Origin of the sequence: Deinococcus piscis (assembly GCF_014653275.1) — a bacterium.
GTDB lineage: Bacteria > Deinococcota > Deinococci > Deinococcales > Deinococcaceae > Deinococcus > Deinococcus piscis.
On sequence record NZ_BNAL01000017.1, the window covers coordinates 1 to 55,294 of the forward strand.

The window sequence follows — 55,294 nt, forward strand, 5'->3', positions numbered from 1 at the left end:
CACACAAGACATTTCCGCCTGGATGACCCACGCCTATCCTGGAATATTCTTATGTCAAATGCTCTAGGGCAGCATTCCAGCCAGTGCCAACCCAGCCATCGACAGCACCGCCGCCGCACGTAGGCCGCTCGCCACGCCAATGGCCGCGCGGGGTGTGAGGCGGTCAGCCATGCTGCCCAGCAGCGGCGCAGCAAAACGCGGCAGACTTCCAGCCAAGAACACCAGCGCCACCGCCCGCTCGTCGGGCAAAGTGCTTAGGCCCAGTGCCAAAAACGGCATGGCAAGACTGAGCAGCGCGTCGCCTAGCGACATGCCCGCCATGCCCGCAAGATACGTCCAGAAGCCGTGTGGTAAATGGTTAGAACTGGCCCTCGTCATGCCTTCCAGCGTGTGCGCTACGCTACCGAAAATGCCGCAGACAATTTTGGGTAGCTATACGGGCGAGTGGTTTACGGTGCAGACGCCAGAGCAGGCGCGCTTGCTGAGCGACAGCGCGGCGGTACAGATGCTCCAGCCATTTCTGGGGCGTACGTTGGGCGCAGCCGAGGCCGCACGTGAGGCAGGCGTAAGTGTAGAGCGGCTGAGCTACCGCATTCGGCAGTTTGTGGCGGCGGGTTTGCTGAAAGATGTGGGCGAGCAGCCGAGACGCGGGCGGCCCGTGCGACTCTACCAGGCGGCAGGCGGTATCTTTTTGCCTTTTCAGCACACGCCGTTTGAGGACCTTGAAGCGCAGATAGCGGTTCAGCTTGAGCCTATTCAGAGGGCCAAAGTCCAGGCCCTCGCCCGACTACTGACCGAGATGCATTCGGATGGCCGGGTACTGTACCGCGACGAGGTTAGCGGCAAGGTGCATAGCGAAGCTGCTTCTTCTCTCACTCCGCATGCGGCTTGGCGCGGCAAGGGTGGCAACCGCACAGGCAAGCTCTGGCTGAGTAGGGCACAGTTGGCAGAATTGCAGGCGCTATACGACAGCCTCAGTGAGTGGGTCACTGCACTGGAAACCGGGCCACGTGCGGGTGCAAAGCCCTACTTGCTGGAGCTAACGCTGGTGCCTTTGGAGGAGTGAGGCGATAGAGTGTGTCTGACAGGAGTTCCGTTTATTCCGCTATAGAAGAAGTGTGGTCAGCCAACTTCTAATGTCGCGTTCTGAGCACTCCCGCAGTTAGGCTGTGAGGTATGGACTCTGTATCTGCACATCCCATTGTGCCTTTTCCGTTGGCTGCCTTACTGCTGCCCGTCACCATATTGATCGTGATTGGTAGCGGTGCTTTGGCCTTTTTGGTTGTCCAGCAACGTATTATTGCGCTCGGAGGCGCGGTACAGTGGCGTGAGTCATGGGGGTACGTGGAGGCGATAGAAAATTGCCAAGAAGCCCACAACCGTTCAACACCACAGAGTCTTGTGAAGATCAACTACTCATACGATCTCAATGGGCAGATGCACAAGGGTGAACAGAAGATTCCGCTGACGGAATTCACTAAACGTGTACCGAAAGGTTTACATGCTGGTCAGCGAGTGCCTGTTTACATCTTCCAAAACATGTCTTCTCTGTTGCCAGTTGAAGGTGACATGTGGGTGCAGATTGTGGCTGGCGTAGCAAGCCTTCTTGCAGGAGTATTTGCTGCGAATTTTAGTATGTTGATTATTATTGCTTCTATGTCATTCTGGCAGCCAGGAATATTTGAAGCGATGGTTGCCGTCCCTGTCTACATTTTGGAATCTCTGATGGGAAATAAACCAAGTTGGCCGCCATATTCTCAATGAGTCATGCCAGTGCGCTCCAGCGCCCGAATCCCTGCGTAGAGCCGTTCATTGACCGGCGTGGGCACCCCGTACTCCCGCCCCAGCTGAATCACCGTGCCCGCGAACAGCTCCAGCTCGGTCGGGCGGCCCGCTTCCAGGTCCTGCGCCAGCGACGGCTTGGCGGCGGGGTCCAGGCTGTCCATCACGCGCACCCAGTAGGCAAAGTCGTCCTCAGTCAGCCCCACGCCTGCGTGCGGGGCCAGGGCCAGCACCTCGCGCATGGCGGCCAGGAAGGTTTCGCGGGCCTCCCCCTGCGCCTGCACCGTGCCGAAGGTGCCCCGGTACAGCGCTGCGGTCTGGTTGATGCCCACGTTCAGCATCCACTTGCCCCACAGCCGCCGGGGCATCTCTGGGTCCACCGAGTGCGGCAGGCGGGCACGGCTGAAGAAGCGGTCCACCGCCTGCACCCGCGCCGCTTCGCCTGCATCATCCGTCATCGGGCCGATCACCAATTGGCCCCGGTCACGGTAGACCAGGCGGTTGGCTTCTTTGCGGGCGTCCATCTCCTGCGCCACCGCGTACACGATGCGCTCAGGGCCAAAGTGCCGCCCCAGCACCTCCTCGCTGGCGATGCCGTTGAGCGCCGAGACAATCAGGGTGTGCTGTCCCAGCTGGCTTTCAATCAGGGGCAGTGCCGCGTCCAGCGCATGGAACTTGACGCAGACCAGCACCAAGTCGGCTGGGGACGGGGTGTCCTGCGGCGTCAGATACACAAAAGGCACGCGCTGCCCGTCCATCCATACGCCTTCTGTGCGGTAGCGTTCAGCCCGCGCCGGGTCAGCCACTGCCCGCACTGCCCCAGCGGGCAGCCCCGCCGCCAACTGGCCCCCGAACAGGATGCCCAGCGCTCCCAGGCCAACAATAGAAACGGTGTGGATGTCCGGACACTGTGGCTGGGTCATGCCAGGGACTGTAGCGCGTGAGGGCTTCAGACTGCGCAACCGTGCCGCCGCGCCGGTGACGGGCCCCAGGCGCTACAGTCGGCGCTGTTATGCCACCTGCTGTTTCCACCCACGACATCACCTTCGATTCTTTGCAGGGCGACTTCAGTGCTGTGCTGGGCGAAGTGGCCCGGCTGCGGCTGACGCTGTTCCGCGAGTTTCCGTATCTGTACGAAGGCACCGCCGAGGCCGAAGCCGAGTATCTCCAGACTTATGCTCAGGCTCCCGGTGCCCTGCTGATTTTGGCCCGTGACCGCCGCGCAGGTGGCCGGGTGGTGGGGGCCTGCACCGCCGTCCCGCTCGCGCACGAGGGCGAAGAGTTGCAGGCTCCCTTCCGCGCCTCTGGCCTGGACCCAGCGCAGGTGCTGTATCTCGGAGAAGCGCTGCTGGAGACGGAGTACCAGAGCCTGGGCCTGGGCGGGCAGATGATGGACCGCGCCGAGGCCCACGCAGACGCGCTGGGCTTGCCGCTGGTGGCCGCCGCGATGGTGCAGCGACCCGCCGACCATCCGCTGAAGCCCGCTGGGTGGCGCTCGCCCCGCCGATTCTTGGAGCGGCGCGGCTACGCCATGCGCCCCGAACTGGATACCACGCTGACCTGGCAGGAACTCGGTGAAGCCAGCCCCAGCCCCAAGCCCATGCGGTTTTGGGTGTTGGAGCGTGGGCGCGGTAGTGCCGTCTAAAGGTCTAAAAGTCTAGAAGTCTCAGAGTCGAGAGGTCCAGGGGAGATGCTTCTCTTTCCCTTAGACGCTTAGACCTTTAGACCTTCAGGCAAGGAGCTGGCTCCTCAGCGCCAGCCCAGGCCCGGAGCCACGTCCTTCACGAACGTCTCTATGACATGGGCGCAGTAGTCCACGCCCAGTTGGTTGGGCACAGTCAGCAGCAGCGTGTCGGCCTCGGCAAGGGCTTCGTCGGCCCGCAGCTGCTCAATCAGTTTGTCCGGCTCGGCGGCGTAGGAGCGGCCAAATACGGCGCGGTAGCTGTCAATGTGGCCGAACTGGTCGGTTTGGTCACGGTCACGTCCGAAGTAAGCCCGGTCCAGGTCATTCACGATAGGGAAGATGCTGCGGCTGACCGAGCTGCGCCCCTCGTAAGCGTGGCCCGCTTCCTTCCAGGCCTGCTTGAAGGCCCGAATCTGCTCGGCTTGCTGAATGTGCAGCGGCTGCCCGCCTTCGTCCTGCTTGAGCGTCGAGGTCTGCATGTGCATGCCCAGGTGGGCAGCCCACTGTGCCGTGGCAACACTTCCTGCGCCCCACCAAATCCGCTCACGCAGGCCCTCCGAGTGAGGTTCGAGTCGCAGCAGGCCACCAGGATTGGGGAACATGGGCCGGGGATGCGGCTGCGCGAAGCCCTCACCCCGCAGCAGGTCCAGAAAGACCTGGGTATGGCGGCGGGCCATGTCCTGCTCGGTTTCGCCCTCGGCTGGCGCGTAGCCGAAATAGCGCCAGCCGTCCACCACCTGTTCCGGCGAGCCCCGGCTGAGGCCCAGCTGCAAGCGCCCGCCGGAAATCAGGTCGGCTGCACCCGCGTCCTCGGTCATGTAAAAGGGGTTTTCGTAGCGCATGTCAATCACGCCAGTGCCGATTTCTATGCGGCTGGTTTTGGCGCCGATGGCGGCCAGCAGCGGAAAGGGCGACGCCAGCTGCCGCGCAAAGTGGTGAACCCGGAAATAAGCGCCGTCCGCGCCTGCTTCTTCGGCGGCCACAGCCAGGTCAATCGACTGGAGCAGAACGTCGCTGGCCGAGCGGGTCTGCGACTGCGGCGAAGGCGTCCAGTGGCCGAACGAGAGAAATCCGATGTGCTTCTTCATGCGTTCAGGCTAGCGCTTTTGGTTTAAAAAGCAAATCGGTACATTTTATCAATCCAGCTCCAGATCAATTCAGCTTTGTGCCTGACCTGAGGTTCTGGGCGAGACTTGCCTCAGTTGTCGTCCTGTTCGTCTCCACCGCCGTCTTCGTCCTCTTCGCCGGTATCTGTGTCCTCGTCGGTATCTGTGTCATTGCCGTCGGCGTCGCCTTGCTGGGCGCTGCTCTGGGCCGGGGCGGAGGTGTTCCCCGGCTGCGGGCCAGTGCAGGCGCTCAGGAACAGGGCCAACATAAGGGTCAGGGGCAGAAGCCGTTGCATGTGGCTTACCGTAGCGGGCGCAGGCCGCTGCCGTGCGCTTGACACCTTCATGAAGACCCAACGCCAACCTAAGAGAAGCATGAAAAAAGCTGCTTTGCTGTTCATCCCGCTCTGGCTCGGCTCCTGTGGTCTGTCTGGTGACCTTCAGCCACCCCGCGCCCTGCATACCGAAGCTGGCCTGGAGGATTTTGACCGTCAGAGCCTCAGCACTCGCCCTGGCAAGAGCGCCCGCTTTTCGCTGGACGCCGAGCCCGAATACATCACGGTGAGCCCCGACAGCAAGACCGCCTATGTGTCGCTGCAAGAAAGCAACGCTCTGGCGGTCTTGGACATCGCAGGCGGCAAGTTTACGGCGGTGCATCCGCTGGGCTTCAAAGATTGGCGTGGCTCGGCCCTGGACGCCAGCGACAAAGACGGCAAGGTCAATCTTCAGCTCTGGCCGGTGCTGGGCGCGTACATGCCCGATGCCATCGCCAGCTACCGCGTGGGTGGTCAGACCTATATTCTCAGCGCCAATGAGGGAGATGGCCGTGAATACGCAGGCTTTGAGGACGAAGTGCGCGTCAAGGACTTGCTGCTAGACCCGGAGAAGTTCCCGGATGCCGCCACGCTCCAGGGCAGCAGTGCGCTGGGCCGCCTGACTGTCAGCCGCGTGGATGCCGACACGGACGGCGACGGTGACGCTGACCAGCTGGTGTCGTTCGGCGGGCGCAGCCTGAGCGTGTGGAGCGCTGATGGCAAGCTGGTGAGCGATACCGGCAGTCTGTTTGAGCGGACGGTGGCGGCGCAGCGTCCGGCGGCCTTCAACTCCGAGGGCACGGCTGAAACATTTGATACCCGCAGCGACAACAAAGGTCCCGAACCCGAAGCCCTGACCGTGGCGCAGGTGGGGGGCAGGAGCTTTGCCTTTGTGGGGTTGGAGCGCAGCGGCGGCATCATGGTGCTGGATGTGAGCCGACCCGGACAGCCGCAGCTGGTGCAGTATTTCAACGATACCGACGCTTCAGCCACCGCAAAAAGTGGGCGGGCCGGTGACCTGGCTCCCGAAGGACTGCTGTTCATTCCCGCTGCCGACAGTCCTGCTGGCCGCAACCTGCTGGTGGCGAGCCATGAGGTCAGTGGCAGCGTCAGCATCTACGCCGTGGCAGACAGCGGCGAGTTGTCCCGCCTGGGCCGTTATCAGAGTGAGCCGTTCGCCTTTGGGCAGGGTGTGGCCGAAATCAGCGCCTATGACCCCGGCAGCAAGCGGCTGTTTACCGTGAACGGTCAGACCGGCGGCCTGGACATTCTGGACCTGAGCGATGTGACCGCGCCGCGCCGCGTAGACTCGGTGGACCTGAGCGCTTACGGCAGAGGGGCCAATTCGGTGGCCGTGCATGACGGCGTGGTGGCGCTGGCCATTGCCGCTGGCACCAAGACGGACCCCGGTCAGGTCGTGCTACTCAACCCCCAGGGCGAGCTTCTGGCTCAGCCGGTGCGAGTAGGGGCGCTGCCTGACATGCTGACCTTTACCCCGGATGGCCGCACCATCTTGGTGGCCAACGAAGGCGAACCGTCGGATGACTACAGCGTGGACCCGGCGGGGAGTGTCAGCATCATTGATGTGCGCCAGGCACTGGCCCGGCGCTGAGTGACGTTGGGGAAGCGGCTACGCCATTTGGCCGATGTGGACTCTGGTTCCGGTCCCGTAGGCTGAAGACATGATAAGTCCGGCCTCTCCCTGCTCAGCGCGGCGGTCCCTGGGTTACCAGACGGACCTGGCCGTGCTGGCGCATCAGGGTGCCCGTTGTAGCCAGCGGGACGGCTACCTGGCGGTCCAGACACCGGACAACCCGGAGTTCTGGTGGGGCAACTTTTTGCTGCTGCCGGAACTGGACGCCCGCACGCCGCTCTGCGAGTGGCTGGCCCGCTTTGCCGCTGAGTTCCCGCAGGCCCGCCACTGCACCCTGGGTCTGGATACCCTGGAGCCACCGGACCCGCAGGTGCTGGCGGCGTTCACAGCGCTGGGATTCACCCTGGTGCGTTCAAGCGTGCTGACGGCTCACCAGACTGCGCCCTGCCGCGCTCTGCCTCCTGGCACCGAGCTGCGGCCCCTGCGCAGCGGCGACGACTGGCATCAGGCGCTCAATCTGGGGCTGGCCCTCAACGCCGCCAACCCGGAGCCGCTCCCCGGATATCTGCCGTTCCTGGAGGGCCGACTGCGGCTGCTACGGTGGGCGCAGGAACGCGGCGAGGGGGCCATGTGGGGTGCTTTTGTCGGCGGTCAGCTGCGTTCGTCGCTGGGCATCTATCAGGGAGGCCACCAGGGTCAAGTGGCACTGGCCCGCTATCAGCGTGTAGAAACCCACCCCGAGTGGCGCTCGCAGGGTCTGGCAGGCGGCCTGGTGCATGCAGCGGGCGAATGGGCACGGGCGGCGCTGGGTGCTCACATCCTGGTAATTGTGGCTGACCCGGAGTATCACGCGCAGGCGCTGTATCAGGGGTTGGGCTTCAGCGTGCGCGAATCCTGTTGGGGGCTGCAGCGTCCGCCCGCGCCAGAGGCAACTTGACCTGGACTTTAGGGTTGGGGGCCCTGGCGCAGCCTTCGTTTACTCTGACCGCATGACTGATGGTCCCCGTCTCATTATCGTCCTGGGTGCCTTGCTGCTGGCCCTGGGATTGCTGTGGGCCTTTGCGCCCGGCGTCCTGAAATCCCTGTTCGGCTGGTTCGGCCACTTGCCCGGCGACATCAACCACCGCAGCGGCAACACGTTCGTCTTTATTCCGTGGGTAAGTATGTTGGCCCTCAGCCTGGGCTTGTCGCTGCTGAGCGCCCTGTTCAGAATGTTCCGCTGACCACTGGTCCGCTTGTGGCTTGGCCTAAACTGTAAGCATGTCCGACCAGACCATTACCATGTACACGACCAGCTGGTGCCCCGACTGCATGATTGCCAAAAAGGCGCTGGCAGCCAAAGGCATCGCCTTTACCGAAGTGAACATCGAGCAGGATGAGAACGCCGCCGAGCGCGTGATGCAGATCAACGGGGGCAAGCGCAGCGTGCCCACCCTGGTCTACGGTGACGTGGCCCACAGCCTGAGCGGCTTCCGGCCCCAGAAGCTGGACGCTTTCCTGGCCGAAGCTGGCCTCTAAGCGCTCTATAAGCCAGGCCCCCGCCCAGTCAAGTGGCGGGGGCCTTTCTCTTGGGGCCGGGGGTTCAGATAAAGCTGCCCAGGTTCAGCGGCACACTGTAGCCGCATTCGCGCTGCTCGTTCATGAAGTGCAGGCTGACAGGCCCGCTGGGGTCAAATTGCAAATTGGTCTGGCCCTCGGCGGGCGTGGCGTCAAAGTAGTACACCACCGTGCCGGACCACAGGCCATCCGCGCCCTGTTTCCAGTCGGCCACGTAGCTTTGGCGCACCGGGCTCAGCATGGTTTCGCCGGACTTCAGGCCAGCTTGGTAGGCGCGGCGGGTCTCTTCGGTGGCCGCGCCGCTCACCTTGACATCCACCCGCAGCAGGTTGTCGGCCATGCGTGCGGCGCGGGCCTGCTCGGTCAGCACATCGCTGGCCTTGAGGTTGAGCCACGCCTTTTTGGCGTTGACCGCCTGCCAGTACACACTGTCGGCCTGTCCGCTGGCGGTCACACTCTGAATGCGGCTGCCCGCAGCAGAGTTGCCTGGCTCGGCCTGCCAGTTGCTCAAGCAGGTTTCGGGGCCTACGAACTGGGTCACGGCACCGGGGGTTTTGAAAGCGCCGTTTTCTACCGCCAGATTCACGGTCTGGTAGGTGGGTTTGGCATCGGCCACTGGGCGCTGAAACGCCGTGTCAATCACTTTTTGGGCGGTGGCCTCATCCAGCGTGGGGCTCCAGGCCAGGGCCGCTGGCGTGAGCAGGGGCAGGACAAATAGGGTCAGCAAAGATTTACGCATGGGATTCCTCCTGGAAATGGGTGTGGCTTTATAGGGATAGCAGCCGGAGCTGAACGGAACCTGAACAGAGCAGCGAGGTCAGTACAGATACGCCAGGCGACATTCCGAATTGACCGACTGGAACTGTGCGGCAGCGGCGGGCCCCAGCTGCGCCGAGCTGAGGATTTCGCGGGCGGTGGCGTCAGGGTTGCGGGCCAAAGCAGCGGCTTTGATGACCGTGTACTCCCCAAAGGCCGACGCGATGTCGCCTTCCGAGCGGAAATAGGTCAGCAGCCCTTCGTTGGCCAGCTGACCGTCCACGTTGGCGGCCTGCTGGGGCGTGGGCCACAGCCGCTCCCCGCTGGGCCCGTAGATGTAGCTGAACTGGTCGCGCTCGAACTTGCCCAGGCCGCGCACATCCACCACCACGGTGCAGACTTCGCCGCCGCGCTGGCCGGTCTGGTCCAGGTCGCTGCCGGCTGGAGATGCAGGTGCGTCAGCTGGGGGCGTGGTCACTGGGGGCAATCCCACTGGCGCGGCCACTCCGGGTGCTTCTCTTTCCGGGGTGGGCGTGGCTGGAGTGCCCGCTAGGGGGCCGTTCTCTGGCTGGTCTCCGCCCGAAGGCTCTGTCGGTGGGCCTTCAGGCGCGGTTGTCGCGGGGCGGGCCGTTGTTGCGCCGTTGCCTCCCCCAGTGGCTGGGGCCGTCTCGGGGACGGAGCCGCCCTGCTCTGCGCCGCCGCCAGCCGTACTGACCGGACCTTCTGCGGGGCTTGGGCCGCTCTCCGCCGTGCCGGACTGGGGAGCCTCGCCCCGGCCAGCGGGTGGTTCCGGTGCTTCGGCGGTGGCGTTGCCGCCCGCAGCTGCTCCCGCCGCAGGCTCGGGCGTCTCCGCTAGGCTGTCCGTTCCGGCTGGGCCAGCCCCACGCTCCGGGGCGGTCACGGCGGTCACTGGCGCGCCCTCTTCCTGCGCGGCTTGCTGGGCAGCGGACCCCGCTGGGGCTGCCGCGCTGTCAGCGTCAGTGCTCTCGGGAGTGCGAGCGCTAGGGTCACCTTCTCCCCCTGTGGCAGGCACAGCGGTTTCCGGAATCTGAGCTGCTGGAATTTGGGCTGCCGGAATCTGGGCTTCTGGGCCCCGGCTGTCTGAAGGCAGGGCGCTGGATTCCTCCGTGCTGGGAGCTGCACCCGCCCCTGGGGTGGCCGCTACGGGAGCGCTCGGCGCTTCTGGAGAAGAGATGGGAATGTCTGCGGCGGCAACCGGCGCTGCGGGGACGGCGGCTGAATCCGTTTCGGAAGCAGCGTCGGGGCGGGCGGCTGTGGGCTCTCCGGCAGAGGGTGGCTCAGCGGTGGGCTGTGGTGCCGTGGTCGCCGGGTCGGTAGGACGGGCCGGTGCCAGCGTCCCAACTTCGCTTGCCGCGTTTGAGGCTTCTGGACGCGGCGTGCTTGACGTTGGGGCCGCTTCAGCGACCACATCAGACGTGCTGGCCGGAGCTGCCGGGGCACTGTCTAGAGGAGCGCTGGCCACCGGTTCAGTGCTCACCGGCTGACTGACAATGGGGGCGCTGGGCGGCACCTCGGTTTCGGTGATGGGCGTGGCCGCTCCGGGCGAGGGAGCTGGGCGTTCGCTGGCCGGAGTGGGTGCCGGAGCCTGGGCCACAGGAGCTTGTATTTCTGGAGCCTGGATTTCCGGAGCTTGGATGTCTGGAGCCTGGGCCTCCGGCTGAGGTGCGGCTTCTGCCAGAGATTCCTGGACCTGGGCCTCCTCGGTGGCGGGAAGGGCCATGGCTGGAGCAGGCGCAGGCTGGGCCACGGCATCCGCTGGGGCTTGGGGTTCTTCGGGAAGGTCGGCGGTGGGGGGCTCTGGAGCCACCGTCGCTGTGTCTACGGACCCTGTGTCTACGGACCCTGTGTCTGCCGTCACTGGAGCCGCTACTAAAGGAGGTTGGGCTGCAGAAGGCTGGGCCGCAGGTGCAGGAGGGGAAGCTTGGAGGCTGGGCGTCTGCTCCGTAGGCGCTGGGCTGATGGTCACTGGGCTGATGGTCACTACCGGGGCCAGCGGCGCGGGCGTAGACTCGGCCTCCTGAACGGGGGCAGGTGGAGCTACCGGAGGTTGGTTGGGCTGCGGGGCCTCTGCTGCGGGTGCGGCGGGCGAAACTGTGACTGTAGGCGAAGGGGCTGGGCTTGACTCCGCTGGGGCCGGAGCCTGGGCCGCGCTGGTGGGCCTTGCTGGGGAGCTGCTGCCCGCCGCCTCTGCTGCCGGTTCAGGAGCGGCAGTGTCAGGGGTGGCTGACCCTGACTCCGATGTCCCTGAGTCCAATGACCCTGTGCCCGCCGAAAAGTTCTCACGGCGGGGCAAGTCCTGAAGCTGGCGTGCCCCAGCAGCTGCCTCTGGGCTGGGGGCAGGCGCAGCTTCAGTCCCAGCGGCTCCTTGGCTGCCAGAAGGCTCTGAGGTGCCGGTTTGCGTTGCCGTACTCGGCTGACCTGGGGCCAGCGCCACGATTTCCAGTGGGGCGTCCTGTGGATTGCGGACCGTATTGTTCTGGGGACCGCCGCCCCCCCCGCCAGACACCGTGACCGAGGCCGCCGGGGGCGCAATGATGGTGGCATTCCACAGGTCTGGCGCCACTTGCCGGATCAGCAGCAGTCCGAGCAAAAGCCCACCGTGAACGAGCAGGCTCAGGGCAGCGGCGCGCATGTCCTCCGAGCGCTGCTGCTCCTGATGTCTCCAGCTGGTCACTGCCCGGCTCCGGTGCTTTCTGCGCCGCGTGCCTCTTCGGTACTCAGGGCCAGACGCTCGCCACCTGCCGCTTTGATGGCGTCCATTACCTGCACCACGGTGCCGTAGTTGCCGCTCTGGTCCGCGCGCAGTCCCACGATGCCGCCCGACGCCTTGACCAACGGGGGCAGCTGCGTCGCCAGGTCTTCTAGGGTGGTCAGTTCGCCCGCCAGGTAGATTTTGCCTCCGGCATCTATGCTGACCACCGGCAGGTCAGGAGTCTCCTGCACGGTGGTGCTGGCACGCGGCAAATCCAGCGGCAGGGCCTGCTTGGCCGCTCCATCTTGCAGCGAGCTGGTCAGAAAGAAAAAAATCAGCAGCAGCAGCACCACGTCCACCATCGGTGCAAAGTCGAAGGTGACTGGCGTGTCCTCACGCAGTCTGCGGCGGGCGGGGCGGCTCACCTCACGGCCCCCTTGGCTCCACTCGTTCCGCCCAGTGGCAAGTAAGCCGTGTCCGTATCGGTCAGGGTCTGGCTGCGGGCCGCCGCAGGCATGGCCGGACGACTCAACCAGCTGGGCACCTCTTCCCGGACCCGCTCGGCAGCTGTGGCAATCCGGTCCGCCTGGGCACGCAGGGCATTGCGGGCCAGGTAGGCGATGATGGCCACGACCAGACCGCCCGCCGTGTTGATCAGCGCTTCGCTGATGCCCTGGCCCAGTTCGGCGGGGGTGGGATTGGCAGCATTGGAAAACACCAGGAAGGACCGCACCATTCCGATCACGGTGCCGAGCAGGCCCAGCAGCGGCGCAATCTGTGCAGCGGTGCCCAGGGCATTCAGACCAGCGTAAATACGGCTGTCCTCAGCCAGCAGCGCCGAATTCATGGCGGCCTCGGCAGCCTGCGGCCCACGCTCGGCCCGCGACAGCCCAGCCCGCATCACGTTGGCCGCCGGTGAGCCGTGCCCCGCGTAGTCCAGCTCGGCCAGTGCTGCGCTGGGGCCGGATTCAGCGGTGGTGGCCCGCGCCCGCTCAATCAGGGCGGTGGGGTCTTGTCCCAGCCGGGACAGCGTCTGTGCCCGTGCAAAGGTCACAAACAGCACATAGACCGAGAGGGCGACAAGAACATAAAAGACGGGCCCAGCCGCCTGGATCAGCTGCAAAATAGTCACTTCCTACCACTACCACGCCGCTCAGTGGCAAGCGTGAAGTGAAGCTGACGGGCGAATGAGAGCGGCTGCATCCCTGCCCGCTGTGTCTCTGCCCACTGCATCCCTGCCCACTGCGACCAGCCCCAGCACGCCCAGACTTGCCTGAGGTGGACTGCTTTGCTGTGGCCCCGACGCCATGACATCTCCTGAGCCTTGCCCCATGTTCCGGTCCCGCTCTGTGTGCCGCACTCGCTACGTTTGCAGAAGGCATTTTTTGTCAACTGCCCTAAGTGTTCTCCAAAGGCAGCCTGGCGTGTCCCGCGCTAATCTGAAGGCATGACCGACAACAAGGAACAGGAAATCAGCAACGTGGACCTTCAGTTCCAGCGCACCCGCGACGAGCAGCCTGGCCGCAACGATGAGCTGGAGGCTGAAGTAAATGCCGAAAACGCCCGCGCTGGCGAAGGCCAGTTCCGTGAACAGGGCATGGACCGCCATGACGTGGGCGTAGAAGACACCATGGACGCCAGCGACCCGCCCAGCACCAACATGGGCCAGGACGAAAACGACTACGGCGAGAAGTAAGAAGTAAGAAGTCATTCGTAATCTCCCTCGCCCGGGGCAAGAAGGCCAACTGGTCTCCTTGCCCCGGGCATGTTGCTGTGCCGCGCTTGCTCTAAGCATTTAACAAAAAGACCCTTTGTCTTTTTGGCGAACGGAGTGAGGGCAAAACAAAGAGCAGGACGGACTTGTAAAGCTCCGTAGGAGAGAATGGAGCTATGTGGAGTGGGGTTCTACGCATAGCGTAATTCGGAGAACTGCTCTAATGCGTCCATGACCGACTATGTCTTCACGGCGGCGGGCATCCGTGCGCTGGATGCCCGCTTGGACGCGGCGGGGCTGCTGGAGCTGGCGATGGAAGAAGCGGGTCGGGCCGTGGCCGCCGCGCTGCTGGACCTGAGCGCGGAGAGGCCCGGGCCATTCGCGCTGCTGGCTGGCGGCGGAGCCAACGGGGGAGACGCCCTGGTGGCGGCCCGGCATCTGCACGCGGCGGGGCGGCAGGTCCGTGTTCTGGCCGCGCCGAGTCCCCACCCGCTGACCCAGCGCAACCGGGAGCGGCTGGCCGCTGTAGGTGTGGCAGTGGAGCCGCTCAGCGCTGAGGCGGTGGCGACTTTGGGGCCGGTTGCAGCCTGGGCGGACGGCTTGCTGGGCACCGGCATCAGCGGTGAGCTGCGGGGAGAGCTGGCCGCTGTGGTGGAGGCGCTGAATGCCCGCACCTGCTCCGGGCTAGAGCCTGTTCTGGCCATTGATCTGCCCAGCGGCCTGCTGGCAGACCGGGCGGATGCGGGGCCGCTAAGCGTGCGGGCGACGCACACCCTCGCTCTGAGTGGGTACAAACCCGCGCACCTGTTTGGCCCGGCGGCGGAGCGCTGCGGCACGCTGACACTGGCGCGGTTGGCGGTGCCGCCCGCTTGGGCAGAGGCGGAAGCGCGGGCCACCCGGTTCACAGACGCCGAGTTGGGGGCGTGGCTGCCCCGGCGGGAAGCCAGTGCTCACAAGGGCACGGCAGGCCGGGTTTGGGTGGTTGGTGGCTCGGCGGGGATGGAAGGTGCGGCGGCTTTGGCGGGGGTAGGGGCGCTGCGGGCCGGTGCCGGGCTGGTCACCCTGCACTCGGAAGCCGAGTTGCCGCTGCCTATGCCCGAGCTGATGCGGACCCGTCACCCGTCGCTAGGCCAGTGGGTACAGGAGGAAGGGCAGCGCCCGGATGCTGTGGCCCTGGGTATGGGCCTGGGGCCGCAGGCCGCCGCCCTGGCACGCCAGGTACTGACCTGGGCCGTACCTACCGTGCTGGACGCAGATGCCTTGCAGCCTGAGCTGAGCGGCCTGGGTCATGTCCAGTGCCTGTGGACCCCGCACCCCGGCGAGGCGGCGCGGCTGCTGGAATGCAGCGTGGCAGAGGTGACTGCCGACCCCCTGAGCGCGGCGGAGCAGGTGCAGCGACGCTATGGCGGCGTAGTCGTGCTCAAAGGTGGTCCCAGCGTGGTGGCCTGGGCCGGTGGGCTCAGTGTGGCGCGGGGCGGGCATCCTGGCATGGCGAGCGCAGGCATGGGCGACACCCTGGCAGGGATTCTGGCGGCGCTGCTGGCAGCTGGCATGGCTCCGCAGCAGGCCGCAGCAGCGGGTGTGCGGCTGCATGCCCGTGCGGGCGAGCGGGCGGCGCGGCGCTTTGGCTATGGCCTGAGTGCTTCCGATGTGGCCGCCGAGCTGGGCGGGGGCTGGGCCGACCTGGGTGGCCCGGCGGCGGACCCCCGCGTTCCCTGCCCAACTCCAGCTGGAGGTGCGGAGCTGCGCCGCCCGGAACTGCTCTAGACTGGGGACGTGACCTTCTCATCTTCTGCTGCGCCTCTGGCGGAAGCCCCAGACCGTGATCTGCTGGAGCAGGCGTTGGCGCAGGCCCGTGCGGCGGGCAGCGGTCCGGAGATGGCAGCGCTCGGCACCTGGCTGGAGATGCGTGCTCTGCTGCGTGACAAGCGCCCGGAACAAGCCCTGACCGTGCTGGAAAGCTGGCTGGCCGACTTGGAACCGGATGAGCGGCTGAGTGGGGCCCCTGTGTCCGCCACTGTGTCCGCAGGGCCAGTGCCTCCCCGTCTGCCCCAGACGGCGGCTGGAGTGCAGTCGGCCCTTCAGGACCCCGAACTGCCCGCCCACCTGCGTGCCCTGAGCACCCTCAAGCGCTGGCAGACTCCTGCAGAGGCGCGGGAGGCGCTAGCGGGAGCGCTACACCACGCGCTGACCCGCGCCGAGGCGTGGAACCTGTTGGGCGTGTTGGCGGCGGAATCGGGCGAGCCGCAGCAAGCAGCGGAGGCGTTTGCTGCGGCGCTGAGTGCCGACCCCGGCCACTACCGCGCCCTGACCAACCGCGCAGGTCTGGCCGCCGAGCGCGGCGATGACGCCAGCGCCGAGGCAGACCTGCGCCGCGCCCTGGAACTCAATCCCGAACATCACGCCGCCCATCAGAATCTGGGCGTGATTCTGCGCCGTCAGGGCAAGCGCAGCGAGGCGGTGCGGGCGCTGAAGCGGGCGCAGCAGCTGGATTACCGTCAGTCGGGAGCCCGCAGCAGCGATCAGGCGCGGCGTGAGCTTGCCGGCCTGCCACGCTTGCCGCGTGCCGCCTGGATAGCGCTGGGGCTGCTGCTCTTTTTTGGGTGGCTGTGGCTGTCGGGCCGTGCACCTGCTTGAGCTTGGCTGGGGGGGGCACGCTGCTTTGGGGCCGACAAGGACCAGGGAACAGTTCCACCGCGCAGATGTGAAGCAGACGTGCCGCGCCGCCTCTTAAACTGAGGAAGAATGAAACTGACTGGAGCCAATCCAGCCTCCCGCAGCAGCGGTGGGACACTGGGACTAAGAACCGAGCTGTGGCAGATGCCGCTAACTTCGGTGTGTGAACTGATCCATAGCACCTCGCAGACCGGCCAGCTCCGAATCGAGACGCATCTCGCGGGCAGCGCATTGCCGCTGGAGATTCACTTTTTGCGCGGTGAGGTGACGGCGGCAAGCATATTGGACTGGCGGGGGCTGGACGCTCTGTACAGCTTTCCGCAGACGGCCAGCACCGGCTGGGCCGAATTCTGGCAGCGCCCCGTGGTGTCCGCGCCGCCGCTCGCCCCCTTTCTCAACCTGCTGGGCGAGTGGGCACGTCTGAGCGACGAGTGGCCGCGCAGCTGTGAACAGATCCTGAGCCCCGCGCAGCGTTTTTATGGCGAAGTGGCTCCCTTTGACCGACAGGGTGGGGCCAGTGCGCACTGGGTGGCGGCCCAAAGTGGCCAGCCTCTGTACGATGTCTGCGGACAGCTGGCGGCACTCCAGCAAGCGGGGTTTATTCGGCCCATTCCGGACAGCTTCGAGTGGGACCGCTTGGTCCTGCCCGCCTGCCAGGATCAGCAAGCCCTGCGTCAGAGTCCGGTGCTGCGGCTGCTGGACGGCCACAAAACGCTGCGCCAGCTGATGGAACGTGGCGTGACCCCGGACGAGCTACGTGCCGAGCTGCCCGCGTACCTGGTGCGGATGGCTCCTTTTCCTGGCAGTGGGCGTACCCTGCGCGACTGGCTGTGGGAGCAGGACGCTGTGCAGTCGGATCTGCTGATGAGCTGACCCAACGGGCTGACGCCGCTCCAGTGTCACAGAGCAGCGCGGGCGGACTTCCAGCCAGGAGCACAGGCCCAGCAAAGGCCAGAGCTACACCGGGTGAGAGCGGTCCAGCCGTCTCATCTTGCCGTCAGTGTAGGAAGTTCCCGGCCTGCCCGCCTCTGCATTTGGCACTTTGCCGCCCCGCGCTACACTGCCTCTGATGTTGCGTACCCTGACCCGCTTGGCCGTGCCCGCTGCGGCCTTTGTCATAGGCAGCTTGCCGCTGGGGCACCTGCTGCTGGCCCGCCGCCGCAAAGACACCCGGCTACACAGCGCCCACAACCTGGGCGTGGAAAATGTCTGGCGCGAGCTGGGGCCTGAGCTGGCCCTGGGCACCGCTGGCCTAGACGCCGCCAAAGGTGCAGCGGCGGTGGCGCTGGCCCCTACTCCCGCTTCGGCGCTGGCGGCGGGCGTGGCAGCGTACCTGGGCCACCTGAACCCGCCCGCCGCGCTGTACCGCGACCTCTCCCCCGAATACGGCCTGCCGCGTGGCCGGGGCAATCTGGTGCTGCTGGGTGTGTTTGCGGCGCTCAGCCGTCAGGGCTATGGTGCCCGCGCCCTGCTGCCGCTGGGGGTGTACGCCGCAGCCCTGGCCGGGACGCGCTACGCCAGCGCCGCCACCCTGGCAGGCCTGGGCGCTTTTGCCCTTAGCCTGCGTGACCGCCCGGCCCGTGAACAGGCGCTGGCGTATGTGCTACTGCTGAGCGCGGCGTGGCGCTTCAAGGAAAATATTGGCCGGATTCTGGACGACACCGAGCCAAAGGTGGGCCAGAGTGTGCCGCTGGCTGGCAAGCGCGACGACCAGGTGGTCACAGCGTTCATGATTCATCCCCTGCGGATCAGTGACCTGTGGACTTCCAGCGCCCGCTTTGCCTGGATGCAGCCGCTGTACGAAGCCGGGCTGATTTCCGACGACTTCGTCAAGTCGGTCACGGCCCGCTTCCGGCCCATGAAGGTGGGCGAACTGCGCGGCATTCAGACCGAGCAGGGCAAGGAAATTCACTGCTACCTGCTTAGTGCGCCGCTGCTGCCCGACCAGTTCCGCGACGACCCTGAGTTGGCGACCCGCAAGGCCATTGAGGGTGCCCGGTTGGCGCAGGAATTGGGTGCCGAGGTCTTTGGGCTGGGCGCATTCTGGAGTGTGGTGGGGAACAAGGGTCAGGACGTGCAGGACGCGGTGCCCGAGCTGACCATCACCAACGGCGGGGCCTATACCTCTGGCACCATCAAAGCGGCCATTCCGGGCATCTTGGAGCACTTTGCCGCGCAGGGCCGCGACCTCCGCCACGCCACCGCTGCCGTGGTGGGGGCCAACGGCGTGGTGGCCTTCGGGATTGCCCGCACCATCGCCCCGCAGGTGGGCAAAGTCATCATGGTGGGGCGCAACCTGGAACGGCTGGAGCGCAGCGCCCAGACCCTTCGCCGTGCCAACCCGGAGACCGAGATTGTGACCACCACGTCCTACGACACGCTGAGGGAAGCCGAGCTGATTTTCACGGCCACCTCGGACCCTGACCCGGTGATTTTTGCTCAGCATGTGCGGGAAGGGGCCTGGATTTTTGACGAAGGCCGCCCCGCCGACGTGGACGAAAGCGTGCGGGACGTGCCCGGCGTGCGCGTGATTCCCGGCGGTGTGGTGCTGCCCCCCGGTCAGATGACCAGCCGCATTGACCTGCAATTTGGCGAAGGAGCCGTGCCTGCTTGCTTGGCCGAGACGCTGATTATTGCGGCCACTGGCGAGCACGGGCGCAAGAGCCTGGGCGGCAGCACCAAAACCGAGAATGTCAATTTTTTCGTGGACAAGGCGCAGGAGCTGGGCTTTACTGTGCTGGACTGACCTGGGCAGAGTTGCCAGCGCCTGACCGGAGCGGTGCCTGCCCCAGGAAGTGACTGACCAGAGAACCGTGGAGCTGCACTCAGTTCCACGGTTTTTTGTGGACAAGTGGCGGCATCTGGCCGGGAATGACCGGTTGCGCGGTTAGCGGGCCGCTCTCTTCAGGGGCCGCAGCCGCCCCAGCCGGTGAGCATTTCTTTACTGTTGCGGCGGTTTGCTACCGACTGCCGAGTCCCGTCCGATTCGCGTCAGGCCGCTGCATTAGGCTGGGTTCGACATGCCCGCTCTCTGCCTGCGCCGCTTTTCCTTGCTGAGTGCGCTGGGCTGGGCCGCCCTCCTGCCCGCCGCTGCGCCGCCTGCCCGCGCACAGACGCTGGAAGTGCCGCTGTATCTGTCGCGCCCGGTTCAGCCGCGCCTGGAAGCTGGGGCTTACCGCTGCCCACCGCCCCAGCAGCGGGCGGTGCGGGCGGCCTGGGAGGTGCTGCGCGGCTACGGCGAGACGGATTTTTCCTGCGGCAACGCCTTCGTGGACTATCTGGAAACGGCCAGCCCACTGCCGAATGCCGGGCCGGACGCTTTTGCCAGGGCCCACCGGCAGATTGTGGCGGCCCGCGCCGAAGTGCTGCTGACCAACATGGACTTTTATCCAGAGCCGGAGGCACCGACCTGGGCGCTGCTCGACACGTTGGCGCAGCTGTACCGCCGCGTGCAGGCCGGGGGGCGGGCGGCCTATCCGCAGGGCATGAGCGTGCGGCTGCATCTGGGCAATTATCCGTTGCCGGTGCGGCCTGCGCGCTGGATGGCCGCCGAGCTGGCTGAAGGGCTGCTGGTGCGCGGGGTGCCGCTGCATGACCCTGCCGTGGGCTGGGACCTGCGCCTGGCCCACTACCGGCTGACGCCCTACAGTCACATCAAGATGCAGGTGGTGGATGGGCGAGAAGTGACCGCTGCGGGCTACGGCTATGGCCGCAACTGGTTGCCCGCGTCGCCCGCCGCGCCGCAGGGTGGAGGCGTCAGCGACCTGGGCCTGACCCTGCGTGGGCCAGCCGCGCAGAATGCCGCCGCTGTCTTTGCCGACCTCTGGGCGCTGTCGGATGAGCTGAGTTGTCCGGCAGAGGTGCAAGCTGGTGAAGTGCGGGAACGCTGCTCCTGGCAGGCTGCCGGGGCCCTCACCCGTCCCGCGCTGGCCCGCGCGGTGGTGCGGGCGGGCGACTCGGCGGCGCTGGTGCTGTACCGGCGCACGGGTTATCCGCAGGCGGACGCGGCCCATCTGGCGCTGCTGGGCGCGGCGCAGCGCGAGATAGACCTGCTGCACACTTCGTTCAGCGCTCAGGCCAACTGCACGGCGGTCCAGCCGTGGCCGGACATCTGCTGGGGGATGCCGTTGCCGCCTTACTTTGCCGCCTTGCTGGACGCGATGGAGCGCGGCGTGCGGGTCCGTGTGCTGACCATGGACCACAGGGCGGAGGGCCTGCAAAATCGCAGCGGGGTGCTCATTCTGCGCCGGGCTGCTCAGGAGCGCGGCCTGGGCCACCTGTTGGACGTGCGGGCCACCACCTATCCCATGCACACCAAAGCCCTGCTGGTCGACGGTGAGGCGGCGCTGACCGGCAGCATGAACTTTCATTTCTCGGCCTGGGGCCGGGCTGGACTGGCCGAAGCGGCCCTGCTGACCGACGACCCTTTGGCGGTGGCCTGGTTGCAGGGGCGCTTTGACGCCGACTGGCAAGCCCGCAGCCGCCCTTTTGTGACCAATTCTCCCCCGCCCAATCTGGAATAGTGGCAGGCATGATCAAGCGCATTCACCTTGCCAAACCACGCGGCTTTTGCGCTGGGGTGGTCATGGCGATTCAGGCTGTCGAGCAGGCCGCCGACCACGAGGCTCAGCCTGTGACCGTTTATCACTCCATCGTCCACAACCACACGGTGGTGGACCGGCTGGCACGCGGCAAAGGCGTGAGCTTTGTCGAGGACTTGGAAGAAATCCAGCTGCTCCCCCACAGCACCGACACGGTGGTCTTCAGTGCCCACGGCGTCAGCCCGGCGGTGCGTGAACAGGCCCGTGCCCTGGGGCTGGCCACGGTGGACGCCACTTGCCCGCTGGTCACCAAGGTCCACACCGAGGCCCGCAAATATGCGGCTGAGGGCTATACCATCCTCCTGATTGGCGACAGCGCCCGGCACCAGGAAGTGATTGGCACGCAGGGCGAAGCTCCGGAGAGAACCATCTTGATCGGTGTGGAAGGCAAGGTGGGCGGCGGCCTGCATGACCCGCGCACGGTGCAGGTGCCGGACCCGGAAAAGCTGGTGGTGCTGACCCAGACCACCCTGAACGTGGACGACACCCGCCAGACAGTGGCGATCCTCAAAGAGCGGTTCCCGGCGCTGGTAATTCCGCCCAGTGAAGACCTCTGCTACGCCACCAAGAACCGTCAGGACGCGGTCAAGGCGATTGCGCCGGGGGTGGACGCCTTCTTGGTGCTGACCTCCACCCATTCCAGCAACGGCATGCGGCTGCTGGAGCTGGCGCACGAGCTGTGTGGCCGCGCCGAGCGGCTCGAAACCGCTGCCGACCTCGCCCACATTGACCTGAGCGGCGTGGAAAGTCTGGGCATTACTTCCGCCGCCAGTACGCCCGACGATCTTGTGCAGGAGGTGGTGGCCCACTTCCGCGCCCTGAACCCCGCGCTCGAAGTGGTGGAAGAAGGCGAGTGGGAAAATATCCGGTTCCGCCCGGCCAAAAAGGTGAATCTGGACGGCTCGCAAGAAGCGCTCGTCTGAATCAGGGCTGAGCGGCGCTGGAAGGCTCTGGCACGGTGCTTGCTGGGCTTGGCTCCACAGGCTGCGCCAGAAACCAGACTCCGCCCAGCAGGAGCAGGGCCAACAGCAGGCCTAGCACCAGGGCCGCCACAGTTCGGAACAGGGTGTTGCCTTGCCATTGCCCTGTGGACTGCTCCAAGTCCGCCCGCACCTGCGCCCGGTACTCTTCCTCAGCGCGAATGCGGGCTTTGGTCTGCTCGTCGAGGTGGGTCATAGGCTTCAGCATAGGCTGGTGCGCCCGTCAGTGCGTCAGTGCGTCAGTCCGTCCACCATCCCGCGCACCAACCCCAGCCCCAGGGTGTCCACCCCGCCGCGCGTGGCCGAGCCGCCCAGCAGCAGCCACACCCCGTCCGTAACCTGCTCGGCCACTGGTGGATGCTGCGGGTCGCCGTAGGGCAGGCCCAGCCACGCGCCTTCAATGTCAGCCAGGCTGCGGCCCACGCCCAGTGCCTCCGAGGCCAGGACGGGCAGCGCATCCATGCGCGGCAGCAGGCGGCACAGCAGCTCGCGGCGCAGGCCCACCTGCACGCCGGTCAGCCGCCCGGACGTGGGCTGGTAGCCGTGGGGGTCGGCGCTACCAGGCGGCAGATACAGGGCGTACTCGCCGCTGAGCGGGCGCAGCAGCAAGTCGCCAGCCCGCAGCAGGGGAGAAGCGGAGTCGCTCGGCTGCCGCAGCCGGGGCCGCTGCACATAGGCCCGCCCGTGCGGGGTATGCAGGCCCAGGCCCTGTTCCAGCAGTTCGGTCCCGGCGGCGCCTGCGGCCACGACCACCAGCCGGGCGCCCACCTCCCGCGTTTCGTGGACCACGACTTCGTGGCGGTTGGTCACGGTCAGCCGGTGTAGCCGCACGCCACCGGGTGTCAGCTCGGCGCGGACATTCAGCATGAGGTCTGCGCCTGCCGCGACGGCAGCTTGTCCCAGGCGCAGCGTCAGTTCGCCGGGGCGGTAGGTCAGCGCGTCGCGGCTCTCTACGCGGGGCAGGTGGGCCGGGTCCACCCAGGCCGTCAGCGCCGGGAACGCGGCCAGCACCTCGCCTGCGCTGCATGGTCCCTCCTCCCCAAAGTCCAGCAATGTCAGCGGGCGCAGGTCCACGCCCAGCCAGCGCTCCAGCTCGCGCCGGGTCGTGTCGGCCAGGGCCACCGCTTCGGCGTTCAGGCCAGCGGCGTCCCACACCCCCGCGCCCAGCAGCGTCGCGCCTTCCTCATTGGGGAGGCCGCCTTCATCCAGCAGCAGGACCCGCAGCTCAGGCCGCAGCTCCCGCAGGTACTGGGCTGCTGCCGCGCCCAGCAGCCCAGCGCCCACAACGACCACGTCATAGTCTGTCTCAGCAAAGAACTGCCCCACATGCGCCCAGACTTGGCCTCGCCCGCTGCTCACCGTAGCTGCCTCATCCTTTCAGCATAGGGGCAAGGCGGCCCCTACAGTGTCTCAGGAGGGCCTACAGAGCGCCGCAAGATAAGAGCAGGGCGGGCCCATCTCATGCAGGGCTGAACCGCTTCATAAATCCTCAAAGCTATACTCAGGCTCATGCTGCACCGCTCGGCCCGCCCTCTGTTCGCTGCCCTTACCGCCCTCTCGCTGGGTTCGGCGCAGGCGCTGGACGTGCGCGTGCTGGTCGAACAGGGCAGTGCAGTGCCGGTGCGCTTGCTGGGCACCGAGACGGCGCCGCAGCCTTCCCCTCAGACCTGGAGTGTGGGCGTGCGCGGCAGCGAATTGACCCTCAACGGCAAGGCGGCGGGCAGCGCCACGCTGTATGTGCCGCCCACCCCTGGCAGCCGGGTCTCTATCGGCAGCAAAACCTACCGGGGCGGCGTCTTGCTGCGCGTCTTCAGAGGTCAGGTGCAGGGCATCAACGTGGTGAATGTCGAAGATTACCTGCGCGGTGTGGTGCCTGCCGAGATGCCTGCGCTGTGGCCCGCAGCGGCCCTGGAGGCTCAGGCGGTGGTGGCCCGCACCTACGTCACCCGCCGCGTGAACCCGGCCCAGCCCTACGATATTTGCGCCACCACCAACTGCCAGATGTATCCCGGTATAGCCGGTGAGCACGAGCGAACCAACGGGGCCATTGACGCCACGCTGGGCAAAGTGCTGACCTACCAGGGCGAGCTGGCCGATACTTATTTCTCGGCCAATTCGGGCGGCTACACCGCCAGCGCCGCCGAAGTCTGGGGCAAGAACCTGCCGTACCTGATTGCCAAGCCCGACCCGCAGTCGGTCACGGCCAGCGGCGACAAGGGGCGCTGGCAGCTTAGTGTGACCCAGAGCCGGGTTCAGTCAGCCCTGGCCCCCTACCGCCTGAATGTGGGCACCGTGCGCCGCATCGCGTTGAGCCGCGTGAGTGCGTCGGGCCGGGTCGAAGAAGTCACCGTGACCGGCAGCGCCCGCACTGCCAAACTGAGTGGAGCGAACGCAGGTGGGTTCGTGCGTGGTCTGGGGGCCAGTTCCAGCCGCGCCCGGCTTGAGGGTGACGGCACGGTCAGCGCCTCCAAACCACTGCGCCTGAGCGGGCAGGGGTCGGGTCACGGGGTGGGGCTCTCACAGTACGGCGCACTGGGCTTTGCGCGGGAGGGCCGGGGCCACCGCGACGTGCTGGGCTTTTATTATCCTGGGACCGCTGTGCAGGCGCTGAATTATGCGCCCAAAGTGCCGCTGACCCCGCCGCTGGCCTATACGGAGCCAGCCCCAATCGCCCCAGCAAATGCAAATGCTGCGCCCGCCCCTGAGCTGATGGCCACCGGTCAGGGCCACGCCGCCGCCGAATGAAGCGCCCGGTGCGCCGCCTGATGCGTCACGGCCTGGCCCGGCTGAGTCTGAGCGTGGCCCTGCTGGGTGGGATGCTGCTGGGCGGGGCACAGGCCGCCACCGTCAAGATTGTGGATGCGGGCACGCTGGAACTGCGCCGCATCGGTGAGCAGGAACTGGTGGTCATCGGCACCGATGACGCCTCGCCGGATGATGTGGTGGAAGTGGAGCTGGACGGCGAGAAGCTGCGTGCCCGCCGGATCGAATTCAACCGCACGGCCCGCACCCTGACCCTGGTGGGCGGTGCCCGCTACGCCACCGCCGAGGGCCAAACGCTCAGCGGGGAAGACCTGGTGATTGATCTGGACGGGGGAGCGCTGACCGGGGAAGATGTGCTGGTCAGCCAGGGCAAGCTGCTGATTCGCGGCGAGGAGCTGGAGCGGGTGCCGGGGCAGCTGCGGGCGATGGGCAGTTATTTCACCCCGTGCGGCGGCTGCGGGCAGACCCCCGACGACTACGCTTTTCAGGCCGAGCAGCTGCTGCTGTATCCCGGTGACCGGCTGGTGGCCTACCGGGTGCAGGTGCTGCTGGCGGGGCACCCGGTGCTGTACCTGCCCGCCCTGGTGCTGCCGCTCAACGAGCCCTCGCGCCAGCCCCGGCTGGAGCTGACCCAGGATGAGCGCGACGGATTCACGGCGGCGGCGGACCTGCCCTTTGCCATAGGGGACCATACGCTAGGCACCACGCTGCTGCGCTTTTATCAGAACCGCCCTGACCGCTTTGGGGCCGGGGTGGACCTGCGCTCGTACTCGCCGCTGCCCTATGTGGACCGGGCCGACTTGTACCTGCTGGCCGACCCCAAGCCCTTTAACGGCACCACCCCACAAGAAGGCCGCGACCTGGACCTGGACTTCAGCGTGCGTGGCCGTGTGCCGCTGGAAGAAGCCCTCAGTCCCCTTGACTACGACCTGAATATCGTGCGCCGCGACATCGGGCGGAGTGTCACCGACCCTTCGCGCGGCGTGACCAGTGTCAAGTTTGGAGCGCGGGTGGATTATCCGCTGTTCACCGGCCAGTTGAACCTCTACAACCTGCTCGGCTACGACCCTACGCGCAGTCAGTACACGCCACTCAAGTGGCCCGAAGTCGTGATTGATCCCAAGCCGTACCGCAGCGGTGGCCTGAGCGCCGACGTGCGGCTGACCGCCGGGCAGTACACCGCTGCGTCCAACCCCGATTCGCCCAGTGCCATACGTCAGGGGCCGAACATCACCACCACCCGCCTGGAAGAGCAGCACGATGTCAGCTACACCCGCCCTCTGTGGGACGGGGCGGAGTTCAGCGTGCGTAACCGCTTCACGGGTCGCTACTACGGCACGGGAGCCCGCACGGTGGACCTGAGCGTAGAAGCCCGGCTGAATCAGCGCTTTGGGGCCGAGGACCAACACAATCTGAGCCTGACTTCCGGCTACCTGCGCTACGAGGGCACCAGTCCTTTTGCCTTTGACCGGCTGTCGGGCCGCCGCCTGAGCGCCCCGCAGACCGTGGCCCTGTCCCTGGTGCCCACAGACGGGGCTGCCTTTAGCGTGGCGCACACCCACGACCTGCTGGCGGAGCGGGACCGGCAAGCGGCGACGGCGTTCGGCGTGCGGGTGAACCGCTATCCCCTGCAACTGAGCAGCGACCTGAACCACAACTTTTACACCGGTACGCTGGAGCGCTGGACCCTGAGTTCAACCCTGGGCGGCAGCGTTGTGCCGGTCCGTACGCCCACCGCTGAGCGTCCGCTCACCCCCGAAGAAGCTGAGCAGCTGCGGGTCCAGCGGGCCTACGCCTGGCTGGAGCATCTGGCGCTGAGTACCAACTGGGGCTACACCGACCGGGGCGGATTCCAGCCGCTGACCGTGCGGGCCACTGTCACGGGCGCTTACCGCACCGACAACATCAGCGTGTACGCCACCCACAATGTCGTCACGCCGGGCCTGCGCGAAGTGGGAGTCAATGCCACCATGACCAAGAGCTACGACACGGTGCTGAACCCCGTCACCTTCAGTACGGCGCAGCGGCTAAATCTGGTCAGTGACCTGTGGACCGGCAACACGCGGGTGCTGTGGCGCGGGCAGTACGCCCTCGAGGCCAGTCACTCCCTGAACATGAAGCCGCTGCCCACCGCCAAAGATACGGGCCGCGTGACCTTGAGCGTGGGCACCCAGGGCTCAGGCCGCGCCGACAACTGGGAAGTGGCTTACGGCGGGCCATTTGACCTGCGCCGGGGCTACTGGACCGAGCCAGCGCTGCGGGCCAGCTACACGTCCACCCAGCCAGGCGAGCGTTTCCGGGTCAGCGGCACCTACAACCTGCCGGGGCTGGAGCAGCGCCGCAGCGAATTGGTGCAGCTCAGCCTCGGTGGGGGGTGGCAGGCCGGGGACCGCGTATCGCTGGCAGGCGAAGCGGCCTACACCCGTACCCGCAGCGGCACCTACCCGAACGACATCGCCACAGACCGCCTCAGCTTTAGTCCGTTGGCGGTAGGGGTCCGCTTCGAGCCGAACGCCCAGACCGACCTGTACCTGACCGGACGGCTCAATCAGGTGTTTACCTGGGTGGACGGCAAGCTGCAGAAACCAGGCTTGCCGCTGCCGGTGGTCGCCCTCACACTGGACCGCTGCTGCTGGGCCGCGCAGGCCGAAGCCGACTTCTCTCAGGGCCGCTACCGCTTCAGCGTCGGCCTGCCGGGCAGCGAGTTCAACACCTTGCTGGAGCGCAGCGAGAGTGGTTGGGCAGTGCCCCTGCTCCGTCCATAACTCCCGCTGAGCCTGCACTCTATTTTTTGGAGGAATCCATGACTGACCTGACTTCCTATGCCCCTTATGCGCGCCGCTGCGCCTTCCTCTTTGCGGCGGTGGGCCTCGGCCTGCTGACCGGCTGCACCGGCACCGTCGAAAGGGGCGCTGCGGTGAATCTGGCGCTGCTCACGGGTGGAGGAGCGGCGCTGCAACGCGTGGACCTGCCCGCCGCTTCATCAGATACCCCCCGGCCAGCGGCGGTACTGGGCGACCCCGTCGCGGTTGAAGCGGGCGTGGACCTGCACCCGCAGCCGGGGGGCCGCAGTTTCATGCTGACCCGCCGCCCCGCCGCTGAGGAGCGCTCCGCCGCGTTGGCGCTGCTGAACACCTTTGAAGCCCCGCCGTTCCAGGCGTGCTGGCAGGCGTCAGCGGTGTCGCCAGGGGCCGAGCGGTACTTCGCCCTAAGCCAGTGTGAGAATGGACCGCAAAACGTCGCTCTCTATGACAGCCGGGGCGAGCTGCAATGGTGGGCTGCCTTGCCGCTGGCCGCGCCGCCGCTGGACCTGACGGACGCGCCCCCACTGCGGGTGGCGGTGTTGGGTGAGGTCGGCGTGGTGGCCCGGCCACTGCTGGGTGGCGGCAGCGAAATGCTTCGGGTGGCGGTCCGCAACGCAGGTGATGAGCGTGCTGAGGCCAGTGTTCCGCAGCGCACTGCCGCCGTGCGTGACCTGGCGACCCTCAGTGCCGCTGGCGGTGCCACCGTCTACGCCGCCACTGACGCGGGCGTGTTCCCACTCACCACGGCTGGCGTGCCGGACGCCAATCCCCTTGCCGCGTTCGGAGCACAGCGCTATGACCGGCTGTGGGCCAGCGAGGAAGCGGTAGGGAGCGCCCCCATCCTGGCGGCCTGGCGAGCGGAAAGTGCCCAGACCGGACGCCAGCCGCTGCGGGTCTGGGACGGAACGAGCACCGCTGCGGACTCGGCGCAGACGGCTGATTTCTTCGCGGACCTGCGCGACGTGGCCCTGGCCGACGGCTACCTGTACCTGCTGACCAGCGATTCGCTCTACCGCTATGACGCGGTGCTGGGTGTCAAACAGGACAACTGGCGCCTGGAAAACCTGGGCCTGCGCCTGAACGACGCCCGCGCCCTGGTCCGCACATTTGCCGCTGAATAAACCAGGGCCGCGTAAACCAGACGTCAAGTCCGCCGGGGTTAGGGTCGGCGCGTAAGCTGTGGCCTGTGCCATCTTTGCCACATGGCACAGGAGCCACCAGGCAGGAAAATGCCTGTTCGCACTTCTCCGTCCACCACCATCTGTCCCCAGTCCTCAACCCGCCGCCCGCGTCTGAAAGACCATCACCTCACTGGCTTCGGTGTACGGCCCCCCCTGAAAGCTGCCGCTGACCCGGGGAGCCTCAAAGCCCGCGCAGCGCAGCAGCCACTCCACTTCGTAGCGCCAGTAATAGCGCTGGGTCAGCGTAAAGTGCTGGCGTCTGAGGTGGCCCTCTGCGCCCACAGTGTCCACGAAATACTCGGTGGTCACATGCTGCCGCGCCGCATCTACTCGCTGGAGCAAAAACACGTCGGTGCGCTCGCCATCCCGGTAAATGGTCTCGCCCTCGTGGCGCAGCACGCCCTGGGCACCGTAGTTGGGCACGTACAGGTCAAAGGCAAAGCGGCCCCCTGGTGCCAGATGCTGGCGCAGGTTTTCCAGGCTCGCCAGCTGTTCGGCGGGGGTGTAGAGGTGCATCAGGGCGTTAAAGGGCGCAATGATCAGCTCGAAGCGCTCCTCACTGCAGAAGTCCGCCGCAGTGCCCTGAATCCAGGCCACCTCCACCCGGCTGTCCTCAGCCCGCGCCCTCGCTTTTGCCAGCATCCCTGCGCTGGGTTCCAGGCCGGTGACGTCTGCGCCGCGCCGCGCCAAAAAGCAGCTGACCCGCCCGGTGCCGGCCCCCACTTCCAGCACCCGGCCCGCCCCCTCGGCCAGCCCGGCATAGAAGTGCAGGTCATCGCGGTAGAGGTCGTACTGCTGGTCGTACAGCTCGGACAGGTCGTCGTAGTTCACCTGCTCATGATAGTGAGCGGCAGCCGGGCGGTGAGTGGCCAAGCTTGACAGTGTGGCCGCTGCACGGTAACCTTTTTTCCGCTGGTCCGGTAGTGTAGCGGTTAGCATATCTGCCTGTCACGCAGAAGGTCGCGGGTTCAAATCCCGTCCGGACCGCCAGAATAGAAGTAAGCAGCAAACAGAGAGCCACCCTGATCGGGGTGGTTTTTTGTGGTTCCTGTGGCTGAGCAGTGTCACCCGGCTGAAGTGACTTGCACCCTGACGGGCAGCGGGTATCATGCGGAGCGGTTTCGCACGGCGTCCGGGGGCGATCAGGGCCAAGTAGATTTGGTCTGGTCACTCAGGACCCCGCGCACGGCGAACCTCAAGCCCCCCAAGGAGGAACGCCCATGACCCAGAATCCCGCCGTCCATCCCTCTGCCCACAGCACCTACAAATCCGCCGATTTCCGGCCCAGCGATGCCAGCGAACTGTACCAAGTTGACCGCTGGAGCAGCGGCTGGTTCCGAGTATCAGGCGGCGGCCAGATGGAAGTGACTCCGGGCCCAGGCCTCAGTGCGCCGCTGCGCGAGATCGTAGACGAACTGGTCGAGGAGCGCGGCGAAAGCCTGCCGCTGATCCTGCGCTTTCCGCAGGTGCTGGCCGGGCGAGTGCAGCATCTGAACGAAGCGTTCCGCGCTGCCATCAAGGAATACGACTACGCGGGCAGCTATCAGGGCGTGTTTCCGATCAAGGTGAACCAGCGCCGCGCCGTGGTGGAAGAGGTCGCCGCCGCCGGGTACGAGTACGCGCACGGCCTGGAAGCCGGTTCCAAAGCCGAGCTGGCCCTGTGTCTGGCGCAGAAAATGCACCCCGAAGCCCTGCTCAGCTGCAACGGCTTCAAGGACGACGGGTTTATCAAGCTGGCGCTGTGGGGCCGCACCCTGGGCAAGAACGTGGTGATCACCATCGAGAAGTTCTCGGAGCTGGACCGCACGCTCAAGCAGGCCAAAGCGCTGGGCGTGCGGCCTGCCTTTGGGGTGCGCTTCAAGCTGCACGCACGTGGCTCGGGGCAGTGGGAAGAGTCCGGCGGCGACCAGGCCAAGTTTGGTCTAAACGCCTACGAGTTGCTGCGGGTGGTTGAGCGCCTCAAAGAAGAGGACATGCTCGATACCCTGGTCATGCTGCACACCCACATCGGTTCGCAGATCACCGACATCCGCCGCGTGAAGGTGGCTGTGCGCGAAGCCACCCAGACCTACGCGGGCCTTATTGCTGCGGGCGCTCAGCTGAAGTACCTCAACCTGGGCGGCGGTCTGGCGGTGGACTACGACGGCTCCAAGACCACCTTTTACGCTTCCATGAACTACACCCTGGCCGAGTACGCCGCCGACGTGGTGTACACCGCCCAGGAAGTCTGCAAGGCGCGTGGCGTCCCCGAGCCCACCATCGTGACCGAATCGGGCCGTGCCCTCACCGCCCACCACGCTGTGCTGGTGATTCCGGTGGTGGATGTGACGGGCCCTACCCGTGACCGCGAGCAGGCCCCCGAACCCGCCGAAGATTCGCACCAGGTGGTGCGCGACCTCAAGGAATTCCTGGATAGCCTGACGCTGCGCAACTACCGCGAAAGCTACAACGACGCCGTAGACGCCAAACAGACCCTGCACAACCTCTTTGACCTTGGCTACGTGTCGTTGGAAGACCGGGCACGCGGCGAGGCGCTGTTTCACGCCATTCTGAAAAAGGTCGCCAAGCTGGTCCGCAACGAGAAGTATGTGCCTGACGAGTTCGAGGACCTGCAGAGCATCCTGGCTGACCAGTACATCTGCAACTTCAGCCTGTTTCAGAGCCTGCCGGACAACTGGGCCATTGACGCGCTGTTCCCCATCGTGCCGCTGGACCGCTTGGACCAGAAACCCACCCGTCAGGCGACGCTGGTAGACATCACCTGCGACTCTGACGGCAAAATCGAGAAGTTCATTGACCTGCGCGACGTCAAGACCACCCTGCCGGTCCACGAGCCGGGCGACCAGCCGTATTACCTGGGCGTGTTCCTGGCGGGGGCCTATCAGGACGTGCTGGGTAACGCGCACAATCTGTTTGGCAAGGTGAGTGAAGCCCACGTGACCGTGACCGGCCAGGGCAAATACGACATTGACCTGTTTGTACGCGGCCAGAAGGCACGCCGCATGATCGAATCGATGGGCTACGAAGAAGTGATGCTGCGTGACTCGATTGAGGATCAAGTGGACGAGGCTCTCAAGGCCGGGCACCTGACCCCGGTGCAGGAGTTCGAGCTGCTGGAAGACTATGGCGAGGAGCTGCTGGGCTACACCTACTTGGAATACGAGGACGGCGCTGACGTGATCGAGGGTGCTGAGGAGCGCCTGCGTGGAGTCACTGCCGCGAAAAAGGTGGCCGAAGACGTGGAACCGGCCCCCGACGACATGGGCACCGAAGCCGCCACCGAGGGCACGGCCAAAGCGCCCCAGGCGGGCGAAAAAGACTATCTGGTGCGCTGAGCGGCGGTAGGCCGTATCATTGGAGGTTGGGGGAAGTTGCCAGGGCAGAGGGCAGCTTCCCTCATCTTTTTGGGCCTAGACTGAAGCCATGAAGCTGCAACTGCTGGACCATGTCGCTATTGCGGCCCGCACGCTGGACGAAGGGAGTGCGCCTTATCTAGCACTGGGGCTGACGCCCGAAGGGGCGGACGAGCATATGGCGGCGCAGGGGGCCTGGATTCGCGCCTTTCGCGTCGGCGACACCCTGATCGAACTGCTGGCCCCTGATAGTGAGGGCGGCACCATCGCCAAGTTTCTGGAGAAAAAGGGGCCGGGGCTCCATCACACGGCCTACCGGGTGGAGGACATTGACGCGGCCATGCAGGAGATGCGCGAGGCGGGCGCACCTCTACTCAATGACGTCCCCCAGGCGGGCCGGGCGGGCAGCCGGGTGGCGTTTTTGCATCCCAAGTGGGGTCAGGGCACCCTGATTGAGTTGGTTGAGCACGGGCCGGTGTCTGCTGCGGCTGGAGCTGGGCAGGGGCAGCCGGACCTGCGGGCTGGAGGCATCCACTGACTGGCTCTGCCCGCGCTTTTTGGGGCTTGCTGGCCGCGGCCCTCAGTGCCGCGTTGCTGGCCCTGGGCTTTATGGGGCCAGCGCTCTTGCCTCCGGCTTGGAGCGGCGCAGTTTCGCTGGGGCTGGCCGGGGTCCTGTCGCTGCTGCTGGGTGGGATGATTCGCCGGGCTGGAGGGCACTGGGGCACCACGTTGCTGTGGCTGGGGTGGGTGCTGGCCGCCGTGCAGTGGGGCTGGGCTTGGGGGTCGCAGCCCTCCGGGTTGGCGTACTGGCTGGCTGGGCTGCTGCTGGGTGTTGTGGGTGCAGCGCTGGTCCGCCCTGAGTCACGCCTCCTTCGCCCGACGGTCACAGAAGAGGCCACTGAGACGGTCACTGAGGAAGCCCCGGACGCTGAACCGCTGACCCTTGCCGATACCTGGACTGCCCCCCTGGACGCGCCGGACGTACCACAGACACCGCTCACGCCTGCCCCAGCGGGGCGGGAAGCTGCGCAATGGTCTGTCCCCATCGCTCCTGCACCCTCCCCACAGACTGGGCAGCCTGCCTGGGCAGTGCCTGTGCCGCCAGAGCGTTCGGTGGGCGAGGGTGAGGGGTGGTCCGTGCCGATGGCGGGCACATCTGCGCCGCCCCGCCGCCCTGGGGAAAGTACGTCCCACTGGCAGAACCAGACCTGGTGGGCTCCAGACGATGAGCCAGGCGGGCCGCCCAGCCTGGAACGTGCGCTGGCAGAGCGCAGGCCGGAGCGTGGGCCGAAGCCTAAAGAAGACATAGAAGACCGCGAGTAGGGCCAGTGTAGCCAGACGCTAAACTGACGTATGACCAACGACAATGAAAAGACTGTGGTGTACTCGGCCCAGAGCGCAGGGCTGACCCAGCAGGAGCAGGCGGACCAGGCTGTCCCCGCAGAGACGTCAGCTGGCGATCAAGTGGAGTATCAGCCGATGGCCTATGCCGATCCCGGCGAAGTGACCGAGCAGTTTGACCATCTCGCCACCCGCGACCCTGAGCAGATGCTGTCTGACATGGGCAGCGGGCAGCGTGCGGACCAGGACACAGGTGACCTGCAGCCGAGTGGCTTTAGCCCAGAAGCTGCGGCGCTTGCTGGTGGCAACGAGGTCACCCATCACAACTTAGGAGGGGCAGTTTCGCGCGTTGAGGGCGGCGATTACGACCTGTCCGACCCCAGCAAGCAGGACCGTTAACCTCCCTTTATCCTGAGGACAACACCTTGTCACCCCGGCAGAAACAGTGCGCTGTTTGCCGGGGTGCTTCGTCTGGTACGGGCCGGTAGGCTGGGATATGCTGTGGCCGACCCCTGGCCCCTGCGTTGGGCCCAAGAAGGCGCTGTTCTGCCCCGGTTCGTTCCCTCGGACGCCGGTGTGCAGTGGCCCGTGCTGGGTTGGCCCGCCCTGTCTTCATTTCGCCCTGTGTTTCTTTTCTCAGTCCTTTCCCGGAGGTTTCCCGTGAGTGAACGTCAACCGTCCCCCGATCTAGGCAGCGCTCCTGAGCTGATCAGCCGCCGCGCTCCGCTGCTGGTGTTTTCTGGCCAGAGCAACAAGCCCCTGGCTGAAGCCATCTGCCAGAACCTGGGGATTCCACTGGGCCTGAGCCGCACTGAGAAATTCACCAACGACAACCTGATCGTCCGCTATGAGGAGTCGCTGCGTGAAGGGGACGTGTTTATCGTGCAGACGTTCTCAACGCCGGTAAGCGACTCCATCATGGAACTGCTGATGATGATTGACGCGGCCAAGAGCGCCAGTGCTGGGCGAGTCACGGCGGTGATTCCGTACTACTCCTACGCCCGCAGCGACAAAAAGGACAGCCCCCGGATTTCTATCGCAGGCCGGTTGGTCGCTGATCTGCTGCAGGAAGCGGGCGCGGACCGCGTGCTGACCATGACCCTGCACGCGCCTCAGGTCCACGGCTTTTTCAAGGTGCCGGTGGACCATCTCTCGGCAGACTCGGTGCTCAGTCAGCACTTCCGCTCCTGCGTGGACGACCCGCATGAAGCTGTGGTTCTGGCTCCCGACGCGGGCAGCATCAAGCGGGCGGCGGGCATTGCGCACCGCCTGGATGCGGGCCTGGCGATGGTGGACAAGCAGCGCATCAGCGACACTGAAGTCAGCCCCCGCGCGCTGATCGGTGACGTCAAGGACCGCACTGTATTTATCGTGGACGACGAGGTCAGCACGGCAGGCAGCCTGATCGAAACGGTGGGCATTGCCCGCAGCATGGGGGCCAAAGACGTGTACGTGGGCGTGACTCACGGTGTGTACACTGGCCCCGCCATCGAGCGCATCGCGCAGCTGGATGTGACTCAGGTGGCGAGCACCAACACTGTGCTGGTGTCTGATGAGAAGATCAAGGCAGCGGGCGGCAAGCTGGCCGTGCTGGACGTGGCCCCGCACTTCGCCAATGCCATTCGCAACATTCACAGCGGCGAGAGCGTCTCTACCCTGTTCAGCTGAGTTCCTCCCGCCGACTGCCCACAGCAAGGCCCGCTCCCGTGATTGGGGAGTGGGCCTTTGGTCTGTTGTTCTAGGGTGTGCTCACGGCTTCAGCAGGATGTCCAGGTGTTCGCGGTAAGGGGAGTGCCCATAAGGATTGTGGTCGGGGGTTTTCTCCAACTGGCGAACCAGGGCCGTGCCGCGCTGAAGGGCAAAGGCGTAGCGCCATTTGGTCTGCTCTGTGCCGGGGCCGTCCAGCAAGGCCAGGCGGCTCATGCTCAGGCGGCGCTCGGCCAGGGCTTCGGCATGGGCGCGGGCCGTCTCCAGCTCGCGGCGCTGCGCTGGAGTCAGCAGCGTCTCCCAACCCGCTCCGATGGCGGCCCAGTCCTTTGCCGTCACTCTGGCCTGCTTGAGTGGGCTGAGCAGCGTTTGGAGCTGCGCTCGCTGGGCTGCCGTCCAGTGCAACTTGCCGTCTTCGGTCAGCCCGGACAGCAACTGAATGGTGAGCACTGCTTCCAGCTGTGGCCGCAGCGCCAGAGAAGGGCCGCGTATGGGCTGAGGGGTGGGCATAGAGTCATTTGCCGCAGGATAGATGTTGGGGCCGGGAGGAGCAGCATTGGGCACAGCTGCTGGCATAAGCCGGGTGCTGAAAGTACCTGCGCCGCTCAGGCCGAGCAAGGTAAGGAGCAGCAAGAAGGTGTGCATAGCTCCATCTTAAGGAGCGCCAGGCGGTCTGGATATAGGTAGCGAGACGAAGCAGAGCAGCTAAGGCAGAGCAAGAGCCCCCGCTGGTAGGGCGGGGGACAGAGCGGCGCTGATTTGAGTGGCTTGGGCCTTTATTGGCTTAGGCGGAGGCTGCGTTGGAAGGGCGTTTCTTCCGGGAAGATGACTGCGCCCTGGTGCGGCAGCAGGTTGTTCGCTACGCGGGGCTTGGCATTGGATTTTGACAGGCCAGAGAGATTCTGGTACCACTTGTAGCCCTCAACCTCCACGCCGTTGCTGCGTGCCGCATCCAGCACGGAGCGGTAGGCCTGATGGCCCAGTTCGGCAGCGCGGTAATAGTTCATGGCGTCATACTCGGCCTGAGCCTGGGCGAAGAGGTTGTCGGCGCTCACGGCTGTGGGGGCCAGCTGGGCTACTTTGCCAGCCCGGCGCGCAATTTCCAGAATGGCTCCCGTGTTGTTCAAGTAAGCGGCGGTCAGGTAGCGGTATTGGCTGTCCAGATTGAACTGTCCAAAGGAGAAAGTTAGGTCAATGTAGGACATGACGCTGGCGCTCTGATCACCGCTATTGACGAACAGGAACGGTCCCGAGGCTCCGTAAGACAGGTCTTGCTCGCTGTCGTAGCCGTCGTGTGGGTGCGACAGGCTGAAGTGGTGCCCAATCTCGTGGACGGTGGTATCGGTCAGCCCGTACAGCCCTGCCAGGCCAGGCGACGTGAACGAGTAGACAAAGCTCTGGGTGCCGGTTTCACCGTCGTCGTAGGCGATACCCAGCAGGCCCGATTCCGGCTCTACGTCGTCATTGAACAGGTAGGTCGGCACGATGTATTTGTTGCTGCCAGCAGGCAGGCCCGCGTAGTCGCTGCGCAGGTCACGCAGGTTGTACTGGAACAGCGGCTCTCCGAACAGGTCAGCGTATTCGGGGGAGCAAATATCTTCGGCCTCAATCACAAAAAAGCAGTTGTAGGCGTCCCGGAGGTTACCTTCCAGCGGAGCGCGGTCCACTGATGTACTCAACTTGGCGAACGGCTGCAGTATCTTGACGCGCTCCTGGACCAGCTCAGGCTTGAGCACGTCTTCGACAGCGGCGGCTTCAGCACCCTGGTCCACGTTCAGCCGCAGTTCAATCTCGTCGGGCAGCTCTGGAGGAGTTAGTTCGGCGCGGTAGATGGGACTGGGTGTAAACAGCAGATTCAGGGCGGTATAGCGCACTGTCTTGGCCAAGTCAGGACTCACCTGCCGGGTATTGCCCAGGTTGTTCTTGCGGGTGCCGTATTCCCATACGGGCGGCATGCGCACATCTTCTCTGCCGTCACCGTCTACGTCGCGGTTCACCACGTCGTAGGCTTTGGTCCAGGGATCAGGGTTGGCCGACAGGTCATAGAACCACACACGCTGCGGCCCTTTGTCTTTTTGGTAGCCGCCCCCCCAGGCAATCATGCGGCGGCTGGCGCGGTCTCCGAACCTGAAGCCAGTGTCGGTCTCGGCTTCGCTGGTCTTGGTGTATGAGTGGAACTTGAAGTCGGGCCGGTCATACCAGTTCACCAGGAAGACGGTGTACTCGTCCTTTTTGATGCCCAGGCGGGAGGCGTTGTCGGCCAGCCAGTTTTCGGTGGAAGGCGCGTCAATTTCCAGATTGCTGGTAATGGGCCGGGTAATCAGGTTGGACGGCGTCTCGCAGTCGTCAACATAGTTTCCATCTTCATCCAGCGCCTGGCAGTTATAAGCCTTTTGAAAAGTGGTGAGCGGCTTTTCCTGGCCCGTAGCGCTGAGATACTGGAAGAAGTCATTCTCGAAGGCCTGGTCGGCAAAGACATAGTTGTAGCTGTAATTGAACTTGTTGCCGGTGTATTCGGTGCGTCCATAGGCACTGGGAATACGGGCAATGGTGTCGTAAGTGCTTGGCAGAGTCGCCCTGAAGTCCTGGAGGTCCACCTGACGGGCGGTCGTCACCTGACCGGGGGCCGATTGCCGGTAGCCCACGAACACCACATTGACCTTGAGGTTGGTTTCGATCTTGGTGTCTTCACCAGGCTTGATCTGCTTGAGTGAACTGTAGTCGGTGGGGGTAGGGGGCGTCCCACCGCCACAGGCAGAGAGGAGCGAAAGGCTCAGGGCGGTAAGCAGAAGGGCGCGTTGCTTCATATCTCCTCCAATATTTTTGAGAATTTCCCTTGGATTGCCTGCTCAGCATACTCCCACATCTGACACATGGCAAAAATGAGAGGGTGGCCCTTCTTCAGGCTGGCATCTCTGCGCTGTGCAGGTGTGCTCTACAATGCGCAGTATGAGCCGAGTGAGTGCCGGACGCGCCGAAGAGTGGCAGGACAGTGAGCAGCGAGAGCTGGAGGTGGACGGCCAAAGTGTGGTGGTGGTGCGCTATGAAGGCGAGTTCTATGCCCTGCGAAACCAGTGCACCCACAAGGACGTGCCGCTGCTGGGCGGCGAAGTATCTGACGGCAAAATCACCTGTGCCAAGCACGGTGGCCGCTTCGAGCTGGCAACGGGCCGGGCCAGAGCATTGCCCGCTGTCAAGCCAGTCCTGATCTTCAAAACTGCTGTAGAAGACGGGGAAGTATTCGTTGAGAGTCTGTAAGGGGGCACTCCTCTGGCACTGCCAACCCCAGGGACGACCAACTCTGAGCACTCCACAAAAGCGCAGCCGGGAACTCTCCTGGCTGCGCTCTTTGACGTTTTGGCTCTATCTGAGGTGGCTCAGTCGTCAATTTCCAACTTGCTGGCGGTGATGGTGGTCCCTGAAAGCTGGCCGTCCACTTCAATGTCCTGCCCGGTCCGGTCCGTGCCAAAGAAAGTGGCGGCGTCAATCGGCTTGCCATTGTCCTCGTAAATGGTCTGGTTGGTCACCACAGCGGTGTAGGTCTGGCCGTCATCTTCAAAGGTAAAGGTCTGCCCGGCTCCGTTCCAGGTCAGGGCGTTGCCTTCCCAGTCGCCTGCACTGTCGGAGCTGGTGCTTGGCGCGGCAGTGGTGGCAGAAGCAGTGGTTTCAGTGGTGGTCGTAGTGGTCTTGGTGGCGTCGCCTGCGGTGTTGGCAGGCTCTTGGGGAGCACACGCCATCAGACCAGCGGACAGGAACAACAGAACAATTTTTTTCATAACTTGAGTCTGCCGCAGCTTTGGTTGAGCCGCGTGAAGGCCAGCGCTGCTCTCATTGAGGCCCCACTGACCTTCACTTGACCCTTTCTTGGCCCTGGGTACAAGATGCCGTGGCCTGGGAGGTTGGGTTCCTGGCTCCGTCTCTCAGCCCAGAAAAGTGCTCAGCGGGTGGGCCGCAGCACGCGGCCTGTCAGGTCCCACAGTGCGGCGGGCAGGCCCTGGGTGGCGTAGGGCAGATGCACCCGTTCCAGCCACTGGTGATAGTCGCGGCCCCACGGTCCCAGATTGACGGTAGGGAACTTGAGTGGCGTGCCCTGCGGCCTGTCACAGAAGTTGGGCGTAGGCGCGGCCAGCTGACGCTGCAATTCGTCCAGGGTCTCTGAGTCCAGCGGCGCACCGATAAAGCTCATGTCTGAGATCCCCGCGAAGTAGTGCCGGAGCTCCAGGCCATGCTGCGCGGCCACCGCCTGCGCCGCTGCCAGCAGGCGCTCGCCTGCCTCGCCGTGACGGCTGAGGTGCGTGTGGGGATAGTGCAGGCTGCCGAAGCCCACCACCGCCAGCGGGCCGCGCCGCTCCGTGCGGTCCAGCAGCCAATGCATCACCCGCTGGCTGGCCTGCAAGGGGTTGGTTTCGGCGGCCAGTTCGCTCAGCAGCGCGTCATAATCGCGTGCAGACTGCGGCCCAGCGGCCAGCACTTCTTCGCGCAGTTCGCCCAGGGTCATGACTTGTGGCTGAGCGTCCGCGAAGGCTTGCCCGGCCTGCTTAGCAAAAGCGCGGTGGCGTTCCAGCACCGCCTGCATGGCGGCTTCTGTCTCACGCAGCATCAACTCCAGCACGTCCTGTGGTGTGCGGGCATGGCTCAGCACGTTGTAGGCGCTCCACACCCGCTGCGGCGTGGTCACGTCATACCCGGCGCGAAAGTCGCGTGCTTCCAGAGCAATGGGGGGCGGGGCAGCCTCACCGTGTGCTGCATCAGCGTGGGCGGGATTCAGTTCCAGCCGCGCCATCAGTTCGGCACTCATGGAGTGCGCGCTGATGCCCTCAAAGGGAAAGCCCGCGTGCGTGTCGCGGCCCACGAAACACACCACCGGCAGCAGTTTGCCCACGGTGCCCAGGTAGATGGCCCGCCCCGCTGACCCGTCGCCCTGGTCACTGGTGGCGTCCAGATTGATGCCGGCCACGATCTCCAGGCCCCAGTGTTCAGCGGCCTGGACCAGCTCGCTGCGGGCGGCGCGTGCTCCCCGCGAGCTGTCTTCCTCATCGGGCGAGAACATGATCAGCAGGTTGCCCTGCCGCATCTCTTCTGGCTGGGCCAGCCACGCTTCCAGCACGGCCAATCCGGCGGCCAGGCCCGCTTTCATGTCCAGAGCGCCGCGCCCCGGCAGGAAATCATCACCTTCCAGGTCGTGCAGCGCTCGCTGCCAGCTGGGGCCGGGCGCTTCGGCGGCGCGTAGAGAGCGCAGCAGCGCGGCCCGCAGGTCTTCTGGGCGGTTGGCAAGTGGAGCCAGCGGGCCGTAGTTGTGGCTGGTCACCGTGTCAAAGTGTCCGCTGAGCACGGCTGTCTGGCGGCCCTGTCCACGGGCCAGCGCAAACAGATTTTCTGGGCCACCGGGCCAGGCGGCCTGCCGCCACAGCTGCTGCGGGTGCGCGGCGAAGTAGGGCAGCTGCGCCAGTTCTCCGGCCAGCTTGAGCGCCAGCGTCTGCTCCCCGGCAGTGCCCCCTTCCGAGGGCCATTCCAGAAGTCGTTCCAGCCAGAAGCGGGCACGCGGGGCCCAGTCATGTGTAGGGTCTGCCGAGGGTCCGCCCGCCGCAGAGACATCAGATGGAGTGAGGGTCACCTGCTCATTGTGTCATTTTTGGCTTCGTATGTGCATAACATGCCCAGCAAGCTGAATATCAGCCGTTGCCAGAGTGAGTTATGCACCCCAGTGGCGACTGATATTCAGCCCGTGTCATGACAGCGGTTGCCCTTCTGGCCGCGGACGCCTAGCTTTCGGCGCGCAGCAAGAACCGCTGCACTTTGCCACTGGGCGTTTTGGGGAGCACATCCATAAAGACAATTTCGCGGGGGTACGCATGGGCCGCCAGCTTGGTCTTGACGAAAGAACTCAGCTCGTCTTTGAGGGTATCGGTGGCCTCCACACCGGGACGCAGCACCACATACGCCTTGACCACTTCGCCGCGCAGTTCGTCGGGCTTGCCGATCACGGCGGCTTCGGCCACGTCGGCGTGGGCCACCAGCGCACTCTCGACCTCGAACGGGCCGATACGGTAGCCCGCGCTGAGAATGATGTCGTCCGAGCGCCCCGAGAAGAAGAAGTACCTGTCCTCATCAGCCACCACCGTGTCGCCCGCGCGGTAATAACGGCCATCGTCGGTCAGGCGCTCGCGGGTCCGGTCCGGGGCCTGGTAGTACTCGGAGTAAAACAGCAGCGGCGAACGCTCACGGTCAAAGCCCAACTGGCCTTCGGTGCCGGGGGGGACTTCCTGGTCATTCTCGTCCAGCACCACAGGCGCAAAGCCGGGCATGGCCTGACCCATCGAGCCGGGCTTGACGGGGCGCTTGAGGTCAGGGTGGTGGTGATTCACGACGGCCATGCCCATCTCGGTCTGGCCGAAGTGGTCGAACAGCTCCACGCCCAGGAAGTCCTGCGCCCACGAGAACAGTTCCGGGTTTAGCGGCTCGCCTGCGCTGGAGGCGATGCGCAGAGGCAGGCCCTGCGGGCGCGGCAGCCCCGAAGACCGAATGACCCGGTAAGCGGTGGGAGCCGCCGCGAAGTTGGTCACGCCGTAGCGGCGCATCACATCCAGCGCCTTTTCGGGGTTGAAGGCCGCGCGGTAAAACAGCAGTGTCTTGCCCAGCGCCAGTGGCCCCAGGATGCCGTAATACATGCCGTAGGCCCAGCCGGGGTCGGCCATGTTCCAGAACACGTCTTCGTCGCGGACATCCAGCGCCCAGCGCATATACGCCTCGAAGGAAGCCAGCGCGCGCACCGGGACCGGCACGCCTTTGGGTTGCCCGGTGGTGCCGGAGGTGTACAGCAGTACCATCAGGTCGTCGCCACTGACCGTCATATTGCTCGACAGCGGCTCATGGGCGACCAGACTGGCATAAAAGCCGTGGTCGGGCCCTAATTCATCCTCGTCGTTGTCGCTCTCTACCCGGATCACATGAATCCCGCTGATGCCGGCCAGCTTGGGGTCGTTGGCGGCGTCGGTAATCACGATGCGGGCCTGCGCGTCTTCGACCCGGACCTTGACCGCGTCGGGGCCAAAAGCAGTAAACAGCGGCACATACACCGCTCCCAGCCGGAAGATGCCCAGGGCCGCAATCAGGAGGGCTGGGCGCTTGGGCAGCAGTACGGCCACCCGGTCCCCCTTCTGCACGCCCAACGAGCGGAGCGCGGCGGCAAAGCGGCGGGATTTTTCCTCCAGCGCAGCGTAGCTCAGGCTCTCTTGGTAGCCGAAGCCGTTCTCGTAGTTCAGCGCCAGCTTGCCTGGTTCCGTGGCCCAGCGGTCACACAGCAGCGCGGCGACATCCACCTCATGGCCGCCGTACTGGGCCAGCCAGTCCTGCACCTGCTGCTCAAAGTCGGTTCCTGCTTGGGGTTGCGGTGATGTGGTCATGGTTCTCCTTCTTCGGCTTGCCGCATGCCCAGAGTGCAGAGAGTCGGTCCAGCCCGGCGACCTGCTGCCCTGCGAACACTGGACTTCCAGGCTTACACGCTGAATAGATATGCGGGCGCTTGCCTGACAGCTGTTGCCCCGTCACACAGGCGTGCTTTACATTTTGACGACACAGCCAGGATAGGCCACACCGCGTAGCGGCTGCAAGTGTCACTGGAAAGCGAACAGCAGAGCAAAGCCGCCCGAAAAACTGCATAAAAAAAGCCCCAGCAGGAGCTGGGGCCGGTGCAGGCTCAGTGTTCAGTCGCGCCCGAACAGTTTGCCAATTCGCCCGAAGAATCCTTCGCCGCTCTTGTGCGGCACGTCGTCACCGACAGCGGCAGCATAAGCTTCCAGAGCTGCGCGGGCTTCGGGGCTCAGCTGTCCTGGGCGTGGCACCACGATGTCGTATTCGACCACCAGGTCGCCCGTGCCTGAGCCTTGAAGCCGGGGCATTCCCGCGCCCTTGATGCGGTAGGTGTCCCCGTGCTGCGTGCCGGGCTTGACCTCAACCCGCTGGGTGCCGTCCAGAGTGGGCACCTCAATGTCGTGGCCCAGCACGGCGTGGGCGTAGCCGATGGGCGCGGTGTAGACCAGATGCTCGTCCTCGCGCTTGAGGTACTCGTGCGGTTCCATCTCGATGTGCACATACAGGTCACCGTTGCCGCCCGGCCCCTCATGCCCCTTGCCCGACACCCGGATGCGGTAGCCCTCGTCAATGCCTTTGGGCAGTTTGACGGTGACTTCTTCGTCCTTGAGGGTGTGCCCGCGCCCATGACAGATGGTGCAGGGGTCCACAATCTTCTTGCCTTCGCCCCGGCAGTCGGGGCAAACCTGCTGGGTTTCGACCACGCCAAAGATGGTGCGGGCCTGCCCGCGCACTGCGCCGCGCCCCTGGCAGGTGGGGCAGGTGACTGGGGGTTTGCCGCCAGGCTCGGTGCGGGTGCCGTGGCAGTGTTCGCACTCGCTGAGGCGGGCCACATTGACCTGCACGTCGTCGCCAGCGCGGGCCTGGTGCAGCGTAATGCGGGCCTCGGCCTCGATATCTTCACCGCGTGGGGGGCCGCGCCGGGCACCCATCCCGCCCGCCATGCCGCCGAACAGCTGCTCGAACAGGTCCATCGGGTCAAAGCCTGCGCCGCCCATGCCCCCCATGCCGCCGAACGGGTCGCCGCCAGGAAAGCCGCTCGCAGAGGGGCCAGAGCCGAAGCGGTCGTAGTGGGCACGCTTTTCATCGTCGCTCAGCACCGCGTAGGCTTCGCTGATTTGGGCGAATTTCTCGCTCGCGCCTTCTTCCTTGTTGCGGTCCGGGTGGTACTTCAGTGCCAGCTTGCGGTAAGCACTCTTGATTTCACTGGCGCTGGCGTCCCGCGCCACGCCGAGTAATTCGTAATAGTCCATAGACTCCTTCTCGCGGCGGCTGCGCCGCTTGGTGGAATACAGTGGCCTGCACGCCACATACTGGGAAGTAGGTTAACACAACCGCACTCAAGTAATGTGCCGCCATGAGTGCCAGGCAGCCCGCGCTCATCCTCCTCTATGGACCAACGTTGGGAAGCTGCCTAGAAGTAGTCCAGCCGCATGGCCCTGCGGGCTGCGTCCATCGTCTGTGCGGCCACCTCGCGGCCTTTTTCGGTGCCTGCTTTGACGATGCGCTCCACCTCGTCCATGTTGCGCGCGAACTCGGCGCGGCGCTCGCGGATGGGGCCCAGTTCGGCTTCCAGCACTTCCAGCAGGTACTTCTTGACCTTCACGTCGCCCAGGCCGCCGCGCTGATAGCGGGCCTTGAGCTCGGCCACATGCTCGGTGTCCGGGTCAAAAGCGTCCAGGTAGGTGAACACTGTATTGCCTTCGATTTTGCCGGGGTCTTCAACGCGCAGGTGGCCGGGGTCGGTGTACATGGCCCGCACCTTTTTGGCAAGTTCGTCGGCGCTGTCGCCCAGATACACCGCGTTGCCCAGGCTTTTGCTCATCTTGGCCTGGCCGTCAATGCCTGGCAGGCGGGCCACCGTGCCCTCCGGCACCATGGCTTTTGGCTCGATCAGCACGGGCGCGTAGAGGTTGTTGAACCGCCGCACGATTTCGCGGGTCTGCTCAATCATAGGCAGCTGGTCTTCCCCCACGGGCACCAGACTGGCCTGAAAAGCCGTGATGTCGGCAGCTTGCGACACCGGATACACAAAAAAGCCAGCGGGCACGCTCTCGCCGTAGCCTTTTTGGGCAATTTCGGTTTTGACTGTGGGATTTTGGCGCAGGTGCGACACGGTGACCAGGTTCAGGAAGAAGACGGTCAGTTCGGCAATTTCGGGCACCATGCTCTGCACCACAAAAGTGGAGTGCTCGGGCCGCAGGCCTACCGCCAGATAGTCCAGCGCCACTTCCAGCACGTTGTCGCGGACCTTCTGCGGGTTCTCGAAGTTGTCGGTCATCGCCTGCACGTCGGCAATCAGGATGAAGGTGTCGTACTCGGTTTGCAGGCGCACCCGGTTCTTGAGCGACCCGGCGTAGTGGCCGATGTGCAGCGGCCCGGTGGGTCGGTCCCCGGTCAGGATACGTTTGCGGGCGGGTGTAGAAGCAGTCGTTGTGGGGGCAGATTCGGTCATGATGGGACTCCTTTGAGGGTGAGAGTGGAAGAGGTACGCCAGAGCAAGAAAAAGCGCCCAGCCACGAGAGGCTTGGGCGCAGGCGGTCTAGGCCGTGTGCAGCGTGAAAGCGCCCCTTATCAGGGCCACCAGCAACGCACGGTAAGGGAAGCGGTCATGGGGGAGAGGATAGCAGAATTGCCGTGCGCGGGCAGGGCCGAGAGCAGAAGGGAGAGAAGGGAGAGGCCCGCACTTCTTGAAAGGGCTGCGACTGAAAAGAGGTGTTGCCACTTACAGCCGCAGCGGTTCCAACGCCCACACCGCGCCGCTCGGTAGGCGGTAGCCCCAGCGCCAGCTTTCGCCGTCCTGCCAGGCTTCACCCACCGCCAGCTTGAGGGCATCCACCCGCGCGGCCAGCTCCAGCCTTTGCCAGTGGCCCCAGTCGCGCAGCAGGTCATCTTGTACGGTGCTCAGGACTTGATAAAGGACGTTTTCTATATCTGCTGTGTCCGGCCTTGACCCCAGCAGCTCGGCCACCATCAGTCCTGATACCAGCTGACCTTCGGCGTACACATACAGAATACCGCCCTCCGCCTGGCAGGTCACTCCCAGCCAGAAAGCACTCAGGCGGGGTGCGAGCAGATCCATCAGACGTGCGGTGTCTCCAGTGTTCACCAGTCCAGCACGACTTTGCCGCTGTTGCCGCTCAGCATGGCGTCAAACCCCTGCTGGAAGTCGTCAATGGAGTAGCGGTGCGTGATGATGGGGCTCAGGTCCAGACCGCTTTGCACCAGGGCCGCCATCTTGTACCAGGTTTCGAACATCTCGCGGCCATAGATGCCCTTGATGGTCAGCATCTTGAAAATCACGTCGTTCCAGTCGATATCCACCCGGCCCGCAGGAATGCCCAGCAGCGCAATCTTGCCGCCGTGATTCATCACCCCCACCATCTGCGCGAAAGCTGCACCGGAGCCGCTCATTTCCAGGCCCACGTCAAACCCCTCGGTCATGCCCAGACCCTTAGCGGCGGTCCACAGGTCTTCTTTGGCCACGTTGACCGTGCGGGTCGCGCCCATCTTGGCGGCCAGCTCCAGGCGGTAGTCATTGATATCGGTCACGACCACGTTGCGCGCCCCCACATGCCGGGCAATGGCGGCGGCCATCACACCGATGGGGCCCGCGCCGGTTATCAGCACGTCTTCGCCCACCAGATCGAAGCTCAGCGCCGTGTGTACCGCGTTGCCCAGCGGGTCGAAGATGCTGGCGATTTCGTCGGGCACCTCGTCAGGAATCTTGAAGGCGTTGAAAGCGGGAATGACCACGTACTCGGCAAAGGAGCCAGGCCGGTTCACGCCCACGCCCTTGGTGTTGCGGCACAGGTGGCGCTTGCCTGCGCGGCAGTTGCGGCAGTGCCCGCAGGTGATGTGGCCCTCACCGCTGACCCGCTCCCCAAGCTGAAAGCCGCTGACCTCGCTGCCCATTCCGGCCACCACGCCCACGTATTCGTGCCCCGTCACCATCGGCACGGGGATAGTCTTGCGCGCCCAGTCATCCCACTTGTAGATATGCACGTCAGTGCCGCAGATGGCCGAGTGTTTCACCCGGATCAGCAGGTCGTTGGGGCCCACTTCCGGGGTGGGCGTCTCGACCATCCAGATGCCTTCTTTGGCTTCGCGCTTGGACAGCGCCTTCATGGTGCGGGGGTAATCGGTGGGGAGACGGCTCTGTGCAGGAGTATGCGGCGTGCTGCTGGGGGTGTCAGGGGTCATACCGTGGGTCATGCGGCCAGTCTAGAGCAGGGCAGTGCAGCCTGACTTCGGTGCAGGCCCCGGCCTACGCACAAGGCCCAACTTTCGGTCAAGGCCCGGTGTATCAGTCCGCAGGCCCGCAGCAGGTAAGCTGAACCCATGATCAAGTTCCAACAGCGTGACCCCCAAGACCCCAGCAAGGAATCCGAAGTGGTGCTGGACCTGATGCCGCTGATGCTGTTCGGCGTGGGTTTTATTGCCGTCAAGGCACTGCTGAACGCCTTCGACGTCTAAGCCGCGACTTTGTCCCAGGGGCCCCAAGCAACCTGTAAGGAAGCTGGGGTCCCGCTTACGTTAGGCTAGGGAACATGACCAACCCACCCAACCCCAACGCGCAGCAGCAGTACAAAAGCAGCCAGAGCGGACGCTTCGTGGTGCCTGGCTGGATGAACCTGATCGAAGGCACGCCCGACGCCATCGAGATTCAGCTGGACCTGGACAAGAGCGACCTGAGCCGTGACCAGGCCTGCCTCCTGATCGAGTACTGGGCGACCAACGAGGACATTACCTTGCAGAGCATCCTGCCCGTGCGGGCCTTCGGGGCCAACCGCGACGGCTGGTGCATGCTGATTCCTGCGCGTGGCCGCGTGCTGATTCGTGCCATTGACACCGCCCCCAACCCGCCGCTGCTGGCGAGCCAGTGGATCAATGTGGACCCGGCCACCCAGCCCGGCACCACGGTGCATGTGAAGGTGGATTTCCCCGATCCCGCCAAGGCGGCTGCCCAAAACCTTCAGCTGAACAACTGACCAGCTGAATAACTGAGCTGTACACCGGGGCAACTGGCTCCGGGAACCGAGTTGCTGGCACCGCCGCTTTCCCCAAACTCAGATGATGGGGAAAGCGGCGGTGCTCTTACACCATCTGAACTGGTCGGCGCAGCGGCGAACTGCGCCAGGGTGTGTCAGGTTTCGTTCAGCCAGGAGACGGTTAGCAAGCCTTCCAGCCCACGCCGGGCCGCGGCCAATGCCTGCGGAATCTGCCAGGCGGAGCGGTCACGCGGCCCCACGAAATTGCTGACGCCGCGCAGTTCCAGTGCGGGCACAGCGGCCAGGGCGGCGGCGTGGGCGACCCCGGCCCCTTCCATGCCTTCGGTGAGGGCATCTGGAAAGCGGCGCAGCAGCTCACTGGCCCGTGCCTGGCTGCCCGTGACCGTATTGAGCGTCAGCATGGGGCCATAGCCTGCGCCCAGCTGCCCCGCCAGAGTGGCGGCTCCGGGCGCGGCGGCAAAGTCCCCGAAGGCGGCGGCTCCCGGCAAGTGCCCGATCTGGAGGCCCAGCGCTTCCAGTCCCAGAAACTCCTCTGGCCCGCCCTTCCCAGGCTCACCCAGCTCAGCGCCGTAGTCGGCCTGAACCATGCGGCTGGAGACAGCCAGGTCACCGGGGCGCAGGCCAGAAGGCGCAAAGGCACCGGCAATGCCTGCGCTGACCGCCAGCCGGGGCCGCTGGGCCGCAGTGGCCTGCGCGGTGGCCAGGGCGGCGGCTACGGGACCCACACCACTGACCACCACGCGGCAGCCCAGCCCGCCGAAAAATTCGGCCTCGCCCGCAGTGGCGACCACCAGCAGCACATCCTGTGGGTGCAGGGCGGCGCTCATGCGCGGCTCCCTGGCCGCAGCTGGCGGACCAGGGCCTGCAACTGGCGCAGGCGGGCTGGGTCAGGCTGCGGTCCATAGCGCTGCTCGGCATACAGCTGGGCAAATTCGCGCAGTTGTGGGCGCAGATGCGGATAGGCCTGGGCCGCTCGCTCCACATAGGTGCCTGCCGGTTCGCTGGCCTCACGCGGCAGGGCCAGGCGGCGCGTCAGGTCGTCCAGGGCGCGGGCAGCTGGCTCGCTGGGACGGCTGCGTGTGCGCCATACCCACAGCATGGGCAGCAGTGCCAGCCCCAGCAAGCCAGCAAAGCCGGTCCAGTAGCGCCCGCTGCCGACTTCGCCCAGGCCCAGCCCAGCCAGCGCCCCGGACTGTGATTGGTCGTCGAAGTTCACTACCAGGTCATACCATTCCAGCTGCAAGCGGTCATAGCCGCTGCTGAGCTGCCCCCATAGCCCCCCTGGCCGCTGCGCCGAGGTGGTGGCTGCCGGGTCGCTGAGTGCAGTCTGCGGGTCGGTGCGGGTCCGGGCCGGAGCCACGGCGGCGGTGGGGTCCACCCTCACCCAGCCCTGGCCTTCGAGCCAGACTTCATTCCAGACATGGGCGAACGATTGCCGCACCGTGACCGTTTGGCTGCCAGGTGCAGCTTCGCCGCCCAGGTAGCCGCCCACCAGCCGGGTGGGGACACCTGCCGCACGCATCAGGAAGCCGAACGCGCCCGCGTAGTGCTCGCAAAATCCCGCCTGAGCGCTGAACAAAAAGGCATCTATCCGGTCCTGTTCGGGCAGGAGGGGGGGCGAGAGGGTGTAGCTGAAGCCGCTGCTGGCAAAGTGGTTCAGCGCAGCCTGGACCCGCTGCTCGGGCGGCAGGGCTTTCCAGCTCAGGGCCAGGGCCAGGGCACGGGGGTTCTGTCCCTGCGGCACCTGAAGGTCATAGTCCAGGCGGTCCCGGCGCTCATCTACCCCAACCCGGCTGGGGGCACTGGTCAGCGTGTAGCGGGTGGCCCGGCCCCCTGGCGCGGCCACCACGCTCAGGGCCGAGGTGACCAGCGTGCCTTCTGGCGGTGTTTGCACCGTATCCAGTGCCAGCACCCAGGGCTGTCCGTTGGGCTCTTGCAGCAGCGAGTAGCTGTAGCCCGGCCCGGTGGCTTCTACGCTGGGGGCAGGCACGTTGGCGCGGACCACATTCCACTCCAGCCCGTCGTAGGCTTCGTAGACTGGGCCGCGCCAGTACAGTTCTTCCTGCGGCGGCACCGTGCCCTCGAAGGTGGCCCGGAACGCCACGGCGGTGTCCTGCGCCAGGTCGCTCACGTCGCCCGCCCGCACCGAACTGCCCAGGCCCGTCTGGGCCCCGCCTTTGCTCTGAAACTGCCACAGCGGCTCAGCAGGGCGCGGAAAAAAGAAAAACAGCGCCAGCATCAGCGGCAGCGAGAGGGCGGCGAGCGAGAGGCCCGCTTTCCAGGCGGGCGGGGCAGGGGCCGCCGCGCCGGTGTCCGCCGTTGTGCCTGCTGGACCGCTCTGCCGGTTGGGGAGGGACCACAGGTGCAGTGCGCCCAGCAGCAGCACGCTGGCGACCAGGGCGTGCCCGGCTTGCAGCGGCGACATGGAGTGCAGAAAGTGGGTCAGGGTAATGAAAAACCCCAGCAGCACAATCAGTACGCCGTCGCGGGCAGAGCGGCTTTCGGCCACCTTGAGCGACAGCAGCAAGGTGAGCAGGGCGGTGCCCGCATCCAGCCCAATCAGGGTGCCGTAGTGCAGGTACAGCCCGCCGATGGCCAGGGCGGCCAGCAGGCCTAGGCCGTTCATCAGCAGTGTGGAAGGCAGGTGCAGGCTGGGACGGCTTTCGCGCTGCCAGGCATACCCCACCAGCGCCGCCATCAGCAGTGTGGCCCAGACCGGCGTGCGGGTCACGCCCGGCAGCAGCACCCAGGCCACCGCCGCCAGGGTCCAGGGCCAGGCGTGGGGCAGCAACCGGGCCTGCCAGGCTGTGGGACGGGGGGCTGTGGGGACGGGCGCAGGCGTATGGGGCTCTACCCGCGCCAGGGCTGCCAGTGCCCGTTGCCGCTGGGTCTCGCCCTGTGCAGTCTCCAGCCGCTCGCCCGGTAGCGTTAGGGAAAAAGGCTGCCCCGCCGCGCTCAGTGCTTGAACCCAGCCAGCCAGACGGGAAATGCGGGCTTCCGGGTCGCCGGTGAGGAGGTGCCAGTCCAGGGCAGCGGCCAGGGCTGCCGGGGCGTCGCTTTCGCGCACCAGCAGCCCGCCGCCGGGCAGTGCTTCTCGCCCCGCCGAGTGCCGCCAGGAAATGCGGCGGCTCGAATCGCCAGGCACATAGGGCCGCAGTCCGCTGAAGTCCTGCTCACCCCGGACCCGTTGCCCGCCTTCAGTGCCGCTCACCAGGGCCTGTTGCGGTGGCGCAGGCGGCTGCGCTTCGGGACGCGGCCAGACCAGCAGCAGTTGCCGGGGAGCCAGCGGACGGGTGACCCGCCACAGGCCCAGTGGGTCGTACAGGCTTAGGTGGGCCTGTGGGTCGTGGGGACCACGGGCAGGCAGCGGCAAGGCCCAGCCCAGGCTGCCTGCTTCGGCCTGCGCTGGAAAGGTAAAGGCCAGTGCGCCCCCTGCGCCCACCACCTCGGCGCGGAAGGGCAGACCTGCGCCCCTGCGCCGCAGGTCCAGGCGGTACTCGCCCACCTCACCCGCAGTGCCGTGCGCCGGAGCCAGCAGCCGAACGGTGACCTCGTGGGCTTGCCGCGCCGCGTAGGCCGCGCTGGTGACCCACACGCCCCCCAGCAGGAAGGTCAGCGCGTAGCCCAGGCTCAGGTCGTAGTTGATGCAGCCCACCAGGCTGAGCAGAACCGCCAGCAAGAAGCCCAGTCCGCTGCGGGTGGGGCGCAGCCGCCCGGCGGGAGTGTTCAGTGTGCGGCCCAGTTGCTGGAGGGCCGAAGGAGTGGGAGCAGAGGAAGCCGTCATCTTAGGGAAGTGGCGTGTCACGCAGGATTTCCGCGATGATTTCACTCACCGGGCGCGGGCCAGCCGGAACCAGGCGGTGTCCGGCTAGAGCAGGGAAGACCGCCTGCACATCTTCAGGGAGCACCATGGCGCGGCCCTGCAAGTAAGCCCAGGCCCGCGCTACGGCCAGCAGCGCCAACAGGGCGCGGGGGCTGAGGCCGGTCTCCAGGTCGGGATGGTGACGGGTGGCGGCAGCCAGCAGTTGCAGGTAGTCCAGCAGTGCTCCTGAAGCGTGAACCTGCTCGGCTTCAGCCTGAGCGGCCAGCAGGGTCGGGGCGTCCATCACGGCGGGCAGGTCGCGCACGCTCTGGCCGCGCCCGCCGGTTTCGAGCAGTTCGCGCTCGGCGCGGGCGTCGGGGTAGCCCAGCGTGACGGTCAGGAGGAAGCGGTCCAGCTGCGCTTCGGGCAGCGGTGAGGTGCCCACGAAGGCCGCTGGGTTCTGGGTGGCAATCACAAAAAAGGGGTTGGGCAGCGGGCGGCTGACCCCGCCTTCAGACACCTGGCGCTCTTCCATCGCTTCGAGCAAGGCCCCCTGCGTCTTGGGGGTGGCGCGGTTGATTTCATCGGCCAGCAGCACTGGCGTGAACACTGGCCCCGGATGAAAGCGGAAGCTGCGCGTCTCGGCGTCCCAGATGCTGACCCCCAGCAGGTCGGCGGGCAGCAGGTCGGCGGTGAACTGAATACGCTGAAAGCCCAGGCCCAGCGTGCGCGACAGCGCTCCGGCCAGGGTCGTCTTGCCCACGCCGGGCTGGTCTTCAATCAGGAGATGCCCCCGCGCGAGGATGCAGGCCAGGGCCAGACGCACCTGTCCAGATTTGCCCAGGATCACGCGGTCCAGTTGCTCTAGGCTGCGGTGGAGGTCGGGTAGGACGGCAGAGCTGGCAGGTGGCGTGGGCGTCATATCTGGCATGCTAGCCGCCGGGTTCTGGCAAATTTCTTGTGTCGCTGCTTAGAAAAGTTGGGGAGCCCAGCCCGGCCCTCTACTCTGGAAGTATGGACTTTCAAGAAAACCAGTCACTGACCCTTACTTTTTCCAGTGGGCCAGAAACCCACTCGCTGCCGGGCCGTTTCGTGTCCCTGCCCGAAGAATCCCAGGTGCCGGGACGACGGGGCATTGAGGTTGAAGGCGCAGCGCTGGAATACGTCACCGACGAGGTGCCGCACGGCCTGCGCGCCTTCGATGACGGTGGCAAGCGCAAGCTGGACGAACTGCGCCAGCGCTTCAAAATCATGACCGAGGCCAGCGTGGTGCCGTTCGAGCCGGGCAAATAACAGGAGGCAAAAAAGAGGCTCCCCGGCCAATGTCTGGGGAGCCTTCTTCTCATGTGCAGCTGGTCAGCCGCCCACCACTTCGCCGCCGTTGGGGTGCAGCACCTGGCCGGTGATGTAGCTGGAATCATCCGACGCCAGGAACACAAAGCAGGTCGCCACTTCGGCGGGCTGGCCGGGGCGCTTCATCGGGGTTTCTTGCCCGAACTCGGCCACTTTCTCTTTGGGGAAAGTAGCGGGAATCAGCGGAGTCCAGATGGGACCGGGGGCCACGCCATTCACGCGGATGCCCTTCTCCGCCAGCTGACCGGCCAGCGAGCGGGTCATGCCCAGAATCGCGCCCTTGGTGCTGGCGTAGTCCACCAGGGTGGGGCTGCCCCGGTAGGTGGTCACCGAGGTGGTGTTCACGATGGTGTCGCCTTCTCCCAGGTGCGGCAAGGCAGCGCGGGCCAGGTAAAAGTACCCGTAGATGTTGGTCTCGAAGGTCTTGTGCAACTGCTCGTCGTCAATATCGGTCAGGGATTCCTGGGGGTATTGCACGGCGGCGTTGTTGACCAGCACGTTCAGCCCGCCCAGCTCCTTTACGGTTTGCTCCACCGCCTGCTGGCAAAACGCGGCGTCGCGCACGTCGCCGGGCAACTTGAGGGCGCGGCGGCCTTCAGCTTCGACCAGGGCCACAGTTTTGTCGGCGTCGGCGTGCTCGTTCAGATAAATCAGGGCCACGTCGGCCCCTTCGCGGGCGAAGTGCACGGCCACAGCCCGCCCGATGCCCGAGTCACCGCCCGAAATCAGCGCCACTTTTCCCTTCAGTTTGTCCGAGCCCTTGTAGCCTTCTTTGATGTATACCGGCTGCGGGTCCATCTGCTCCTCAATGCCGGGCTGCTGCTCCTGCACCTGGCCAGGCACCTTCTCAGGAAAGTTCTGGGTCTTGTCTACGCCTTGTTCTTGACCTTGTTGCTGGTTGCTCATGGGGGCAGTGTGCCACCCTGCCAGAGCCGTAACAGGCAACTTTTCCGCATATGGAGCCTGTCTCAAGGTTTGGTTGGGCGCGGCTTAAGGGGTAGCAGCCTCTGGGGCCACATAGACATACACGGTGGGATATTCGCCGCGCCAGAGCCAGTGCCCGGTGTACTCGGCAGTGCGCCGCCAGCCCAGGCGCTCATACAGGCGAATGACGGGCGAGGCAGGCCTACGACCCCGGCGCTAGCATGTCACTCATGAGTCGCCGGGGAACCAACCTTGCCGCTGCCCTGCTGGGCCTGATTGTGCTGTTGCTGCTGGGGGTCGGCATCATGAGTCAGCGCCTGAACCGCTTGCTGGAGGACAATCCAGCGGTGGCCGCGTGCCTGCAAGCAGGGGGCACAGCCCAGGACTGCCGAAATGCTTCGGGAGCGGCGACCAGTGAGGCTGCGCCGCCTCCAGCGCCGTGATTCAGTCCAGCCTGAAGTGAACCACGCTGACCTGTGCATCTGCCGGGAGCGTTGGGTAATGGAAACGCAGCCGCGCCAGCAGTTCGGCCCGGTTCTGGAAGCCATCGGCCTGCGCATGGGCGTCGGTCAGGTCGGTTAGCGCGAGTGACTCTACGTGGGTGATGTGCGCCGGCCAGCCCTGCGGGTCGTCGCCAAACAGCAGCAGGACGGGCCCTACTGCGGCGCTTTCGCCCCAGCGTACGGTGGTCCTTTTGTGCCCAGCCTGCACCGCTGCCCGGTAGTCCGGGTGAAAGTGCAGGTGGGGGAGGGAAAGTGAGCCAGTCATTTTCCTGATCCCTACTGCGCCGGACAGCTGAAGATTTTGATGCTGCGGGCACCCAGCTGGGTGTCTTGGTCGGCGTCCACGGTTGCCTGCGCGGCGTCGTCGGCGGTGTCCAGCAGCAGGGTCCAGCGCTCGCAGGTCTGCTCCGGGCCCTGCTCACGGAAACTGGGCAGGTTGAACGGCAGGTCCACGTGCGAGGCATTGAGCAGGACCAACAGGTGGTCGCGGCTTTCACCGTCTTCCTCGCCGCCGTACAGGAACAGGCCCACACTCTTGGTCTGGGGGTTCTGCCAGTCGGCGTCGTCTATGGCCTGGCCGTCGTGACGCAGCCAGAGGATGTGGGGCAGTTCGCCTTCCTCGCGCCGCCCCGAAAAGAAGCGTTCACGCCGGAAAGAAGGGTGCGCCTGCCGCAGCCCGATCAGCCGCCGGGTAAAGGCCAGCAGGTCCTGGTCCACATTTTCCCAGTCATACCAGTTGAGTTCGTTGTCCTGGGCGTAGGTGTTGTTGTTGCCATGTTGGGTGCGCCCCAGTTCGTCGCCGCCCAGAATCATGGGAATACCCTGCGAAATCAGCAAGGTGGTCAGGTAGTTGCGCTGCTGCTTGCGGCGTTCGCGCAGCACTTCGGCGTCATCCGTCTCGCCTTCCACGCCCATATTCCACGAGAGGTTATTGCCGTGGCCGTCGCGGTTGTCTTCTCCGTTGGCCTCGTTGTGCTTGTCGTTGTAGCTCACCACGTCGCGCAGAGTGAAGCCGTCGTGCGCCGTGATGAAGTTGATGCTGGCCTGCGGGTGACGGTGGTTCGCGCTGTAGATGTCGCTGCTGCCGGTCAGGCGAAAGCCCATGTCCGGCATCAGGCCCTCGTCGCCCTTCCAGAAGCCGCGCACCGTATCGCGGTACTGGTCGTTCCACTCGGCCCAGGGCGGCGGGAAGTTGCCCACCTGGTAGCCGCCCAGGCCCACGTCCCACGGCTCGGCAATCAGTTTCAGGCGGCTGAGCACCGGGTCGGCCTGCACGCCACCCAGGAAGTTGGAGTGCTTGTCAAAGCCCAGCTCGCCGCGTGCCAGGGTGGTGGCCAGGTCGAACCGGAAGCCGTCCACGCCCAGCGCGGCCCAGTGGCGCATGGAGTCCAGCACCATCTGCACGGTGCGGCGGTGGGTCATGCGTACGCTGTTGCCGGTGCCGGTAAAGTCGAAATATTCGCCCAGGTCGTCTTGGCTCAGCC

At 65.5% G+C, this 55,294-nt stretch carries 53 protein-coding genes and 1 tRNA gene (1 of these 54 cut by a window edge); 28 read left to right on the plus strand and 26 right to left on the minus strand.

All coding sequences use genetic code 11. The features are described 5' to 3' along the window. Positions 1-63: 63 nt before the first annotated feature. Positions 64-378, minus strand: a complete 315-nt coding sequence (locus tag IE158_RS07530) for a hypothetical protein (RefSeq protein ID WP_189643050.1) — start codon at positions 376-378, stop codon at positions 64-66. Positions 379-409: 31 nt separating this feature from the next. Here IE158_RS07530 and IE158_RS07535 point away from each other — a divergent pair, with 31 nt between their 5' ends. Both IE158_RS07535 and IE158_RS07540 read left to right on the plus strand, forming a co-directional pair. Next, a complete protein-coding gene (locus IE158_RS07535) occupies positions 410-1,066 on the plus strand; it encodes a hypothetical protein (RefSeq protein WP_189643051.1) in 657 nt (218 codons plus the stop codon). A gap of 110 nt (positions 1,067-1,176) precedes the next feature. Then, entirely contained in the window at positions 1,177-1,764 is a 588-nt protein-coding gene (locus tag IE158_RS07540; RefSeq protein WP_189643052.1) for a hypothetical protein, read from the plus strand. Here IE158_RS07540 and IE158_RS07545 read toward each other — a convergent pair. Continuing rightward, positions 1,758-2,705, minus strand: coding sequence for a ketopantoate reductase family protein (locus IE158_RS07545; protein ID WP_189643053.1), 948 nt, complete (start codon positions 2,703-2,705; stop codon positions 1,758-1,760). The two genes, IE158_RS07540 and IE158_RS07545, sit on opposite strands and share 7 nt — an antisense overlap. Positions 2,706-2,794: 89 nt before the next feature. Here IE158_RS07545 and IE158_RS07550 point away from each other — a divergent pair, with 89 nt between their 5' ends. Then, positions 2,795-3,427, plus strand: a complete 633-nt coding sequence (locus tag IE158_RS07550) for a GNAT family N-acetyltransferase (RefSeq protein ID WP_189643054.1) — start codon at positions 2,795-2,797, stop codon at positions 3,425-3,427. 104 nt (positions 3,428-3,531) lie between these two features. On the opposite strand, the gene IE158_RS07555 is transcribed toward IE158_RS07550, so the two are convergent. Both IE158_RS07555 and IE158_RS07560 read right to left on the minus strand, forming a co-directional pair. Continuing rightward, positions 3,532-4,554: an LLM class flavin-dependent oxidoreductase gene (locus tag IE158_RS07555; RefSeq protein WP_189643055.1), complete on the minus strand. Its 1,023-nt coding sequence runs from the start codon at positions 4,552-4,554 to the stop codon at positions 3,532-3,534. A gap of 110 nt (positions 4,555-4,664) precedes the next feature. Then, on the minus strand, positions 4,665-4,868 hold the full coding sequence (locus IE158_RS07560) for a hypothetical protein (protein ID WP_189643056.1): 204 nt from the start codon (positions 4,866-4,868) through the stop codon (positions 4,665-4,667). A 79-nt stretch (positions 4,869-4,947) separates the two neighbouring features. On the opposite strand from IE158_RS07560, the gene IE158_RS07565 reads away from it, so the two are divergent. The 4 genes from IE158_RS07565 to IE158_RS07580 all read left to right on the plus strand — a co-directional run bounded on the left by IE158_RS07565 (position 4,948) and on the right by IE158_RS07580 (position 7,998). Beyond that, positions 4,948-6,498 (plus strand): choice-of-anchor I family protein, encoded by a 1,551-nt coding sequence (locus tag IE158_RS07565; protein ID WP_189643057.1) that lies wholly within the window; start codon positions 4,948-4,950, stop codon positions 6,496-6,498. A 70-nt stretch (positions 6,499-6,568) separates the two neighbouring features. Then, positions 6,569-7,417, plus strand: a complete 849-nt coding sequence (locus IE158_RS07570) for a GNAT family N-acetyltransferase (protein ID WP_189643058.1) — start codon at positions 6,569-6,571, stop codon at positions 7,415-7,417. Positions 7,418-7,469: 52 nt separating this feature from the next. Continuing rightward, a complete protein-coding gene (locus IE158_RS07575; RefSeq protein WP_189643059.1) occupies positions 7,470-7,703 on the plus strand; it encodes a DUF2905 family protein in 234 nt (77 codons plus the stop codon). Positions 7,704-7,740: 37 nt separating this feature from the next. Then, positions 7,741-7,998 (plus strand): glutaredoxin family protein, encoded by a 258-nt coding sequence (locus IE158_RS07580; protein WP_189643060.1) that lies wholly within the window; start codon positions 7,741-7,743, stop codon positions 7,996-7,998. Between the two features lie 64 nt (positions 7,999-8,062). Here the strand turns inward: IE158_RS07580 and IE158_RS07585 are convergent, their stop codons facing one another. The 4 genes from IE158_RS07585 to IE158_RS07600 form a co-directional block, all read right to left on the minus strand. Next, complete coding sequence (locus tag IE158_RS07585) at positions 8,063-8,776, minus strand: hypothetical protein (protein ID WP_189643061.1); 714 nt, start codon at positions 8,774-8,776, stop codon at positions 8,063-8,065. 78 nt (positions 8,777-8,854) lie between these two features. Beyond that, positions 8,855-11,488: a hypothetical protein gene (locus IE158_RS07590; protein WP_189643062.1), complete on the minus strand. Its 2,634-nt coding sequence runs from the start codon at positions 11,486-11,488 to the stop codon at positions 8,855-8,857. Further along, positions 11,485-11,931, minus strand: coding sequence for an ExbD/TolR family protein (locus IE158_RS07595; RefSeq protein ID WP_189643063.1), 447 nt, complete (start codon positions 11,929-11,931; stop codon positions 11,485-11,487). The genes IE158_RS07590 and IE158_RS07595 overlap by 4 nt, the downstream gene beginning before the upstream one ends. Further along, positions 11,928-12,638, minus strand: coding sequence for a MotA/TolQ/ExbB proton channel family protein (locus IE158_RS07600; protein ID WP_189643064.1), 711 nt, complete (start codon positions 12,636-12,638; stop codon positions 11,928-11,930). The genes IE158_RS07595 and IE158_RS07600 overlap by 4 nt, the downstream gene beginning before the upstream one ends. Positions 12,639-12,953: 315 nt before the next feature. Between IE158_RS07600 and IE158_RS07605 the strand changes: the two genes are divergently transcribed. The 7 genes from IE158_RS07605 (at position 12,954) to ispH (ending at position 21,420) form a co-directional block, all read left to right on the plus strand. Then, positions 12,954-13,202 (plus strand): M-like protein, encoded by a 249-nt coding sequence (locus IE158_RS07605; RefSeq protein ID WP_189643065.1) that lies wholly within the window; start codon positions 12,954-12,956, stop codon positions 13,200-13,202. 249 nt (positions 13,203-13,451) lie between these two features. Then, the gene (locus tag IE158_RS07610; RefSeq protein ID WP_189643066.1) at positions 13,452-14,987 is read left to right on the plus strand and encodes an NAD(P)H-hydrate dehydratase; all 1,536 of its coding nucleotides are present in this window, start codon (positions 13,452-13,454) and stop codon (positions 14,985-14,987) included. 9 nt (positions 14,988-14,996) lie between these two features. Then, positions 14,997-15,857: a tetratricopeptide repeat protein gene (locus IE158_RS07615; protein ID WP_189643067.1), complete on the plus strand. Its 861-nt coding sequence runs from the start codon at positions 14,997-14,999 to the stop codon at positions 15,855-15,857. A gap of 108 nt (positions 15,858-15,965) precedes the next feature. Continuing rightward, on the plus strand, positions 15,966-16,769 hold the full coding sequence (locus IE158_RS07620) for a DUF4388 domain-containing protein (protein ID WP_189643068.1): 804 nt from the start codon (positions 15,966-15,968) through the stop codon (positions 16,767-16,769). A gap of 196 nt (positions 16,770-16,965) precedes the next feature. Then, positions 16,966-18,642, plus strand: coding sequence for a glycerol-3-phosphate acyltransferase (locus tag IE158_RS07625; protein ID WP_189643069.1), 1,677 nt, complete (start codon positions 16,966-16,968; stop codon positions 18,640-18,642). A gap of 274 nt (positions 18,643-18,916) precedes the next feature. Then, complete coding sequence (locus IE158_RS07630; RefSeq protein ID WP_189643070.1) at positions 18,917-20,419, plus strand: phospholipase D-like domain-containing protein; 1,503 nt, start codon at positions 18,917-18,919, stop codon at positions 20,417-20,419. Between the two features lie 8 nt (positions 20,420-20,427). Further along, positions 20,428-21,420: a 4-hydroxy-3-methylbut-2-enyl diphosphate reductase gene (ispH, locus tag IE158_RS07635; protein ID WP_189643071.1), complete on the plus strand. Its 993-nt coding sequence runs from the start codon at positions 20,428-20,430 to the stop codon at positions 21,418-21,420. Position 21,421: 1 nt separating this feature from the next. Here ispH and IE158_RS07640 read toward each other — a convergent pair whose 3' ends face one another. Together IE158_RS07640 and IE158_RS07645 are read right to left on the minus strand one after the other, a co-directional pair. After that, positions 21,422-21,673 (minus strand): hypothetical protein, encoded by a 252-nt coding sequence (locus IE158_RS07640; RefSeq protein ID WP_189643072.1) that lies wholly within the window; start codon positions 21,671-21,673, stop codon positions 21,422-21,424. 35 nt (positions 21,674-21,708) lie between these two features. After that, a complete protein-coding gene (locus IE158_RS07645) occupies positions 21,709-22,836 on the minus strand; it encodes an FAD-dependent oxidoreductase (RefSeq protein WP_189643073.1) in 1,128 nt (375 codons plus the stop codon). 150 nt (positions 22,837-22,986) lie between these two features. Here IE158_RS07645 and IE158_RS07650 point away from each other — a divergent pair, with 150 nt between their 5' ends. Genes IE158_RS07650 through IE158_RS07660 form a run of 3 tightly spaced genes read left to right on the plus strand, consistent with a single transcriptional unit; the run spans position 22,987 to position 28,165 of the window. Then, positions 22,987-24,222: a SpoIID/LytB domain-containing protein gene (locus tag IE158_RS07650; protein ID WP_189643074.1), complete on the plus strand. Its 1,236-nt coding sequence runs from the start codon at positions 22,987-22,989 to the stop codon at positions 24,220-24,222. Further along, positions 24,219-27,005, plus strand: coding sequence for an LPS-assembly protein LptD (locus IE158_RS07655; RefSeq protein ID WP_189643075.1), 2,787 nt, complete (start codon positions 24,219-24,221; stop codon positions 27,003-27,005). Before IE158_RS07650 ends, IE158_RS07655 begins: the two co-directional genes overlap by 4 nt. A 38-nt stretch (positions 27,006-27,043) precedes the next feature. Next, positions 27,044-28,165: a hypothetical protein gene (locus IE158_RS07660; RefSeq protein WP_189643076.1), complete on the plus strand. Its 1,122-nt coding sequence runs from the start codon at positions 27,044-27,046 to the stop codon at positions 28,163-28,165. 153 nt (positions 28,166-28,318) lie between these two features. On the opposite strand, the gene IE158_RS07665 is transcribed toward IE158_RS07660, so the two are convergent. Continuing rightward, positions 28,319-29,056 carry a class I SAM-dependent methyltransferase gene (locus IE158_RS07665; RefSeq protein ID WP_189643104.1) on the minus strand — a complete coding sequence of 246 codons (738 nt, stop codon included), beginning with the start codon at positions 29,054-29,056 and terminating at the stop codon, positions 28,319-28,321. An 83-nt stretch (positions 29,057-29,139) separates the two neighbouring features. Here IE158_RS07665 and IE158_RS07670 point away from each other — a divergent pair. From IE158_RS07670 to IE158_RS07695, 6 genes are all read left to right on the plus strand, one after another. Further along, a tRNA-Asp gene (locus tag IE158_RS07670) sits at positions 29,140-29,215 on the plus strand. Positions 29,216-29,445: 230 nt separating this feature from the next. Then, complete coding sequence (speA, locus tag IE158_RS07675) at positions 29,446-31,560, plus strand: biosynthetic arginine decarboxylase (RefSeq protein WP_189643077.1); 2,115 nt, start codon at positions 29,446-29,448, stop codon at positions 31,558-31,560. Between the two features lie 88 nt (positions 31,561-31,648). Next, entirely contained in the window at positions 31,649-32,116 is a 468-nt protein-coding gene (locus tag IE158_RS07680; RefSeq protein ID WP_189643078.1) for a VOC family protein, read from the plus strand. Positions 32,117-32,142: 26 nt separating this feature from the next. Then, positions 32,143-32,901, plus strand: coding sequence for a hypothetical protein (locus tag IE158_RS07685; RefSeq protein WP_189643079.1), 759 nt, complete (start codon positions 32,143-32,145; stop codon positions 32,899-32,901). A 30-nt stretch (positions 32,902-32,931) separates the two neighbouring features. After that, on the plus strand, positions 32,932-33,318 hold the full coding sequence (locus IE158_RS07690) for a hypothetical protein (protein ID WP_189643080.1): 387 nt from the start codon (positions 32,932-32,934) through the stop codon (positions 33,316-33,318). Between the two features lie 261 nt (positions 33,319-33,579). After that, positions 33,580-34,587, plus strand: a complete 1,008-nt coding sequence (locus IE158_RS07695) for a ribose-phosphate diphosphokinase (RefSeq protein WP_229838989.1) — start codon at positions 33,580-33,582, stop codon at positions 34,585-34,587. Between the two features lie 81 nt (positions 34,588-34,668). On the opposite strand, the gene IE158_RS07700 is transcribed toward IE158_RS07695, so the two are convergent. Together IE158_RS07700 and IE158_RS07705 are read right to left on the minus strand one after the other, a co-directional pair. Further along, complete coding sequence (locus tag IE158_RS07700; RefSeq protein ID WP_189643081.1) at positions 34,669-35,271, minus strand: hypothetical protein; 603 nt, start codon at positions 35,269-35,271, stop codon at positions 34,669-34,671. A 131-nt stretch (positions 35,272-35,402) separates the two neighbouring features. Then, a complete protein-coding gene (locus tag IE158_RS07705; protein WP_189643082.1) occupies positions 35,403-37,433 on the minus strand; it encodes a zinc metalloprotease in 2,031 nt (676 codons plus the stop codon). Positions 37,434-37,575: 142 nt separating this feature from the next. Here IE158_RS07705 and IE158_RS07710 point away from each other — a divergent pair, with 142 nt between their 5' ends. Continuing rightward, on the plus strand, positions 37,576-37,884 hold the full coding sequence (locus tag IE158_RS07710) for a Rieske (2Fe-2S) protein (protein ID WP_189643083.1): 309 nt from the start codon (positions 37,576-37,578) through the stop codon (positions 37,882-37,884). A gap of 119 nt (positions 37,885-38,003) precedes the next feature. Here the strand turns inward: IE158_RS07710 and IE158_RS07715 are convergent, their stop codons facing one another. The 7 genes from IE158_RS07715 to tdh form a co-directional block, all read right to left on the minus strand. Further along, complete coding sequence (locus IE158_RS07715) at positions 38,004-38,402, minus strand: hypothetical protein (RefSeq protein ID WP_189643084.1); 399 nt, start codon at positions 38,400-38,402, stop codon at positions 38,004-38,006. Between the two features lie 161 nt (positions 38,403-38,563). Next, positions 38,564-40,240 (minus strand): M20/M25/M40 family metallo-hydrolase, encoded by a 1,677-nt coding sequence (locus tag IE158_RS07720; protein WP_189643085.1) that lies wholly within the window; start codon positions 40,238-40,240, stop codon positions 38,564-38,566. 148 nt (positions 40,241-40,388) lie between these two features. Beyond that, a complete protein-coding gene (locus IE158_RS07725) occupies positions 40,389-42,029 on the minus strand; it encodes an AMP-binding protein (protein ID WP_189643086.1) in 1,641 nt (546 codons plus the stop codon). Between the two features lie 300 nt (positions 42,030-42,329). Continuing rightward, the gene (gene dnaJ / locus IE158_RS07730) at positions 42,330-43,469 is read right to left on the minus strand and encodes a molecular chaperone DnaJ (protein WP_189643087.1); all 1,140 of its coding nucleotides are present in this window, start codon (positions 43,467-43,469) and stop codon (positions 42,330-42,332) included. 161 nt (positions 43,470-43,630) lie between these two features. Then, a complete protein-coding gene (trpS, locus tag IE158_RS07735) occupies positions 43,631-44,671 on the minus strand; it encodes a tryptophan--tRNA ligase (RefSeq protein WP_189643088.1) in 1,041 nt (346 codons plus the stop codon). Between the two features lie 270 nt (positions 44,672-44,941). After that, entirely contained in the window at positions 44,942-45,325 is a 384-nt protein-coding gene (locus IE158_RS07740) for a hypothetical protein (protein ID WP_189643089.1), read from the minus strand. Beyond that, complete coding sequence (gene tdh, locus IE158_RS07745) at positions 45,322-46,344, minus strand: L-threonine 3-dehydrogenase (protein ID WP_189643106.1); 1,023 nt, start codon at positions 46,342-46,344, stop codon at positions 45,322-45,324. Before tdh ends, IE158_RS07740 begins: the two co-directional genes overlap by 4 nt. A 213-nt stretch (positions 46,345-46,557) precedes the next feature. Here tdh and IE158_RS13695 point away from each other — a divergent pair, with 213 nt between their 5' ends. Further along, positions 46,558-46,692, plus strand: coding sequence for a hypothetical protein (locus IE158_RS13695; protein WP_268248067.1), 135 nt, complete (start codon positions 46,558-46,560; stop codon positions 46,690-46,692). 74 nt (positions 46,693-46,766) lie between these two features. Continuing rightward, the gene (locus IE158_RS07750; RefSeq protein WP_189643090.1) at positions 46,767-47,207 is read left to right on the plus strand and encodes a uracil-DNA glycosylase; all 441 of its coding nucleotides are present in this window, start codon (positions 46,767-46,769) and stop codon (positions 47,205-47,207) included. A gap of 155 nt (positions 47,208-47,362) precedes the next feature. Here IE158_RS07750 and mqnB read toward each other — a convergent pair whose 3' ends face one another. Genes mqnB through IE158_RS07765 form a run of 3 tightly spaced genes read right to left on the minus strand, consistent with a single transcriptional unit; the run spans position 47,363 to position 51,961 of the window. Then, positions 47,363-48,055 (minus strand): futalosine hydrolase, encoded by a 693-nt coding sequence (gene mqnB, locus IE158_RS07755; protein WP_189643091.1) that lies wholly within the window; start codon positions 48,053-48,055, stop codon positions 47,363-47,365. Further along, positions 48,052-51,012, minus strand: a complete 2,961-nt coding sequence (locus IE158_RS07760; RefSeq protein WP_189643092.1) for a transglutaminaseTgpA domain-containing protein — start codon at positions 51,010-51,012, stop codon at positions 48,052-48,054. Before IE158_RS07760 ends, mqnB begins: the two co-directional genes overlap by 4 nt. Before the next feature lies 1 nt (position 51,013). Next, positions 51,014-51,961 carry an AAA family ATPase gene (locus tag IE158_RS07765; RefSeq protein ID WP_189643093.1) on the minus strand — a complete coding sequence of 316 codons (948 nt, stop codon included), beginning with the start codon at positions 51,959-51,961 and terminating at the stop codon, positions 51,014-51,016. 83 nt (positions 51,962-52,044) lie between these two features. On the opposite strand from IE158_RS07765, the gene IE158_RS07770 reads away from it, so the two are divergent. Next, positions 52,045-52,323 carry a hypothetical protein gene (locus IE158_RS07770; protein ID WP_189643094.1) on the plus strand — a complete coding sequence of 93 codons (279 nt, stop codon included), beginning with the start codon at positions 52,045-52,047 and terminating at the stop codon, positions 52,321-52,323. A 63-nt stretch (positions 52,324-52,386) separates the two neighbouring features. Here IE158_RS07770 and IE158_RS07775 read toward each other — a convergent pair whose 3' ends face one another. Beyond that, complete coding sequence (locus IE158_RS07775) at positions 52,387-53,289, minus strand: SDR family oxidoreductase (protein WP_189643095.1); 903 nt, start codon at positions 53,287-53,289, stop codon at positions 52,387-52,389. 248 nt (positions 53,290-53,537) lie between these two features. Between IE158_RS07775 and IE158_RS07780 the strand changes: the two genes are divergently transcribed. After that, complete coding sequence (locus tag IE158_RS07780; protein ID WP_189643096.1) at positions 53,538-53,750, plus strand: hypothetical protein; 213 nt, start codon at positions 53,538-53,540, stop codon at positions 53,748-53,750. A 1-nt stretch (position 53,751) separates the two neighbouring features. Here IE158_RS07780 and IE158_RS07785 read toward each other — a convergent pair whose 3' ends face one another. Next, positions 53,752-54,075: an ASCH domain-containing protein gene (locus tag IE158_RS07785; RefSeq protein WP_189643097.1), complete on the minus strand. Its 324-nt coding sequence runs from the start codon at positions 54,073-54,075 to the stop codon at positions 53,752-53,754. 11 nt (positions 54,076-54,086) lie between these two features. After that, positions 54,087-55,294 carry the 3' portion of a glycogen debranching protein GlgX gene (gene glgX / locus IE158_RS07790; RefSeq protein WP_189643098.1) on the minus strand. Its footprint extends 892 nt past the window's final position, so only the last 1,208 of its 2,100 coding nucleotides appear in the window; the start codon falls outside the window, past its right edge — the gene reads right to left on this strand; its stop codon occupies positions 54,087-54,089.

Coding starts and splice junctions, on each gene's coding strand:
- IE158_RS07550 (WP_189643054.1), top strand. CDS start 2,795: ATGCCACCTGCTGTTTCCACCCACGACATCACCTTCGATTCTTTGCAG.
- IE158_RS07610 (WP_189643066.1), top strand. CDS start 13,452: ATGACCGACTATGTCTTCACGGCGGCGGGCATCCGTGCGCTGGATGCC.
- IE158_RS07750 (WP_189643090.1), top strand. CDS start 46,767: ATGACCAACCCACCCAACCCCAACGCGCAGCAGCAGTACAAAAGCAGC.
- IE158_RS07775 (WP_189643095.1), bottom strand. CDS start 53,289: ATGAGCAACCAGCAACAAGGTCAAGAACAAGGCGTAGACAAGACCCAG.
- IE158_RS07680 (WP_189643078.1), top strand. CDS start 31,649: ATGAAGCTGCAACTGCTGGACCATGTCGCTATTGCGGCCCGCACGCTG.
- IE158_RS07530 (WP_189643050.1), bottom strand. CDS start 378: ATGACGAGGGCCAGTTCTAACCATTTACCACACGGCTTCTGGACGTAT.
- IE158_RS07630 (WP_189643070.1), top strand. CDS start 18,917: ATGCCCGCTCTCTGCCTGCGCCGCTTTTCCTTGCTGAGTGCGCTGGGC.
- IE158_RS07585 (WP_189643061.1), bottom strand. CDS start 8,776: ATGCGTAAATCTTTGCTGACCCTATTTGTCCTGCCCCTGCTCACGCCA.
- IE158_RS07690 (WP_189643080.1), top strand. CDS start 32,932: ATGACCAACGACAATGAAAAGACTGTGGTGTACTCGGCCCAGAGCGCA.
- IE158_RS07625 (WP_189643069.1), top strand. CDS start 16,966: ATGTTGCGTACCCTGACCCGCTTGGCCGTGCCCGCTGCGGCCTTTGTC.
- IE158_RS07785 (WP_189643097.1), bottom strand. CDS start 54,075: ATGACTGGCTCACTTTCCCTCCCCCACCTGCACTTTCACCCGGACTAC.
- IE158_RS07760 (WP_189643092.1), bottom strand. CDS start 51,012: ATGACGGCTTCCTCTGCTCCCACTCCTTCGGCCCTCCAGCAACTGGGC.
- IE158_RS07655 (WP_189643075.1), top strand. CDS start 24,219: ATGAAGCGCCCGGTGCGCCGCCTGATGCGTCACGGCCTGGCCCGGCTG.
- IE158_RS07565 (WP_189643057.1), top strand. CDS start 4,948: ATGAAAAAAGCTGCTTTGCTGTTCATCCCGCTCTGGCTCGGCTCCTGT.
- IE158_RS07570 (WP_189643058.1), top strand. CDS start 6,569: ATGATAAGTCCGGCCTCTCCCTGCTCAGCGCGGCGGTCCCTGGGTTAC.
- IE158_RS07725 (WP_189643086.1), bottom strand. CDS start 42,029: ATGACCACATCACCGCAACCCCAAGCAGGAACCGACTTTGAGCAGCAG.
- IE158_RS07770 (WP_189643094.1), top strand. CDS start 52,045: ATGGACTTTCAAGAAAACCAGTCACTGACCCTTACTTTTTCCAGTGGG.
- IE158_RS07650 (WP_189643074.1), top strand. CDS start 22,987: ATGCTGCACCGCTCGGCCCGCCCTCTGTTCGCTGCCCTTACCGCCCTC.
- IE158_RS07540 (WP_189643052.1), top strand. CDS start 1,177: ATGGACTCTGTATCTGCACATCCCATTGTGCCTTTTCCGTTGGCTGCC.
- IE158_RS07660 (WP_189643076.1), top strand. CDS start 27,044: ATGACTGACCTGACTTCCTATGCCCCTTATGCGCGCCGCTGCGCCTTC.
- IE158_RS13695 (WP_268248067.1), top strand. CDS start 46,558: ATGATCAAGTTCCAACAGCGTGACCCCCAAGACCCCAGCAAGGAATCC.
- IE158_RS07560 (WP_189643056.1), bottom strand. CDS start 4,868: ATGCAACGGCTTCTGCCCCTGACCCTTATGTTGGCCCTGTTCCTGAGC.
- speA (WP_189643077.1), top strand. CDS start 29,446: ATGACCCAGAATCCCGCCGTCCATCCCTCTGCCCACAGCACCTACAAA.
- IE158_RS07710 (WP_189643083.1), top strand. CDS start 37,576: ATGAGCCGAGTGAGTGCCGGACGCGCCGAAGAGTGGCAGGACAGTGAG.
- trpS (WP_189643088.1), bottom strand. CDS start 44,671: ATGACCGAATCTGCCCCCACAACGACTGCTTCTACACCCGCCCGCAAA.
- ispH (WP_189643071.1), top strand. CDS start 20,428: ATGATCAAGCGCATTCACCTTGCCAAACCACGCGGCTTTTGCGCTGGG.
- IE158_RS07545 (WP_189643053.1), bottom strand. CDS start 2,705: ATGACCCAGCCACAGTGTCCGGACATCCACACCGTTTCTATTGTTGGC.
- IE158_RS07620 (WP_189643068.1), top strand. CDS start 15,966: ATGAAACTGACTGGAGCCAATCCAGCCTCCCGCAGCAGCGGTGGGACA.
- IE158_RS07715 (WP_189643084.1), bottom strand. CDS start 38,402: ATGAAAAAAATTGTTCTGTTGTTCCTGTCCGCTGGTCTGATGGCGTGT.
- mqnB (WP_189643091.1), bottom strand. CDS start 48,055: ATGAGCGCCGCCCTGCACCCACAGGATGTGCTGCTGGTGGTCGCCACT.
- IE158_RS07700 (WP_189643081.1), bottom strand. CDS start 35,271: ATGCACACCTTCTTGCTGCTCCTTACCTTGCTCGGCCTGAGCGGCGCA.
- IE158_RS07765 (WP_189643093.1), bottom strand. CDS start 51,961: ATGCCAGATATGACGCCCACGCCACCTGCCAGCTCTGCCGTCCTACCC.
- dnaJ (WP_189643087.1), bottom strand. CDS start 43,469: ATGGACTATTACGAATTACTCGGCGTGGCGCGGGACGCCAGCGCCAGT.
- IE158_RS07535 (WP_189643051.1), top strand. CDS start 410: ATGCCGCAGACAATTTTGGGTAGCTATACGGGCGAGTGGTTTACGGTG.
- IE158_RS07555 (WP_189643055.1), bottom strand. CDS start 4,554: ATGAAGAAGCACATCGGATTTCTCTCGTTCGGCCACTGGACGCCTTCG.
- IE158_RS07580 (WP_189643060.1), top strand. CDS start 7,741: ATGTCCGACCAGACCATTACCATGTACACGACCAGCTGGTGCCCCGAC.
- IE158_RS07605 (WP_189643065.1), top strand. CDS start 12,954: ATGACCGACAACAAGGAACAGGAAATCAGCAACGTGGACCTTCAGTTC.
- IE158_RS07575 (WP_189643059.1), top strand. CDS start 7,470: ATGACTGATGGTCCCCGTCTCATTATCGTCCTGGGTGCCTTGCTGCTG.
- tdh (WP_189643106.1), bottom strand. CDS start 46,344: ATGAAGGCGCTGTCCAAGCGCGAAGCCAAAGAAGGCATCTGGATGGTC.
- IE158_RS07780 (WP_189643096.1), top strand. CDS start 53,538: ATGAGTCGCCGGGGAACCAACCTTGCCGCTGCCCTGCTGGGCCTGATT.
- IE158_RS07640 (WP_189643072.1), bottom strand. CDS start 21,673: ATGACCCACCTCGACGAGCAGACCAAAGCCCGCATTCGCGCTGAGGAA.
- IE158_RS07705 (WP_189643082.1), bottom strand. CDS start 37,433: ATGAAGCAACGCGCCCTTCTGCTTACCGCCCTGAGCCTTTCGCTCCTC.